The organism is Xanthomonas sp. NCPPB 1132 (assembly GCF_056629235.1).
The window spans coordinates 926,859-984,529 of sequence record NZ_CM152819.1 but is presented as its reverse complement, the minus strand read 5'-3'; the positions used below and the strand labels follow the sequence as shown (position 1 = coordinate 984,529).

43 protein-coding genes, 1 pseudogene and 1 riboswitch (1 of these 45 only partly in view) are annotated in these 57,671 nt (G+C 69.4%); of the genes and pseudogenes, 14 read left to right on the top strand and 30 right to left on the bottom strand.

The genetic code is table 11. The annotated features are described in order from the left end of the window. Positions 1-275: 275 nt before the first annotated feature. Complete coding sequence (locus tag AC1G9L_RS04250) at positions 276-1,349, bottom strand: metal-dependent hydrolase (protein WP_019800195.1); 1,074 nt, start codon at positions 1,347-1,349, stop codon at positions 276-278. A 313-nt stretch (positions 1,350-1,662) separates the two neighbouring features. Continuing rightward, a complete protein-coding gene (locus AC1G9L_RS04245) occupies positions 1,663-2,316 on the bottom strand; it encodes a hypothetical protein (protein ID WP_019800194.1) in 654 nt (217 codons plus the stop codon). Between the two features lie 420 nt (positions 2,317-2,736). Here AC1G9L_RS04245 and AC1G9L_RS04240 point away from each other — a divergent pair, with 420 nt between their 5' ends. Beyond that, complete coding sequence (locus AC1G9L_RS04240; RefSeq protein WP_481070341.1) at positions 2,737-3,069, top strand: hypothetical protein; 333 nt, start codon at positions 2,737-2,739, stop codon at positions 3,067-3,069. Positions 3,070-3,135: 66 nt separating this feature from the next. On the opposite strand, the gene AC1G9L_RS04235 is transcribed toward AC1G9L_RS04240, so the two are convergent. The 3 genes from AC1G9L_RS04235 to olsF all read right to left on the bottom strand — a co-directional run bounded on the left by AC1G9L_RS04235 (position 3,136) and on the right by olsF (position 8,252). Then, positions 3,136-5,193, bottom strand: a complete 2,058-nt coding sequence (locus tag AC1G9L_RS04235; RefSeq protein ID WP_481070340.1) for a tetratricopeptide repeat protein — start codon at positions 5,191-5,193, stop codon at positions 3,136-3,138. A 528-nt stretch (positions 5,194-5,721) separates the two neighbouring features. Beyond that, entirely contained in the window at positions 5,722-6,540 is an 819-nt protein-coding gene (locus AC1G9L_RS04230; protein ID WP_010342186.1) for a UDP-2,3-diacylglucosamine diphosphatase, read from the bottom strand. Beyond that, the gene (olsF, locus tag AC1G9L_RS04225) at positions 6,537-8,252 is read right to left on the bottom strand and encodes a bifunctional ornithine lipid synthase OlsF (RefSeq protein ID WP_481070339.1); all 1,716 of its coding nucleotides are present in this window, start codon (positions 8,250-8,252) and stop codon (positions 6,537-6,539) included. The genes AC1G9L_RS04230 and olsF overlap by 4 nt, the downstream gene beginning before the upstream one ends. 206 nt (positions 8,253-8,458) lie before the next feature. Between olsF and metK the strand changes: the two genes are divergently transcribed. Then, positions 8,459-9,670 (top strand): methionine adenosyltransferase, encoded by a 1,212-nt coding sequence (metK, locus tag AC1G9L_RS04220; protein WP_010342184.1) that lies wholly within the window; start codon positions 8,459-8,461, stop codon positions 9,668-9,670. Between the two features lie 420 nt (positions 9,671-10,090). Continuing rightward, positions 10,091-11,062, top strand: coding sequence for an IS110 family RNA-guided transposase (locus AC1G9L_RS04215; RefSeq protein ID WP_481070338.1), 972 nt, complete (start codon positions 10,091-10,093; stop codon positions 11,060-11,062). A gap of 215 nt (positions 11,063-11,277) precedes the next feature. Here AC1G9L_RS04215 and AC1G9L_RS04210 read toward each other — a convergent pair whose 3' ends face one another. From AC1G9L_RS04210 to AC1G9L_RS04175, 8 genes are all read right to left on the bottom strand, one after another. Then, the gene (locus AC1G9L_RS04210) at positions 11,278-12,495 is read right to left on the bottom strand and encodes a histidine-type phosphatase (protein ID WP_481070337.1); all 1,218 of its coding nucleotides are present in this window, start codon (positions 12,493-12,495) and stop codon (positions 11,278-11,280) included. A 44-nt stretch (positions 12,496-12,539) separates the two neighbouring features. After that, on the bottom strand, positions 12,540-13,616 hold the full coding sequence (locus AC1G9L_RS04205; RefSeq protein ID WP_481070336.1) for a Ca2+-dependent phosphoinositide-specific phospholipase C: 1,077 nt from the start codon (positions 13,614-13,616) through the stop codon (positions 12,540-12,542). Positions 13,617-13,702: 86 nt separating this feature from the next. After that, positions 13,703-16,417 (bottom strand): TonB-dependent receptor, encoded by a 2,715-nt coding sequence (locus AC1G9L_RS04200; RefSeq protein ID WP_481071011.1) that lies wholly within the window; start codon positions 16,415-16,417, stop codon positions 13,703-13,705. Positions 16,418-16,866: 449 nt separating this feature from the next. Beyond that, positions 16,867-18,816 (bottom strand): alpha/beta fold hydrolase, encoded by a 1,950-nt coding sequence (locus AC1G9L_RS04195; protein WP_019799380.1) that lies wholly within the window; start codon positions 18,814-18,816, stop codon positions 16,867-16,869. Beyond that, positions 18,813-19,793, bottom strand: a complete 981-nt coding sequence (locus AC1G9L_RS04190) for an Lnb N-terminal periplasmic domain-containing protein (protein ID WP_481071009.1) — start codon at positions 19,791-19,793, stop codon at positions 18,813-18,815. Before AC1G9L_RS04190 ends, AC1G9L_RS04195 begins: the two co-directional genes overlap by 4 nt. A gap of 59 nt (positions 19,794-19,852) precedes the next feature. Then, a complete protein-coding gene (locus AC1G9L_RS04185) occupies positions 19,853-20,428 on the bottom strand; it encodes a TetR/AcrR family transcriptional regulator (protein WP_481070335.1) in 576 nt (191 codons plus the stop codon). A gap of 82 nt (positions 20,429-20,510) precedes the next feature. Beyond that, positions 20,511-23,225 (bottom strand): phosphoenolpyruvate carboxylase, encoded by a 2,715-nt coding sequence (ppc, locus tag AC1G9L_RS04180; protein WP_481070334.1) that lies wholly within the window; start codon positions 23,223-23,225, stop codon positions 20,511-20,513. Between the two features lie 161 nt (positions 23,226-23,386). Continuing rightward, on the bottom strand, positions 23,387-25,861 hold the full coding sequence (locus tag AC1G9L_RS04175) for a S9 family peptidase (protein ID WP_481071007.1): 2,475 nt from the start codon (positions 25,859-25,861) through the stop codon (positions 23,387-23,389). 189 nt (positions 25,862-26,050) lie between these two features. Further along, positions 26,051-26,150: riboswitch (S-adenosyl-L-homocysteine riboswitch) on the top strand. A 33-nt stretch (positions 26,151-26,183) separates the two neighbouring features. Between AC1G9L_RS04175 and ahcY the strand changes: the two genes are divergently transcribed. From ahcY to AC1G9L_RS04160, 3 genes are all read left to right on the top strand, one after another. After that, on the top strand, positions 26,184-27,629 hold the full coding sequence (ahcY, locus tag AC1G9L_RS04170) for an adenosylhomocysteinase (RefSeq protein WP_019801268.1): 1,446 nt from the start codon (positions 26,184-26,186) through the stop codon (positions 27,627-27,629). Positions 27,630-27,885: 256 nt separating this feature from the next. Continuing rightward, complete coding sequence (locus AC1G9L_RS04165) at positions 27,886-28,170, top strand: ribbon-helix-helix protein, CopG family (protein WP_019801269.1); 285 nt, start codon at positions 27,886-27,888, stop codon at positions 28,168-28,170. Position 28,171: 1 nt separating this feature from the next. After that, on the top strand, positions 28,172-28,471 hold the full coding sequence (locus tag AC1G9L_RS04160; RefSeq protein ID WP_153751548.1) for a type II toxin-antitoxin system RelE/ParE family toxin: 300 nt from the start codon (positions 28,172-28,174) through the stop codon (positions 28,469-28,471). Between the two features lie 38 nt (positions 28,472-28,509). Here AC1G9L_RS04160 and AC1G9L_RS04155 read toward each other — a convergent pair whose 3' ends face one another. After that, a complete protein-coding gene (locus AC1G9L_RS04155; protein ID WP_481070333.1) occupies positions 28,510-29,271 on the bottom strand; it encodes a class I SAM-dependent DNA methyltransferase in 762 nt (253 codons plus the stop codon). Between the two features lie 529 nt (positions 29,272-29,800). Between AC1G9L_RS04155 and AC1G9L_RS04150 the strand changes: the two genes are divergently transcribed. The 3 genes from AC1G9L_RS04150 to AC1G9L_RS04140 are packed head-to-tail and all read left to right on the top strand — an operon-like array spanning position 29,801 to position 32,797. Further along, on the top strand, positions 29,801-31,192 hold the full coding sequence (locus AC1G9L_RS04150; protein WP_019801272.1) for a cytochrome P450: 1,392 nt from the start codon (positions 29,801-29,803) through the stop codon (positions 31,190-31,192). Next, positions 31,185-32,099, top strand: coding sequence for a sulfotransferase domain-containing protein (locus AC1G9L_RS04145; RefSeq protein ID WP_019801273.1), 915 nt, complete (start codon positions 31,185-31,187; stop codon positions 32,097-32,099). Before AC1G9L_RS04150 ends, AC1G9L_RS04145 begins: the two co-directional genes overlap by 8 nt. Next, on the top strand, positions 32,096-32,797 hold the full coding sequence (locus tag AC1G9L_RS04140; RefSeq protein ID WP_019801274.1) for a sulfotransferase: 702 nt from the start codon (positions 32,096-32,098) through the stop codon (positions 32,795-32,797). The genes AC1G9L_RS04145 and AC1G9L_RS04140 overlap by 4 nt, the downstream gene beginning before the upstream one ends. Before the next feature lie 12 nt (positions 32,798-32,809). Here the strand turns inward: AC1G9L_RS04140 and AC1G9L_RS04135 are convergent, their stop codons facing one another. The 4 genes from AC1G9L_RS04135 to AC1G9L_RS04120 all read right to left on the bottom strand — a co-directional run bounded on the left by AC1G9L_RS04135 (position 32,810) and on the right by AC1G9L_RS04120 (position 38,294). Further along, entirely contained in the window at positions 32,810-33,592 is a 783-nt protein-coding gene (locus tag AC1G9L_RS04135) for a TorF family putative porin (RefSeq protein WP_481070332.1), read from the bottom strand. After that, a complete protein-coding gene (locus tag AC1G9L_RS04130; RefSeq protein WP_481070331.1) occupies positions 33,589-36,132 on the bottom strand; it encodes a methyl-accepting chemotaxis protein in 2,544 nt (847 codons plus the stop codon). The genes AC1G9L_RS04135 and AC1G9L_RS04130 overlap by 4 nt, the downstream gene beginning before the upstream one ends. A 504-nt stretch (positions 36,133-36,636) precedes the next feature. Then, a complete protein-coding gene (locus tag AC1G9L_RS04125; RefSeq protein WP_481070330.1) occupies positions 36,637-37,194 on the bottom strand; it encodes a DUF3228 family protein in 558 nt (185 codons plus the stop codon). A 179-nt stretch (positions 37,195-37,373) separates the two neighbouring features. Next, a complete protein-coding gene (locus AC1G9L_RS04120) occupies positions 37,374-38,294 on the bottom strand; it encodes a succinylglutamate desuccinylase/aspartoacylase domain-containing protein (protein WP_019800606.1) in 921 nt (306 codons plus the stop codon). A gap of 333 nt (positions 38,295-38,627) precedes the next feature. Between AC1G9L_RS04120 and AC1G9L_RS04115 the strand changes: the two are divergent. The 3 genes and pseudogenes from AC1G9L_RS04115 (at position 38,628) to AC1G9L_RS04105 (ending at position 41,795) form a co-directional block, all read left to right on the top strand. Next, positions 38,628-39,998 (top strand): annotated as a pseudogene (locus AC1G9L_RS04115) (alpha-amylase family protein). A 177-nt stretch (positions 39,999-40,175) separates the two neighbouring features. Beyond that, a complete protein-coding gene (metF, locus tag AC1G9L_RS04110; protein WP_019800610.1) occupies positions 40,176-41,012 on the top strand; it encodes a methylenetetrahydrofolate reductase [NAD(P)H] in 837 nt (278 codons plus the stop codon). Between the two features lie 165 nt (positions 41,013-41,177). Further along, entirely contained in the window at positions 41,178-41,795 is a 618-nt protein-coding gene (locus tag AC1G9L_RS04105; protein ID WP_481070329.1) for a DUF4124 domain-containing protein, read from the top strand. A 156-nt stretch (positions 41,796-41,951) separates the two neighbouring features. On the opposite strand, the gene AC1G9L_RS04100 is transcribed toward AC1G9L_RS04105, so the two are convergent. The 3 genes from AC1G9L_RS04100 to AC1G9L_RS04090 all read right to left on the bottom strand — a co-directional run bounded on the left by AC1G9L_RS04100 (position 41,952) and on the right by AC1G9L_RS04090 (position 44,250). Beyond that, entirely contained in the window at positions 41,952-42,914 is a 963-nt protein-coding gene (locus AC1G9L_RS04100) for a Nudix family hydrolase (protein ID WP_481070328.1), read from the bottom strand. Positions 42,915-43,149: 235 nt separating this feature from the next. Further along, positions 43,150-43,524 (bottom strand): VOC family protein, encoded by a 375-nt coding sequence (locus AC1G9L_RS04095; protein ID WP_019800910.1) that lies wholly within the window; start codon positions 43,522-43,524, stop codon positions 43,150-43,152. A gap of 171 nt (positions 43,525-43,695) precedes the next feature. Then, the gene (locus tag AC1G9L_RS04090; protein ID WP_019800909.1) at positions 43,696-44,250 is read right to left on the bottom strand and encodes a TetR/AcrR family transcriptional regulator; all 555 of its coding nucleotides are present in this window, start codon (positions 44,248-44,250) and stop codon (positions 43,696-43,698) included. A gap of 103 nt (positions 44,251-44,353) precedes the next feature. On the opposite strand from AC1G9L_RS04090, the gene AC1G9L_RS04085 reads away from it, so the two are divergent. Beyond that, a complete protein-coding gene (locus AC1G9L_RS04085) occupies positions 44,354-45,541 on the top strand; it encodes an FAD-dependent monooxygenase (protein ID WP_481070327.1) in 1,188 nt (395 codons plus the stop codon). A 118-nt stretch (positions 45,542-45,659) separates the two neighbouring features. Here AC1G9L_RS04085 and secA read toward each other — a convergent pair whose 3' ends face one another. After that, positions 45,660-48,401, bottom strand: a complete 2,742-nt coding sequence (secA, locus tag AC1G9L_RS04080) for a preprotein translocase subunit SecA (protein WP_019801209.1) — start codon at positions 48,399-48,401, stop codon at positions 45,660-45,662. Positions 48,402-48,565: 164 nt separating this feature from the next. Further along, entirely contained in the window at positions 48,566-49,513 is a 948-nt protein-coding gene (locus AC1G9L_RS04075) for a M23 family metallopeptidase (protein ID WP_010340117.1), read from the bottom strand. A 10-nt stretch (positions 49,514-49,523) separates the two neighbouring features. On the opposite strand from AC1G9L_RS04075, the gene AC1G9L_RS04070 reads away from it, so the two are divergent. Beyond that, positions 49,524-50,000 (top strand): DciA family protein, encoded by a 477-nt coding sequence (locus AC1G9L_RS04070; RefSeq protein ID WP_010340118.1) that lies wholly within the window; start codon positions 49,524-49,526, stop codon positions 49,998-50,000. 145 nt (positions 50,001-50,145) lie between these two features. On the opposite strand, the gene lpxC is transcribed toward AC1G9L_RS04070, so the two are convergent. The 7 genes from lpxC to murG form a co-directional block, all read right to left on the bottom strand. Beyond that, the gene (gene lpxC / locus AC1G9L_RS04065; RefSeq protein ID WP_010340119.1) at positions 50,146-51,060 is read right to left on the bottom strand and encodes a UDP-3-O-acyl-N-acetylglucosamine deacetylase; all 915 of its coding nucleotides are present in this window, start codon (positions 51,058-51,060) and stop codon (positions 50,146-50,148) included. Positions 51,061-51,440: 380 nt separating this feature from the next. Beyond that, on the bottom strand, positions 51,441-52,667 hold the full coding sequence (ftsZ, locus tag AC1G9L_RS04060) for a cell division protein FtsZ (protein WP_017909650.1): 1,227 nt from the start codon (positions 52,665-52,667) through the stop codon (positions 51,441-51,443). A gap of 294 nt (positions 52,668-52,961) precedes the next feature. Then, on the bottom strand, positions 52,962-54,197 hold the full coding sequence (ftsA, locus tag AC1G9L_RS04055) for a cell division protein FtsA (RefSeq protein WP_010340121.1): 1,236 nt from the start codon (positions 54,195-54,197) through the stop codon (positions 52,962-52,964). Beyond that, a complete protein-coding gene (locus AC1G9L_RS04050) occupies positions 54,194-55,048 on the bottom strand; it encodes a cell division protein FtsQ/DivIB (protein ID WP_481070326.1) in 855 nt (284 codons plus the stop codon). Before AC1G9L_RS04050 ends, ftsA begins: the two co-directional genes overlap by 4 nt. A gap of 130 nt (positions 55,049-55,178) precedes the next feature. Beyond that, a complete protein-coding gene (locus tag AC1G9L_RS04045; protein ID WP_019800267.1) occupies positions 55,179-56,120 on the bottom strand; it encodes a D-alanine--D-alanine ligase in 942 nt (313 codons plus the stop codon). Next, entirely contained in the window at positions 56,117-57,553 is a 1,437-nt protein-coding gene (gene murC, locus AC1G9L_RS04040) for a UDP-N-acetylmuramate--L-alanine ligase (RefSeq protein WP_010340124.1), read from the bottom strand. The genes AC1G9L_RS04045 and murC overlap by 4 nt, the downstream gene beginning before the upstream one ends. After that, a protein-coding gene (gene murG, locus AC1G9L_RS04035) for an undecaprenyldiphospho-muramoylpentapeptide beta-N-acetylglucosaminyltransferase (RefSeq protein ID WP_481070325.1) crosses the window boundary here: on the bottom strand, positions 57,550-57,671 show its final stretch. Its footprint extends 1,117 nt past the window's final position; only the last 122 of its 1,239 coding nucleotides appear in the window; its start codon lies off the right edge, out of view; the stop codon is at positions 57,550-57,552. The genes murC and murG overlap by 4 nt, the downstream gene beginning before the upstream one ends.

Sequence of the window (57,671 nt, the reverse complement as noted above, 5' to 3'; positions counted from 1 at the left end):
TCTTGAGCGGGGACACCTGCGAGGCGACCACCGCCGCATCGGCACACGGCGCGATGCGACGGTTTCAGGCTAGGCGGGTCTGCGGCGACGCACGAGGGCAAAATCGGGTCGCGGCGGGAACGAACCGGGTCGAATTGGCGAACTGGGCATCACCGCTGCAGTGCGGAGACGCGGCCCTGGCCTGCAGCAGGCGCTCCATGATCGAAGAATTAATGCTTGCGCCGATTCGTTCCCCAATGAGGGCGCGCCATGCCTCGGTCGATTGTGTGCCGCGCTCAACGCGCCGCTGTCGGCACCTGCGCACCGACCGGCACGGGCGACGCCGGTTCGACCCAGATCCGTTGCCACATCCGCACCAGCGCTGCGCGAATCTGCCCACGTGCCACCGGCGCCCGGTACGCCGCCTGCAGCTGCCGCGGCGGAATCGCCTCCCAGCCATTGCCCTGCTGGCGCGCCACAGCGAAATTGAAGTTGTAGTCCGGCTCCAGGCCCATGCGCAGATCGCTGAGCACCAGTTCGCCATCCTTGACCTGCGCGCGCATGAAGCCGCGGTTGAACCAGCTCAACCGCTGCACCGCGGGCAGCTCGCGCACCTGCGCCAGCGCCTGGGTGTTGGAGGGATAGCCCTGGAAGCGCATCGGCCCGCGATCGGCGACCAGCGAACGCTCGCCGATCACGTAGCCGCTCGGGGTCATCGCCACCACCCGCCACAGCAATGTGTTGAACGGCATCGGCACCGAGAAGCGCGGCGCCTGCGCCAGGCCCATCGCCGCTAGCGCACGGTCGGCCTCGCGGTCGACCAGATGCTTCGCCAGCAGCGACCAGCCCAGGTAGGCGCTGCTCAGCAACAACCCGGCCAGCAAGGCCTGCTGCGCCACGCGGCGCGCGCGGGCGAACCAGGCAATGACGCAGGCCAGCAGCAGCCACAGCGTGTAGGCGGGATCGATGATGAACACGCTCGACCACATCGTCGGCGATGGCGGCAGCGGCCACCACAGCTGGGTGCCATAGACGGTGAACGCATCCAGCAGCGGATGGGTGATCAGCGCCAGTTGGATCGCCCAGAACCAGCGGCGTGGTGCTTCGGCGACCCGCCCATGGCCGAAGCGGCGGAACAGCCACCAGATCAGCCAGCCGAGCGGCGGCAGCACGAACAGCGAATGGCTGACGCTGCGATGCACCGTCATCAACGTGACGGGATCGCGGGTCAGCGGCAGAAGGATCAGCGAATCGAGGTCGGGCAAGGTGCCAAGCGCGGCACCCGCAAGCAGCGCCGCGCGCCGATGCGCAGCCGGCGCGATGACGGCGGCAATGGCACCGCCGAGGACGATCTGAGTAAGGGAATCCATCGGCCGATGCTAGCAGTGATGCGGCGCGAGGCGCGCCGCCGCGGTAGCGTTCGTCGTGACAGTCCGCTGGCTTCCCTGGAGATCGTTGGCACGCCAATTCGCGGAAGCATCGACCGCGGCACGCTGTCGCGTGGCGTGCGTCAGCAGCCAGTGCCGCGGCTGAAACCACTCTGCAAAGCTCGCATAGCGTGTCGGGCCGGACGGTTGCCGGGGAAGGCAGGCACCATCCACATACGCCCGACAACGCCGCACAGGCAAGGCGCCCCTTCCGGGACGCCTTGCCATTTTCCTGTACGCCGCTGGGATCAACCGCTCACTTGAACCAGCCGTGGACGACGTTGGAGACGGTCGCCGCCGTGCCGATGTTGTGCGAGGCGAGATAGCCGACCACGTCCGAACCGATGGTGGCCAGCCATTTCCAGAACCCCTTCTTCGCGGTGGCGCCAGCCGGGGACTCCCCCTGCTCTGCCGCATACTTGGACCAATACTGAGTGGAGTGCCTGGCCACGCTCAGTCCACCCAGGATCAGCGCACCATTCTGCGATTTCGGATCGAGCCGCGCGATGGCCTCCCGCTCCAGTTCCTCGAACTGCACCGCCGCCGCGTCCAGGTCCTCGGCGTTCTGCACGATCTGGTCCATCCGCTCGATGAACGAGTATTCGTAGGCACTGAGCTGCTGGCGCAGCCCGGCCAGGTTTTCGGTCATCGGCCGGGTCGGGTCGACCGCGTCGACGATGGGCTGCTGCGTGGCGACGAAGCGTTCCAGCGGCACGCCGGGGGCGTAGCCGCACTTCTTGACCAGCAGGGTCAGCGCGTCTTCGGCCGTGGCATTCAGGTCCATCAGGCAGCCCAGGTACATGTTGTGCTGGATGCCGGCCTGGTCGACCGGGTTTTCGGCCGCCAGCGCAGGGGCGCCGACGACACTGCCCGCCAGCAGAGCGGTTGCGACAAGGAGCTTCTTCTTCATGATGAGCGTTCTCTCGCTATATGGAAGGGATTGGAGATGGCTAGGGCGTATGTATAGCCCGGGGGACGTAGCCATCGCCGCATCGGCACACCGTGCGATCCGGCGATTTCAGGCTAGGCAGCGCGGCGGCGCGGCACGAGGGCGAAGCCGGGCTGCCCATGGAATGAACCGGGTCGGATTGACGAAGCTCGGATGCGAGCACCACCTGCCGTGGGTGCGCGATCCAGCGTCGCGGCGCGATGCCGCCATCGAAGAATCAATGCGTTAGCCTGATTTATTCCCGGTCTATACCCGCGGATGCGCTGGTATCGGCCGCAGCGACGCTCGTAGGCTGCGGGCTCTCCTTCTGCGCCTTGCGAGGTTCCCATGCCCACCCACGGTTCCCTCTTCCATGCCGTCCTCGTCGCGGTGCTGCTTGCCGTGCCCCTGATCGCTCACGGCCACGACACCCTGCCGCCGGACTGGTGCCTGGAGCAGGACCAGGAACCGGAGGTGGTGGTGAAGTTCGATTTCGACGGCGAGCAGTTGCGGCAGACCATGGACAAGTGCGGCGTGGTCGACAGCCACGAGCCGTACACGAATACGCTGAACACCATCGCCGCCTACTGCGAGGTGGTAGCACCGTCGCGATCGGCCAAGCCCATCGTGCTCGGCCCGACGACCTTCCTGGCCCGCGACCACCACAGCAGCTACCGCATGGAACACGGCTTGAAGGGCGCCTGCGTGGTCTGCCCGGCCAAGCGCGGGCGCTGACGCGCCATGCAGGCGCGCTCGCCGCTCAGCGCGGCCGACAATCGCCAGCAGGGGTGCCAGGCGCGCTCAGCCGAGCGCGTCCCGGCGGGTATAGGCCAGCACGGTGTCGATCCTGGACTGCAGCGCGGCGCGCGCTTCTGCCGAGATTCCTTCGCAGTGCGCGAGCACGAAATAGGCCGAGCGCAACACGTCCCGCCAGCGCGGGTTGCTGGGCAATTTGGAGACCGCCAGGTAGCGCTCCATCGCCCGCGCACGCAGGCGGCCGTCGTCGATGTTCACGCGCCAGATCCGGCTGCGCTCGGCCAACTCCAGCCGTCCAGTCGCCGTGGCGCGCTCCCAGGTGTCGATGACCGCCAGCATCAAGTCGACCAGCGCGCGTCGGAAGGCATCGCGCAACGCAGGTGCGGCGGCCGCCTCTTGCGTATGCTCGGCCTGCGCGGTGTCCGAGGCCGCGCCACTGTCGCGCTCCTGCAGGGCGAGCACGACCAGGCCGTCGCCGCCCTGCCAGGGCGCGAGGGTGGCGGCGAGCGGCGTACCGTGTCGCGCCACGACCTCAAGGCGCTGCGCGGCGCTGTCCTCCATCCGCTCCAGCGCCGCCTGCAAGGCCGGGCGGTCGCCCTCGGCAACGCAGGCGAACACCGCCTGCCCGACCGGTTCGGCATCGTCCGCGCCGCCCAGCAGCAGGCGGCCGGCACGATTGGTGGCCAGCACCTGGCCTTCGGCATCGAGCAGGCACAACGCATCCGCGCGGCTGTCGAGCAAGGTCTGCAGCAGGCTGCGATCCTCGGCCAGTGCATCGGCCTCGCGCCGATAGCGCGCGAGCTGCTCCTCGTGGCGGACCTGCTGCGCGGCCTGCAACACGCGCTCGCGCTGCCGGCGACGCTGCAACCACAGCCACACGCCGAGCACGGCGGCGACGCCGGACACCAGCGCCAGCCACAGCAACAGCGTGCGTTGCCGCAGTTGGACCTGGCGCAGGCGGTTTTCGCTCTGCAGGGCGTCGATGGTGCGTTGCTTTTCGGCGGTGTCGAAGCGGACCCGCAGCCAGTCCAGTTGGCGATCGTGCTGCGCGCGTACCAGTACGGCGGCTTCCGTGTTGGCACGCCGCAGCGTGGCGATGGCCGCGCCCGTGTCGCCACTGCCTTCCTGCAGCCGTGCCAGTTCTTCCAGCAACGGTACCCGCACCGGATCGCCACCGGCGGCCGCCGCCAGCGCCACGCGCAAGCGTGCCGCGGCGGCGGCGGCATTGCCTTCGAGCCGGGCCGTCCGCGCCAGTTGCAGTTGCAACGCCGACGGCAGCGGCAGCGCCCACGCTTCGGCCAGCGCCAGCGCGCTGGAACTCCAGCGCTGTGCCTGCGCCACGTCGCCAAGCGCCAGTGCCGCGCGAATCAGGCCATCGTGCACGCGCAGTTCGTACACCCGGCGGCCCTGCGCGCGATACACGGCCAGGGCCTCCTGCAACCAGGCCAGCGCCTGCGCCGTGTCGCCGCTGTCGAGCGCGAGCTCGGCCATGGTTTCCTGCACGTGCGCGGCCTCGATGGCATCGCCCTGCGCACGGTTGGCGGCCAGCGCATCGCGGTAGTAGCGCATCGCGGTGTCGGATTCGCGCAGTTCGCGATACACGTCGGCGATATTGGTGAGCACGGACGCCGCTGCCGCACCGTGTGCGCGCTGCAGATCCAGGCTCAGCGTCAGGTTGCGCAAGGCGCCGCGGAAATCGCCGAGCCGGCGCAGCGCCGCACCGACATTGTTCAGATCGCGCGCCTCGCCCGCGCGGTCGTGCAGCGAGCGGGACAGCATGACCGCGCACTCGAAGCGCGCCAGCGCCTGCGGCAGGCGTTCGCGGCGGAAATCGAGGATGCCGCGGCGGCGGGTGAGCTCGTAGCGCAAGCGGGTAGCACCGGCATCGCCGATGTTGGCCGCGGCGCAGTCCAGCGTCTGTTCGGCAGCGTCGAGGCGACCGCCGTCTAGCTGCTCCTTGGCACGCGCGAACAATGCTTCGACCCGCGCATCGCCCGCCGTATGCGGCGTCGACACGCCCGCCTGCTGCACGCACAGCAGCGGATCGGGAAGCGGACGCGGCGCCGCCGGCTCCGCGCAGCCATAGACCGTGTTCTGCGCCATCGAGGCCGCACTCGCCGCGAGCAGGACGCCCAGGCACGCCAAGCGTAGGCATGTCCGCGGTCGCGCGCCAGGCGCCGTGACATGCGCCTGCACGCGATCGCCGGAAACGGCGGACCAGGCCAAGCCGCGCCACATCCCCATGGATCTGCGCGACCGGCCGCACGACGCCTTCCCTGGTTTCACGGTCTCCACAACTCCAGAACTGATCGGGATGCGGCGCACGCGCGCCGCCGCAGCATGGATCAGCGCAAGGCCTGGGCGCGAACGTGGATTGATGCCCGGGCATGCCGCGCCGACGCATCGCAGTAGACCCGATGCCACGGCGGTGATGCACACCACACACGGTCATCGTGGAATGACGGTCACACCTGGTTCTACGCATCCGTCCAGTGCAGGGGCGTGGGCGCCACGACCGGGGCGATCGCGACAGGGACCACGGCACGGCGCGCAGGCGCGGCAGCAGTCGAACGCACCAATCTCCCAGTCAGGTGCCAGGCGGTGCAGCGCCGCCTGGCACGATCGTCCGGCTCAGGCCGCACGCGGCCAGGCGTTCTCCTGCACCAGCCGCAGGCGCGGCGGCAGTTCGCGCAGCACCTCGCCGCGGTGCGAGAGCAGGCGCAGCGTGCCGTCGGCCTCCTCGGCGAGCGCGGTGAGGTTTTCCACCCAGTCGCCGTCGTTGGCGTAGACCAGGCCGTCGCGTTCGAACAGCCCGGCGCGGTGCACGTGGCCGCAGATCACCCCATCCAGGCCGCGACGGCGCGCGTCGTCCAGGCCGGCGGCGACGAAGCGCTCGATGTAGCGCTCGGCCGCGCTGCTCTGCCGCTTCAGGTAGTCGGCCAGCGACCAGTAGCGCATGCCCAGGCGGCGGCGCACGCGGTTGGTCAGTTGGTTGCCGGTGAGGATGCGGTAGTACAGCCAGTCGCCGAACTTCTCCTGCAGGCCGCCGAACTGGGTCACGCTGTCGTAGTCGTCGCCGTGCACCACCAGCAGGCGGCGTCCGTCGGCGGTGGCGTGCACCGCGCGCCGGCGCACCTGCATGGCCGGCAGTGCGAGTCCGCAGAAGCGGCGGATCGGCCGGTCGTGGTTGCCCGGCACGTAGATCAGTTCGGTGCCGCCGCGGGCCAGCGCGTGCAGCGCATCGACCACGCGCTGGTGCGCGGCGCCCCACACCGCGCGGCGCTGCGCCATCCACCAGAAGTCGACGATGTCGCCGACCAGGTACAACTGGTCGCAGTGCAGGCCGCCGAGGAAGTCGGCCAGTTCGCGCGCATGGCAATGCGGCGCGCCCAGGTGCACATCGGAGACGAACACCGCGCGGCGCGGCGCCAGGCTGTTGAGCGGACTCATGCCACCACCTCTGCTTCGTTGCGGGGACGTTCGAGGTAGCGCGCGCGCTTCTTGCTGCGGATGCGCTGCAGATCCAGCTCGATCAGGCCGTCGACGGCGTCGTTGAACGCGGGGTCCACGCCGAAGGCGAGGAAGCGCGCACCACCGGGTTCGCACAGATCGGTGTACTGCTTGTAGAGCATCGGCACCGCCGCGCCCAGCGCGTCGAGGTTGCCCTTGAGCACCTTGAAGGCGGTGTCGGCGTCGAGTTCGTCGAACGCCGGCGGCGCTTCCGGATACGGGAACGGCCGCGCCGAGGCGGCTTCGCCGCTGGCATCGCCGTAGTAGCGCGCGTAATAGGCCACGATCTGCTCGCGCGCTTCGTACGGCAGCGCGGCGCTGATCGACACCGCGCCGAACAGATAGCGCACCTGCGGATGGTCCTGCAGATAGGCGCCGATGCCCTGCCACAGGTAATCGATGCTGCGGCTGCCCCAGTAGTCGGGCACCACGAAGCTGCGGCCCAGCTCCATGCCCGCGGCGATGCGCGGCAACATGGCCTCGCCGTAGCGGAAAAGTTCGGCGGTGTAGAAACCGGCCAGGCCGCGTTCGGCCAGCACCGGTGCGCCGCGGGCGACCCGATACGCGCCGACCACGCGGGTGGCGGCGCCATCCCACAGCACGATGTGTTCGTACCAGGTGTCGTAGTCGTCCAGGTCCAGGCGCCGGCCGGTACCCTCGCCCACCGCGCGGAAGGTCAGTTCGCGCAGGCGGCCGATCTCGCGCAGCAGCGCCGAGCCGGCGCGCAGCCGGCCGACGCGGATCTGCTTGCCGTCAAGCGTGTGGCCGAGGCTGCGCAGGCCGGCCACTTCGGTGGCCAGTTGCGCCGGGTCCTCGGCGGCGACCAGCGCTTCCTCGCTCGGCGCGGCCTGCCCGCCGCTGCGGCCGAGCGCATACAGCTCGCTGCGCAGGCGCCGCATCAGTTCGGCTTCGGGCAGATCCTGCGGCAGCGCGCGGGCACGGCCCAGGCTCAGCGCGATGCGGCGCTCGCGGCGGGCGAACATCTCCCGCGCCAGCAGCGCGGTGCCGGCCGGCTTGAACAGCGCCGAGGCGCCATAGAACAGTGCCGAGTTGCGCGCATGGATGCGCACCGGCAACACGGGCGCGGCGGTGCGCAGGGCGAAGCGCAGGAAGCCGCGGCGCCAGCGCCCGTCGGCCACACCGCCCCAGCCCAGCCGCGAGACCTCGCCGGCCGGGAACACGATCACACATTGCTCCTGGGCCAGCGCCTGCTCGATCGCCCGCACGCTGGCCGGCGACGGCGCGCCGCCGAGGATGCGCACCGGCAGCAGCAGGTCACGCAGGCCTTCCAGCGCCCACAGGAAATCGTTGGCGACGATCTTCACGTCGCGCCGCACCTGGCCCACGCAGTCCAGCAGGGCCAGCGCATCCAGCGCGCCGGAGGGATGGTTGGCGACGATCAGCAGGCGCCCGCGCGCCGGAATGCATTCGGCCGCGGTCGGTGCGACCACGTAGCGGGCCTGCAGGAAATCCAGTCCGGCCTGGACCAGGGCGAACCCGCGCAGGTCGCGGTTGGCTTCCAGGAACGCGTCCAGCGCGTCCAGTCCCGACCATTTCTGCAGACCGCGCAGCAATGGCCGGACCAGCCGCGAGCGGCGTCCGGCAAACCAGTGTGGGTAGCGGTCCTGAAGACGGCGTTCGAGTGCGAGCACGGCAAGCCCCCTTGCTGACTGCGCACAGCTTCGGCCGCGGCGGCGACACCGATCTTGCAATCTGGCTACGGCAAGGTGACGGACGCACCGTGGCGCGCCAACCGGTTAACCTTGGGCAACGTCCGCCCCGGGCATCATGCACGCCGCCCGGCGCCCGTGTATCATTCGCCTCCATCTTTTCATCCGAATACAAGGATATAGCCGCGATGTCCAGCTATCTCTTCACCTCCGAGTCGGTCTCCGAAGGCCACCCGGACAAGATCGCCGATCAGATCTCCGATGCGGTGCTCGACGCGATCCTGACCCAGGACAAGCGCGCGCGCGTGGCCTGCGAAACGCTGGTCAAGACCGGCGTGGCGATCGTCGCCGGCGAAATCACCACCAGCGCCTGGATCGATCTGGAAGCGCTGACCCGCAAGGTGATCCTGGACATCGGCTACAACAGCTCCGACGTCGGCTTCGACGGCGAGACCTGCGGCGTGCTCAACCTGATCGGCAAGCAGTCGCCGGACATCAACCAGGGCGTGGACCGCAAGAAGCCGGAAGAACAGGGCGCTGGCGACCAGGGCCTGATGTTCGGCTACGCCACTCGCGAGACCGACAGCTTCATGCCGGCCGCCATCCACCTGTCGCACCGCCTGGTCGAACAGCAGGCCAAGGTGCGCAAGAAGAAGAACTCGCCGCTGGCGTGGCTGCGCCCGGACGCCAAGAGCCAGGTCACCCTGCGCTACGAAGACGGCGTGGCGACCGCGATCGATGCGGTGGTGCTGTCCACCCAGCACGATCCGGACATCAAGCAGAAGCACCTGGTCGAAGCCGTGCGCGAGGAAATCCTCAAGCCGGTGCTGCCGGCCAAGTGGCTGCACAAGGGCACCAAGTTCCACATCAACCCGACCGGCAAGTTCGTGATCGGCGGGCCGGTGGGCGACTGCGGCCTGACCGGGCGCAAGATCATCGTCGACACCTACGGCGGCTGGGCGCGCCACGGCGGCGGCGCGTTCTCCGGCAAGGATCCGTCCAAGGTCGACCGCTCGGCCGCCTACGCCGCGCGCTACGTCGCCAAGAACGTCGTCGCCGCCGGCCTGGCCGACCGCTGCGAAGTGCAGGTGTCCTACGCCATCGGCGTGGCCGAGCCGACCTCGATCTCGGTCACCACCTTCGGCACCGGCAAGATCGCCGACGACAAGATCGAGAAGCTGATCCGCAAGCATTTCGACCTGCGTCCGTTCGGCATCATCCAGATGCTCGACCTGATCCACCCGATGTACCAGCAGACCGCCTCGTACGGCCATTTCGGCCGCACCCCGAAGGCCTTCACCTACACCGACGGCACCGGCGCCCAGCACCAGGCCACCGCGTTCTCGTGGGAGAAGACCGACCGCGCCGAGGCGCTGCGCGCGGACGCCAAGCTGAAGTAAGCCGGCCTGCCACGCTTGCAAGAAAGAACGGGCCGCATTGCGGCCCGTTCTGCGTTTGGGGATGGGTGGTGCTGAACCGTCGACGCAGACGCTGTCGCGGGATGCGCCGTCGTAGGCGCCACCGCCACCGTGGCTGGGCGTTACGACGCAGCCCCGTCGCGGCTGAAGCCGCTCCTTGTATCTGGACATGTCGCCCCTAAACAGGCGTCATGTCTTCCGACTGATCATCGGAGGAGGTGTGGGAGGTCCAGTCGCTCCTAAAGCTTCGAGCTTGCATCGTAGATCGGCTCCGCCCTCCACATGCTGGCCCTTGTGTGTCCGAACGGTATCCAGAGTCCGCCCCCGGGCGTGAACTCGCATCGACAAGGCAGGACCGGGCCCAGCGCCGATCATGACCCTGACACGATGGAGGAATCGCGTATGTCTCCCGTCATCGGCATCGACGTCGCCAAACGCAGTTTCGATGTGGCCATCGATCTGACCAATGGCAAGCACCGTACCAAGGCCAAGTTGTCCAACGATGCCAAGGGCTTCCAGGCCCTGCAGGCATGGCTGCAGACGCATGCGCAGCCCGATAGCTGGATCGCCATGGAGGCCACCGGCACCTACCACCAGGCGCTGGCCGAGTTCCTCCACGCACGCGGCTATCGGGTGTGCGTGCTCAACCCGGCGCAGACGGCCGCGTACGCGCGCAGCCAGCTCAGCCGGGTCAAGACCGATCGCAGCGATGCCAAGCTGATCGCCAGTTATGCCCTGCGTCACCGCGAGCAGTTGCGCCGTTGGCACCCTGATCCGCCGGCGCTCAAGCAGCTCAAAGCGCTGGTGCGCCGGCGCCAGGATCTGCAACAGATGCTGCAGATGGAGCGCAACCGGCTGGACGTCGCTCCGGCCCAGGTGAAGGACTCGATCCAGGTCCATCTGGCCGATCTGCAACACCACATCGCCCAGATCGAGCAGGCCATCGATGACCATATCGACCAGGATCCGACCTTGCGTGGGCAGCGCGAACTGCTGGTGAGCATCCAGGGGATTGCCGACACCAGCGCGGCCTTGATGCTGGCCGAGCTTGGCGATGTGAGGCGCTTCGCCGATGCCTCGGCGGTAACCGCCTTCGCGGGCCTGAATCCGTGCCTGCAGGAATCGGGCGAGCGCAAAGGCCACGTCTGCATCTCGCGCACCGGCTCGCCCCGCCTGCGCGCGGGCCTGTTCATGCCGGCCCTGGTGGCCATGACACACAACCCGATCATCCGCACGCTGAAACAGCGGCTGAGCGAACGCGGCAAAGCCGGCAAGCAGATCGTGTGCGCCGCCATGCGCAAGCTCCTGCACCTGGCCTACGGGGTTCTCAAATCCGGTACGGCGTTCGACCCGAAAAGGGGCCTTGCCTGCTAGGGGGTAAGACGGTATCTACAGGATCAGCGGCAGATCGTTGTCGCCTGCACGCAAAGCACACGGCATCGCGATGCCGGCAACGCGTCATCCATCCACGCGTCAGCACACCGTCGTCGTAGGAGCGGCTTCAGCCGCGACGGGCATTCCTGGGAACGCCTGTCGCGGCTGAAGCCGCTCCTACGACGAGCAGGAGATCAAACGAGCTTCGCGCCAGCTCAGCCGCGCCGCTGCAGCGCCGCCTGCAGCAGCGACTCGAACTTCGGCAGCGGGCACAGCCCGGTCGCGACGTCGCTGCACCCAGGGATCTGCAGGGTCTGCAGCAGCGGCGGGTGGCGCAGGCTCAATGGGGTCAGTTCGCGCAGTTGATCCAGCGACTGCGCCTGGTAGCGCACGCGCACGTAGCGCTCACCGTTGCGTGCATCGCGCACCCGCTCCACGACCAGCGCGCCGCCCGGGGGCGCGTCGTCGCGGCCGAAGCCAGACAGATGGAAGTGCAGGTCGAGCAGACCGCTGAGCGCGGCGATGTGGGTGTCGCTGGCGACCAGCACGCTCAGCCGCGGCGCGTCGGCCGCACCCAGCGTGTCCAGCAGGCGGTGCGCCAGCGGCGCGCCCGCGCGCGCGGCCATGTACTGTGGCCGTGCGTAGATCTCGAACAGCAAGGCATGCAGTCGCGACACCGCGGCGATGCGCGCCGGCGTCGCGCGGCCCCAGCCGACCTGATCCAGCGGCATGCCTTCGGCGTACTGCAGGATGAACACCTCGGCCGTGCCCGAGGTCAGGTCCAGCGGCCCGTGCAAGGCCAGGCTGCGCCCGTTCGCGCCCGCGGTCAGCGACGAGGGCATGTGCACGAAGTCGCAGCGCTCGGTGCAGCCGAGGATCTCCTGCATGGTGCGCAGTTCGCGCGCATACGGCGCCAGCACCGCGCCCGGGCCGCCGGTCTGGCGCTGGATCGAGGCCACCGCGGCGGCGGCATCGAACTCCACCGCGCCGGCTTCCACCGGACGGAACAGCGGGTCGTCGCTGCCTTCGGCCTGGTGGCCGGCCTGCAGATGGCAGCCGGGCGCCAGCGTGTCGGCGAGCAACTGCGCACTGACGATGGTGCGTTGGTCGGTGTTGGCGTAAATGCTGACCGTGCCGTCCGCAGGGCAGCCCTGCGCCGGCAGCACGCCATCGCGCAGCAGCCATTGCCGGGTGTAGTCGCCGCTGCGCTCCACCGCGGTGCGGCCATGCGCGGTGAGCAGGCTCGGCGGTGTGTCCCACACCGGCCAGGGCTGCGGCGCCAGCGCGGCGGCCGCGGCCTCGCCCGGCAGCGGCGCGCGCACGCCGTGGCGGAACAGCATCCACACCTTTTCCACCTGTAGCGCGGGCGCGGCCTTGGGCGCCGGCCGCGCCTGCGCGCCCAATGCCGCCACCAGCAGCACGACCCACAGCATCCAACGCGTACTTGTTTTCATCATCGTCCCCAACATGGAAAGTCTCACGGTGCGCTCGTGCCGCATGCGGCCGTGACCCGGTCGCAGTGCAGGCCCGTGGCGATGCCGAGCCAATAGCCCAGCCGCTGCGGATCCGGCGCGCCGGCGTAGTAATCGGTGCTGATCCATTGCGCGCCGGCCTCCACTGCCGCCTGTGCGCGGCGGCGGTCGTGCGCGCGCGCCTCGCGGCCGTCGACATCGGCGCGGGTGCGCATCACGAAACCCTGCGTCACCAGCGCGCGGATCCGAGGCGCCTCGGCCAGTGGATCCTCGATCGACAGCACCGCGGCTTCCGGCTGGTCCGGCGCGTACCAGCCGAACATCATGCGACCGCGCAGCGACGGATGCGCCTGGCGATACAGCGCCTCGTGCCGCGGATTGCCGTCGAGCACGAACAGCAGGCGGCCGCGTGCCTGCGCCACGCGTGGCCAGGCATGCGCCAGCACCGCCTCGCGCAGGCTCGGCGCGTCACCGCGCACGTCGTCGGGCACGATCAACCGCGCACGCCCGACTACCTCGACGATGTCGCGGTCCAGCGCGTCCAGGTCATGAGCGTCGAAGGCGGAACGGTGCGGCCACACACCCGGCACCGGATCGAAATCCACCGCATTGACCAGCACCACCAACGGCGTGTGCCGCGGGTGCGCACGCGACCAGGCAGCAAGGATCGCCAGGCAGTCGCGGAGGCGCAGGCAATGGCTGGCGTAGTCCAGGCCCGGCTGGTGCAGCACCTTGGCGCCGGGCGCGCGCATGCGGGCACGGGTCGCCGCATCGGCACGCGCATAGGGCGCGGCATACAAGCCGCCGTGCGGATCGGCGGCCACGTCGAGTTCGAGTTGCCGCAGCCCCAGCGCGAGCTGGGCCTGCAGCGAAGGATGGCCATAGGCCAGTGCCGGCCATTCGGCGACGTCGTGCGCCTGCAGGCGCCGCTGCACCTGCGCGGTCGGCACCGGCCGATAGCTGTTGTGCGAGCCGAGCAGTTGCACCTGGTCCAGACGCAGGCCGTCGATCGGCACCGTCACCGGCGCCTCTGCCGCCATGGCCATTCCCGGCAGGATCGTCAGCGCCAGCCAGACGAACATCGCGGCGATGACGGCAACGCGCGACCCGCCGCGCGGCACAGGGCCGTGCGACGGGTGGCGACGTCCAGCGTGCGCAAGCGCCCGCTTCAGAACGTGTACTTCACGTTCAACAGCGCGGTGCGGCCGGCATCGACGATGTCGGAGATCGCGGTGCTGTTGTGGCCCACGTGCGCCCAGTAGCTCAGGCGGTTGGTGAGGTTGGCCACCGACAGGTCGGCGCGCAGGTGCTCGTTGAAGGTGTAGCCCACGTGCAGGTCCACGCGCGTGATCGGCTTGACCCACAGGTCGTCCCAGGTCGCGCCACGGTTGTAGTAGTCGTACACCGAGACGTATTCGCCGGAGTAGTGGTAGGCCAGGTTCACCGACAGCGGGCCCTTCTCGTAGAACAGCTCGGCGTTGGTCATCAGGTCCGGCGCGTTCTGGATACGCTCGTCGTGGAAGCCGTCCATGCCCAGGTCGACCCGGGTGGTCTGGCGGGTGACGTTGGCGCCGATGCCGAAGCCGTCCAGCGGTGCCGGCATGCCCTGCAGGGTCTGCCGCACCGCGGCCTCGACGCCGAGCACCTTGCCGTCGCCGCCGTTCTGCGGACGCACGTAGCGCACGTTGCCGGCGCCGGTGCTGGTGCCGGCGTTGGCCGGATCCGAGCCGCTCTCGTAGATGTAGTCGGTCAGGCGCTTGTAGTAGCCGGCCAGCATCGCGTGGCCGCCGTGGCCGTTGTCCCACTCGCCGGACAGGTCGACGTTGAGCGACTTGATCGGCTTCAGGTCCGGATTGCCCTCGGTGATGACCGTGGTGCCGTCGCTGGAGACGTCGTAGTTGGCGCCACCGCCGAGCTGCACCAGCGCCGGCCGGGTGTAGCTGGTCCACACCGAGGCGCGGTACACCGCGCTGCCGTCGCCCGGGCGGTAGTTCAGGAACACGCTCGGCAGCGGCACGTCGTAGCTGGTGTGGTTGCTGCTGAAGAAACCGGGCAGTTCGTTGCCCTTGGCGTCTTCGGGCATGGTCCAGAAGGTGTTGCGGATGCTGGTGTGCTCGAAGCGCACGCCCGGGATCACCTCCAGGTCGCCGGTGCGGAAGGTGGCCATCGCATACGCCGCGGTCACCGCCTCGTCGCCACGCATGGTCGCGCAGTTCTGGTTGTTGATCGCCAGGCTGCCGCAGGTGTCGAAGCTGGCCGCGGTCAGGTGCTGGGCGATCATCGCCTTCAGCCCGCTGTTGCTGAGCTTGACCGTCGGCCACGCGTACTTGCCCGGATACACCGAGTCGTACTGGCCGACCACCAGGCCGGTGTCGCGCAGCAGGGTGCCGTCGGTGAACTTGCTGTTGGTCCAGTCGCGCGAGGTGAAGTCGCGCGAGCTGTCGACGTACTTCACGCCGAACTGGATTTTGCTCAGCGCGCCCTGGTCGAAGTCGTAGCGCACGTCGAACTTGGCGCCGCCCTTGGTCTGGCCGCTGTAGGACTTGGTCAACTGGCCGTAGCGGCGCGCATACAGGCTGCCGATGTCGCTGGCCTGGGCCTGGATCGCCGGGGTCAGCAGCGGCTTGGGGAAGCCTTCGCTGTCGTAGCCGGAGAAGGTGCTGGCGCCGCCGTACGGGAACTGGGTGGAGGCGTACTGGTCCACGCGCGCGGAAATTTCCACGTGGTCCGGACGATCGTTGTCGCCGTAGCTGTAGAACAGGTTCGGCGACAGCGTCCAGTTGCCCAGTTGCTTGTCGGCGCCGAACTGGAAGGTGGCCAGGTCCGCCACTTCCGGATTGGTCTCGTACCAGTAACGCACCGCCACGCGGTTGATCTGCGGCTGGTACACGCCGGTGGTGCCGATCTGCGCCAGGCTCACGTTGGCCGGCACCAGCTGGGTGTAGCCGGTGTTCTGCTCGGTCTTGGCGTAGGCATAGGTGGCGCGCGCGTACAGCTGCAGGCTCGGATCGACGTGCCAGTCGAAGGACACGTTGCCGCCGTAGCGCGTGGTGTCGCCGGCGGAGTAGCCGATGTTGGCGCCGGTGGCCATCAGCAGGTCCTGCGGATCGTAGCCGGGCGCCGGCTGGCCGCTGGCGTCGGTGCGCGAGAAGTAGCGCTTGTTCCAGTCGCCGCGCGAGGCGGCGGCGTTGGCCACTTCGCTGTTCACGTAGTGGCGTTCGTCGTAGTACGCGCTGGTGTAGATGCCGAACTGGTTGTCGGCGCCGAACTTGGCGTGGAATTCGCCGGCTGCGCCCTTGCCCAGGCCATTGTCGCCGTAATCGCGCGCACGGCTTTCCATGCGGCCGCTGGCGGTGACGCTGCCGCCCATCGCCTCGCTGTAGTCGAAGCCGCTGGGGGTACGGTAGTCGATGGTGCCGCCGATCGCGTCGCCGTCCATCGCCGCGGTGGAGGTCTTGTTCAACACGATGGTCTGCAGGCCCGACGGCGGCAGCAGGCTCAGCTGCACGCTGCGGCTGTAGGGCAGGCCCTGGGCGACGTTGACGCCGTTGATCAGGTTGACGTTGTACTCGGCGTTGAGGCCGCGCACCGAGGCGAACATGCCCTCGCCGCGCGCGGCGCCGTCGACGCCGCCGAAGTACGACTGCCCGGTGTTGACCACGTTGACGCCCGGCAGCAGACCCAGCGCCTCGGCGATGTTGTGCACGGCGGTGTACTTCAGGTCCTCGGCCGACAGCACGTTCGCCGTGTTGGTCGCGGCCATCTGCATGTCCGCGGCGTTGTAGCGGGTGACGGCGACGGTGATCTTGTCCAGGGTCTTGGCGCTGGCGTCTGACGCGGTGGTCTGCGTCTCCTGCGCATCCTGCGCCTGGGCCAAGGCCATCGGCGCGACACCGAGCAACGCCGCGGCGATCGCCAGTGTCAGGCGTTTTTGAAGATGGATCGAGTGCGACATGAAAAATCCGAACGTAGGCGCGGCCAACGGAACGCGCCGCAGGCCGGGCATGGAGGGGAGAGAGGCCGTGATCGTGTTCACGGCGGCGCGCATTGTTCGGGTTGGCGGCTGCAATTTCGTGACAACGATGTCATCCGAAACCATCGGCGGGCGATTCGACACGTTTTCTGCGCAATTCGGCATAACCGCAGCGACGCGCTCCGTTACGACGCAGGCATGGCGCCGCGGAGCACGCGGTGCGTTGGCCGCTTCCGGCGCATGTAGCGGGAGGCGATCGCAAGCGGTGCGTCACGCGTCTCCCGGTGGGCGTGGCACGGCAACGCAGTGCCAGCGGTGGGTTCCACGACGGCACGCGCAGCCGCCTGCCGCGCTCCCCGTCAGGGTGTGGCGGCGGCGTCCACCTGCAATTGCGCATGCAGGATGCGGCGGATCTCCAGGATCGCCTGCGGCTTCTCCTGCACGCTGTGGCCCGAGGTGATCACCAGTTCGGACACTGCGCCCGGCAGGTGCGCACTGCGGTACGGCACCAGCCCATCGTCGGAGGCGGCCAGCGGCACCGCCGGATCGCGGCGGGCGATGATGGTGTGGTAGCGCACCGCCGGCGCGATCGGCAGATCCGCCGCCGCGCGCACGAACGGATCGGTGTCGCGCAGGTTGTCGATGCTGTTGGGCACGCGCACCGGCGCGCCGTCGGGGCCGTCGATCCCCTGCAGCAAGGTGTTCAGGCGATCGAGCAGCGTCACCGGCAGGCGCACCAGCCGCCCGGCCAGGCGCCCGAGCCGCCCCTCTGCGAAGGTGGTACCGCGTTGCGGCGCGGCGATGAAGATGGCGCGGTCCACCTGCGGTAGCGGCGCGAAGCGCAGCAACGGCTGCAACTGCGCCAGCGCCTGCGGGTCCAGCGGGCGGCGGTCGCCGCGGGCGCCGATCAGGTCGTTCCACAGCGTGTTGCCGGAGTCGCTGATCAACAGGCGCCCGATCACCCCACCCATGCTGTGGCCGATCAGGACCATGTGCTGCGAGGCCGGCGCCTGCCCCTGCGGATCGAAATGGCGCAGGGTCTGCTGCAGCAGCGCATCGATCTGCGCGCGGTTCCAGGCGATCGGCATGTTGGTCGGGTAGTAGACCTGCCAGATCTGGTAATGGCGGCGCAGTTGCTCGTCGCCCATCAGTTCGTTGGCGACGTTGACCCATGCCTCCGGACTGCTGGCCAGGCCGTGCAGCATCAGGATGATGCGTCGGTCCGGATCGTACGGCTGCATCAGGTACAGATGCGGCTGGTCGATGCCATCCCCGCGCCCGAGCATCGAGCGCAGCGACTGCCGCGCGAAGCCGGCGCGGGCCAGCCACAGGCCGTAGGCGGCGGTGAAGTTGGCCGCCAGCGGCAGGCGCTGGCCGTGTACCTCGACCTCGCCGTCGCGGTACGGATCGTAGGGCGCGACCACCACGCTGCGGGTGTCGAGTACCTGCGCCAGGCTGTCGCCGTCGAAGCACAGCAGCACCGTGGTCGGCGCATGCGGCATTTCGCTGAACGCTGGCGCGTGCGGGTCCGCCGCGGTCTTGGCGGCAGCCGCCGCGGTCGGGTCGCCGACCTTGGCTGGAGCGATCTCCGCAACCAGTTCGGCGCCGAAGCCGTCACGACGGTAGGTACTGCGCAGGCCATCGAAGCGCAGCGTCGACGCCGGCAGCATCGCGTCCGGCCGCGCCACTCCGCCGGGCAGGCGGAAGCTGCCCATGTCCGCGCGCACCTGCCAGCCGGCGGTGCGTAGCGCGTCGTCGTCGTGCAGCTCACCGCTGGCGCTGCCGGCGCGCCAGCGCAGGAACAGTTCGCCGACCGCCTGCTGCACGGCGTAGTTGTAGTAGTCGCGCACCTGGGTCTGCCGATCCTCGAAGGCGCGCGCGCTGGCCGGGCGCGGGGTGTAGAACAGATAGGCGTAGGCATAGCGCGCCGCCTCCAGCCACGCCTGCAGCGTCGCATCGTCCAGCGCCCTCGCCTGCCGCGGCGTGCGCGCATTGGCCACATGCACCCACAGCTCCGACAGGGCCGCCAGCCGCCGCTCCTGGTCCAGCCCCTGCAATGCGCGCAGCTGCGTGGCGCAGGCCGGAACGTCCGCCTCGCAGGTCTTGGGGTCGAGCGCGAGGACGCGCAGCGTCTCCAGGCTGGCATCGCTGAGCCTGCCGGTGCTGAGCACATCGCCACGCTGGGTGGCGATGTAGTCGGCGGCGCTGCGCGACTGCACGCTGACCATCGCGCAACCGCTGCCGAGCAGCGACGCGGCAGCCAGCAGCGTGGCGCCCGTGCACCGCGCAAGACGTGCGCGCAGGGTCATGGCCTGGACGCGGGGTCGTCGCCGGGAATGCCGGCGCGGATGCGCGCGGAAAAATCAGCGCCGGCGCCGGCCGCGCGGGCGCGTTCGCCGATGCGGCCGCGCGCGCGCAGCGTGGCCAGGCTGTAGCCGGGCACGAAGCCGTGCTGCGCGTAGACGTAGGACGGCAGGTAGCCGGACAGCAGCAGGCGGATGTCGAGCGGCAGTGCGGGATCGAGTTTGCGCACCAGCTCGAACACGATGGTGGTGCAGTTGCTGGTGGCGGTGTTGTAGAACCGCGGCGTGCGCTGCAGTTGCTGCGCCCGCGCCACGTAGCCGAGGAACAGTTGGCGCAGTTGTGCGCGCGAGAGGTTGAGCCGGTACAGGTACACGTCCTCGCCGCGCACGTTGCTGCGCACCGCCAGGATGTCGCGCTCGTCGGCGGCCACCATCACCTGCTCGAAATTGCGGAAGAACCCGGCCAGCGCCGAGAACGCCTCGTCGCGCTCCTTGCGAATCTCCAGCGAGAACACCACGCGGCGGCCGTCGTCGAAGCCGAACGAAACCAGGGTGTGGGCGATCGCCGGCCCCATCCAGTACGACAGCGCCAGGTCCGCCGAGGCCAGCCGCTCCAGGTCGTAGCGGCGCGTCTCCCAGCGCGGGGTGTAGTCGTGGTCGCTGCGCCAGGCGAAGTTGCGCACGTTGTGCAGGGTCACCACCTGCCCATCCACCTGCGGCTCCAGCAACTGCGCGACATCGTCGGCCCAGTCGCGGCTCTGCTGCGGCTGCAGCGCCGACCAGCCCACCGCCATGCCCGCACAGCCGAGCGCGAACAGCAGCGGCAGCACGCGGTACTCGCGCGGATGGCGAAGGCCCCACAGCGCAGCGGCGCCCAGCGCGGCCCACAGCAGCGCCGAGCCATAGCGCACCACGGCGCCGGTGTGCGGCAGATAGGCCAGGAACAGCGCGCCCCACAGGCTGGCGGCCAGCACCGCCAGCATCGCCACGGCGCGCGCCAGCCGCCACGGCCAGGCGCGTCGGCGTGCGGCGCTGTCGGCGCTCACAAGTCCGCCGCCGCCGCGGGCGTGGCCAGGGCGTGGCACAGCAGCCGGCAACCGCGTTGCGCCAGCGCCTTGCGTTCGGCCTCGTCGCTGCCTCGCTGGCAGGCGCCGAGCATGTCCATCGCCAGGGCCAGATCCTCCTCGCCCAGGTCCGCACGGCACAGGCCGGCGGCGATCGCACGCTGCAGGAACGGCAGCAGGATCGCCATCGCCCGCGTGTGCGCCGCGTCCATCATCGGATGCTCGCGCGGCAGCGACCGCCAATAGTCGGCCAGCGGCGCCGACATCGCGATGTGTTCGGCGACGTCGTACATCAGCAGGAACAGCCCGTCCGGCCGCGTGCCGATCTCGCGCGCGCAGCCCTCCAGGCCGTCCAGGCCGCGTTCCAGCAGCGCCGCTATCAGTTCAGTGCGGTCGGCGAAATGACGGTACAGGGTGGCGCGGCCGAGGCCGGCGCGCTCCACCACCAGTTCCAGCGGCGCCAGCACGCCGTGTGCGCAGAACACCTCGTCGGCGGCGTCCAGCAACAGGCGGCGGCGGTGGGCGGTATCGGCTCGCATCTCCATGCGCGGCATTATCGGACAATTTTGTCCGCCCGCAAGCGGGTGGCGACGGGCGGCCGCCGGCAGCGACCGGCGGCGCCTTGTGGCATCGGCCTCAACCGGTGTTCTGCACGCCCTGGGCGACGCCGTTGACGCAGGCCACCAGCGCCCGCAGCAGCTCCTCGTCCTCACCGTCCGTGGCGCGCCAGCGCTGCAGCAGGTCCACCTGCAGCACGCTGATCGGGTCGATGTAGGGATTGCGCAGGCGGATCGACAATGCCAGGCGCGGATCGTGCTGCAGCAGCGAGGCCTGCCCGGTCAGCGCCTTCACCCAGCCCTTGGTCAGCGCCAGTTCGTCGCGGATGCGCGGGAAGAAGCGCTCGTGCAGCGGCCCGGACAGGCGCGAGAACATCTCGGCGATGTTGAGGTCGCCCTTGGACAGGACCATGGCGATGTCGTCGAGGAAGGTGCGGAAGAACGGCCAGTCCGCGGCCATCGCGCGCAGCGCGTCCTCGTGGCCGGCATCCACCGCCGCCTGCAGGCCGCTGCCCACGCCGTACCAGCCCGGGATCACCGCGCGCGCCTGGCTCCAGGCGAACACCCAGGGAATCGCCCGCAGGTTGGACAGCGCCGCATCCTGGCCGAGCCGGCGCGACGGCCGCGAGCCCAGGGTCATGCGTTCGATCACGTCGATCGGCGTGGCCAGGCGGAAATAGCGCATGAACTCGGCATCGCCGACGAAGCCGCGGTACGCCTGGCTGCTGTGTTCGGCGACCAGGTCCATCACCGGCCGCCAGCCGGCCTCGCGCGCATCGGCCGCACGCGGGCGCAGGCTCGACAGCAGCACCGCGCCGGTCATCTGTTCCAGCGAACGCAGCGCCAGCGCGCGGATGCCGTACTTGCGGTGGATCACCTCGCCCTGCTCGGTCACGCGCAGGCGCCCGTCGACGCTGCCGCGCGGCGCCGCCTCCAGCGCGCGCGTGGTCTTGCCGCCGCCGCGCACGATCGAGCCGCCGCGGCCGTGGAAGAAGGTCAGGCGGATGCCCAGTTCGGCCGCCGCCTCCAGCAGTTCCACCTGCGCGCGCTGCAGGCCCCAGCGCGAGGCGGCGATGCCGCCGTCCTTGCCGCTGTCCGAATAGCCGAGCATCACCATCTGCACGTCGTCGCGCACGGCCAGGTGGCGGCGGTAGACCGGGTCGGCCAGCAGGTCGCGCAGGGTCGCGGTGCCGCCGCGCAGGTCGTCCACGGTCTCGAACAGCGGCACGATGTCCAGCGGCACCGCGCCGTCGGCATCGACCAGGCCGCCGCGGCGCGCCAGCGCCAGCACGGTCAGCACGTCGGCGCGGTCGTGTGCCATCGAGATGATGTAGCTGCCCAGCGCGTCGGCGCCATGCCGCGCGCGCGCATCGGCGAGCGCGGCGAACACCGCGTCCAGCCGCGCGTTGCCTTCGTCGTCGGCCGCCGGCAGCGCCTGTTCGCCGCTGGCGTAGGGACCGAGCAGGCCTGCGCGCTCTTCCACCGCGCGCGCGTCCCAGTCCTGCGTGTCCAGCGCGGCGGCGACCGCGCGCGCGTGCACGCTGGACTCCTGGCGCACGTCCAGCCGCGCCAGGTGGAAGCCGAAGCTGCGCACCCGCCACAGCAGGCGCCGCACCGCGAACCAGCCGGCGTGCAGGCCCTTGTTGGCCTGCAGGCTGTCCAGGATCAACTGCAGGTCGCTTTCCAGTTCGGTCGGCGCGGCATAGGCGCCGGGCGCGTCGTCCAGGGTCGCCTGCAGGCGCGCGCGCATCAGGTCGTTGAGCAGACGGTAGGGCATGTCGCCATGGCGCGGGCGCGAGCGCGCCGCGGCCTCCGGCAACAGTTGCCGGTAGCGCTCCAGTTGCTCCAGCAACGGCGCGCTCACCGCGACCAGGGTGGTCGACTGGCTGAGCAGGCTGGCGAGCTGCCACAGCTCCTTCAGATAGCGCTCCAGCACCGCGCGCCGCTGCGCGTCGAGGGTGGCGGTGATGGTGGCGGCATCGACGTTGGGGTTGCCGTCCATGTCGCCGCCGACCCAGGTGCCGAAGCGCAGCAGCCGCGGCAGGGGCAGCGCCTGCCCGTAGGTCTGCTCGATGGCGTGCTCCAGGGTCTCGTACATCACCGGGATCACCCGGTACAGCACCTGGGTCAGGTAGAAGCCGACGTGCTCGCGCTCATCCTCCACGGTGGGGCGCACCGGCGAGGAATCGGCGGTCTGCCACGAGGCGGTCAGCGCCATGCGGAAGCGCGCCGCGTCGGTGGCGCGCTCGCCCGGGGTGCGCAGGCCGTCGAGGTTGTCGACCAGGCTGGCCACCATCAACTGTTCCTTCTCGAGCAGCGCGCGCCGCACCGCCTCGGTCGGGTGCGCGGTGAATACCGGCTCGACGTCGATGCGCGGCAGCCAGTCGCGCAGTTCCTCGATGCCGACGCCCTGCGCCTTGAGCCGGCGCAAGGCGTCGAGCAGGCCGTCCGGCTGCGGCGTGTCGGCGCTGCTGCGCTGGTAGTCGCGGCGGCGGCGGATGCGGTGCACGCGCTCGGCGATGTTGACCACCTGGAAATAGGTACTGAAGGCGCGCACCAGCGCTTCGGCATCGCGCGGCGCGCGGCCGGCGAGTTGCTCGCTCAGCGAGGACAGCGGCGCGGCGCGCTCGCGGCGGGCGATCGCGGTGGTGCGGATGCGTTCGATCTCGTCGAGGAACTGCGCCGAGACCTGTTCGGCGAGCAGGTCGCCCACCAGGGCGCCGAGCCGGCGCACGTCGTCGCGTAAGGGAAGGTCGGGCGTGGCGAAGGCGATGCTGCTGCGGGACTCGTTCATCGGGAAACGCATGGCTCGGCAGTGGGGGCGCCGCAAGCCTAACCGAAAAGGGCGCGCGCTCCCGTCGCCCGTGGCGACGGTTTCAAAGCGAACCATTTGCGCGGTCCCACGGTGTGCTGTGCCACGGCCGCGCACGCGTGCGGCCGTGGCACAGGTGCGGCTCAGTGCGACGCGGCTCCGGCCGCGGCAGGCGTGGGCGCCGGCCCCAGATAGGTGCGCAGCCAGCGCTCGCTCTCGGCCAGCATCTGCAGCACCGATTCGCGTGCGCGGTAGGCATGCGCCTCGTTGGGCAGCATCACCAGCCGCGTGGTGCCGCCGTTGCCCTTGATCGCCGCGTACATGCGCTCGCTCTGGATCGGGAAGGTGCCGGAGTTGTTGTCCTCGGCACCGTGGATCAGCAGCAGCGGATCCTTGATCCGGTCGGCGTAGTTGAACGGCGACATCGCCTGGTACACCGGCTGCGCCTGCCAGTAGGTGCGCTCCTCGGACTGGAAGCCGAATGGGGTCAGCGAGCGGTTGTAGGCGCCGCTGCGGGCGATGCCGGCCTTGAACAGGCGCGTGTGCGCGAGCAGGTTGGCGGTCATGAAGGCGCCGTAGGAATGCCCGCCGATGGCGATGCGGTCGCGATCGGCGACGCCGCGCCGCACCACCTCGTCCACCGCCGCCTGCGCATCGGCGACCAGTTGCTCGACGTAGGTGTCGTTGGGTTCGCGCGCGCCCTCGCCGACGATCGGCATCGACGGATCGTTGAGCACCGCATAGCCCAGCGCCAGGAACGCCTGCGGCCCCCAGTAGCCGATCGCGTTGAACCGGTACGGCGAGTCGGTGACCTGGCTGGCGGCGTCGGCGGATTTGAACTCGCCCGGATAGGCCCACATCAGCATCGGCAGCGGGCCGTCGCGCTTGGCGTCGTAGCCTGGCGGCAGCAGCAGGGTCGCGGTCAGTTCCACGCCGTCCTTGCGCCGGTAGCGGATCTGCTCCTTGTGCACGTCGCGCAGCTGCGGCGTGGGATGCGGGAAGCGGGTCAGCGCCACCGGCTCCGCGTCCGCACGGTCGAGCCGATAGAAGTTGCGCGGCTCCTGCGGCGTCTCGCGGGTGATCAGCAGGCGCTGGCCGCTGTCGTCGAGCAAGGCCTGCGGTACCGCGTAGTACGGCGCCTGCGACTGGAACAGGCGGGTGCTGCGCCGCGTGTCCAGATCGTAGCGATCCAGGAACGGCCGGTCGCCCTGCGGCGAGGCGCCTTCGCCGCGCAGGAAGAGGCTGTGGCCGTCGGCGGCGATCAGCAGCCGCGGGTTGCCGGCGGCATCGCGCTCCGTCACCGGCGTCCCCGGATCGGCGTAGCGGTCCTCCTGCGAACGCTGCACCAGCAGATGCGGCGCCTGCGCGGGATTGTCCGGTGCCACGCGCCATTGCTTGGTCTGCCGCGTCTTCCACCAGAACTCGTCGATCAGCGCCAGGTCGCCGCGGCCCCAGAACATGCCGGCGAAGCGCGACTGCAGGCGCGCCAGCGTCACCGGCGGCGCGGTGAACGGCGCCGCCTGCATCAGCACCGCATCGCGCACCGCCGCCTCGCGCGCCGGATCGCCACCGTCCTGGGCCTCGGCCCAGACCAGCGTCGCCGGGGCGTCGCTGCGCCAGTCGATGTCGCGCACACCGGTGCGCACCGCATCGTTGCCGGTCGGCAGGCCTTCCACCAGCGGCAGCTGCGCCACCGTGTGCACCGGCTTGCCGGCGCGGTCCAGCACCTCGATGGTGCGCGGGAAGCCGCTGGCCGGCACCAGGTAGGAGAACGGCCGCTGCAGGCGCTGCGCCAGCAGATAGCGGCCGTCCGGCGACGGCGCCAGCGACAGGTACAGGTCGGGAGACGCGATGCGATGCATCCGCCCGTCGACGTCGACCAGCGCCGGTTGCGCGCGCAACTGGTAGTCGAACTGGCGCGCGTCGGCCTCGTTCTTCAGCAGGTCCTGGTAGGTGCGCAAGGCGGTGGCGCCGCCGCCGGCGGTCTGCTGCACCGCCGGCCCGGTCGGCACCGCATCGGACGGCGGCGCGACGCCCTGCTCCTGCGGCTGCAGCAACACCAGCAACTGGCGGCTGTCGGGCATCCACGCATAGCCGTCGCCGGACACCGTGTTGAGCCGCTCGGCGACCCGCCGCGCCCGCAGCGCAGCGATGTCCACCACCCACAGTTCGTTGGCGCCGCTGCGCGCATCGACCCGGTTGAAGGCCAGATGCCGCTGGTCCGGCGCCCAGGCCATGCCGGCGATCGACAGCGGCGACGGCAGACCTTCGATGCGCAGTTCGCTGCCGTCGGCGATGCGCAGCAGCCACAGCTTGTCGCCGAAGGCGAAGCGGCTCTGCGAACGGGTGCGCGGATGGATGCGCAACCCGGCCAGCTTGAGCTCCGGCTGCGCGACCTGGGCGATGCCGGGCAATGCGGGCAACTGCAGCATCGCCGCCAGATCGCGCCGCGGGCTCAGCGACAGTTGCGGCGGCCGCGGCGCATCGACGATGGCCTGCAGCGGCGCCGACGGCAACTGATAGCCGCTGTCGGCGGCATCGGCGGGCGCGGCGGCGGCCGCAGGTGCCGGGGCGGCATCCGCAGCGGCGCTGCCGGCCGCCGCCAGGGCCGCGCACAGCAGGCCGCAGACCGGGCCGGCCACGCGGCGGCGCCCGCGCACTGTGATCTGGTTCATCTCTCCCCTCTCCTTCCCATCGATCGAACCGACGACGGTAGCAGGGCGGGCGCCGCACGCCCCCTGTCGATGGTTGGGCACGGGCGCGTGTTCAAGCGCCGCACGTGGCAGCCGCTATAATCGGTTACCCCTTGCGCCGAGGGGCGCTGCGACCGGATCGAGACCGGACTCCCCGTCTCCAGACCCGGCCAGGCTCGGCGCGAGGCTTGAGCGACAACGGCGCCCGGACTTCGCGAGTTTCTCGCCATTGACCGGAGCTTTATCGATGAACGCTGCACTCAAGAGCTTTTCCACCGAGGGCGACTACAAGGTCGCCGACATCAGCCTGGCTGACTGGGGCCGCAAGGAACTGGACATCGCCGAGCACGAGATGCCGGGCCTGATGTCGATCCGCCGCCAGTACGCCGCCGCCAAGCCGCTGGCCGGCGTGCGCGTCACCGGCTCGCTGCACATGACCATCCAGACCGCGGTGCTGATCGAGACCCTGAAGGACATCGGCGCCGACGTGCGCTGGGCCTCGTGCAACATCTTCTCCACCCAGGACCACGCCGCCGCGGCGATCGCCGCCACCGGCACCCCGGTGTTCGCCTGGAAGGGCGAGACCCTGGAGGAATACTGGGACTGCACCCTCGACGCGCTGACCTTCACCCTGCCCGACGGCACCCAGACCGGCCCTGAACTGGTGGTGGACGACGGCGGCGACGTGACCCTGCTGATCCACAAGGGCTACGAGCTGGAGAACGGCTCCAAGTGGGTGGACGAACCGGCCTCCTCGCACGAGGAGCAGGTGATCAAGAACCTGCTCAAGCGCGTGGCAGTGGAGCGCCCGGGCTACTGGACCCGCGTGGTCAAGGACTGGAAGGGCGTCTCCGAAGAGACCACCACCGGCGTGCACCGCCTGTACCAGCTGGCCGAAGCCGGCACCCTGCTGATCCCGGCGATCAACGTCAACGACTCGGTGACCAAGAGCAAGTTCGACAACCTGTACGGCTGCCGCGAGTCGCTGGCCGACGGCCTCAAGCGCGCGATGGACGTGATGCTGGCCGGCAAGGTCGCGGTGGTGTGCGGCTACGGCGACGTCGGCAAGGGCTCGGCGCACAGCCTGCGCGCCTATGGCGCCCGCGTCATCGTCACCGAGATCGACCCGATCTGCGCGCTGCAGGCGGCGATGGAAGGCTTCGAGGTCAACACCGTCGAGGACACCCTCGGCCAGGCCGACATCTACGTCACCACCACCGGCAACAAGGACATCATCCGCATCGAGCACCTGACGCAGATGAAGGACCAGGCCATCGTCTGCAACATCGGCCACTTCGATAACGAGATCCAGGTCGAGGCGCTGTACAAGCTGCCGGGCGTGCAGAAGATCAACATCAAGCCGCAGGTGGACAAGTTCGTGCTGCCCAACGGCAACGCGATCTTCCTGCTGGCCGAAGGCCGCCTGGTCAACCTGGGCTGCGCCACCGGCCACCCCAGCTTCGTGATGTCCAACAGCTTCGCCAACCAGACCCTGGCGCAGATCGACCTGTGGCAGAACAAGGACAGCTACGAGAAGCAGGTGTACCGCCTGCCGAAGAAGCTGGACGAGGAAGTGGCGCGCCTGCACCTGGAAAAGATCGGCGTGAAGCTGACCAAGCTCACCGACGCACAGGCCGCCTACCTCGGCGTGCCGGTCGACGGCCCGTTCAAGCCGGAGCACTACCGCTACTGAGCCATCGGCAGGACATCGCCAGGCAGACCAGAACGGGCGCCGCGAGGCGCCCGTTTTTTGTGGGATCGGCGCTGCCAGCGTGCGGAGACAGGGGGCTGGAGTTTCGTACGGAGCGAAAACCGCAGACATCGCCACCTCGCGCAGTCCCTGCTGCAAGCGGCCCTTTCCGACCAGTCGGCCGACTGCGCCTGTCCAGCCAGGCCGCCTGTACCACACCTGTGCTACATTGATTCCAACCAATCGCCTGGAGCTCCCCATGAGCACCACCACCATCCGCCTGCCGGACGCGCTCAAGGCCCGCATCGCCAAGGCCGCGGAAGCGGCCGGCACCACGTCGCACAACTTCATCCTGGAAGCCATCGCCGAGAAGGCCGAGCTGGCCGAGCGGCGCGTCGACTTCCATGCAGAGGCCGAGCGCCGTTGGGGCGAATTCCTCGAGACCGGCGAGAGTATTCCCTGGAACGAGATGCGTCGCTATCTGATGGAACGCATCGAGGGCAAGGACACTCCCCCTCCCGCCCCCCGCAAGTTCGCGAAATAGCATGGCGCACGTCGAGTTCCTGCCCTCTGTCAACGAGGATCTACGGCGCATCATCGGCCATTTGGAACAACACGAAGCCGAGCATATCCAAGAGCGTCTGAGCGAGATCGTCAGCGCATCGAACGTGCTGACGAACAATCCGCTGATCGGCCGGCTGACGCGCCATGATCTGCGTGAACTGGTGATTGGCCAAGGCGCCCAGGGATATATTGCTCTCTACCGATACGTGGTGGCGCTGGATACCGTCTTTGTCCTGGCGATCCGCGCACAACGCGAGGCAGGCTATGCACGCGATGCATAACATCATCGCCATCTAGCGCCCAAGACGGCGCTAGTCTTTCAGACCCTGCAATCGCCAGCCGGCGCGTATACCGAAATCTGGATGCGGCTGCGCGCGTGGTACGGCGTGCGTGCCCAGTCGCTCCAGCGCACTTCCAGGCGCAGGCCGGCGATCTGCGCCATCAGGTCCAGTTCCGATGGCCACACGTAGCGGCGGCGCTCGCTGAAGATGCGCGTGCCGGATTCGCCCAGCACCACCACGCGCTGGTCGATGCGCTGCTGCAGCGGATCGGGCTGCGAGCACACCAGCATCACTGCCGCGCCATCGCCGTCGGTGTCCGGCACGTCCAGCACCTGGCTGACCTTGCCGCCGCTTTCGAACACCTCTGCGCCCGGCACCGCACTCTGGATCAGCAAGCGCCCGTCGGGCGCCAGGCAGCGCGCCGCATTGACCACGCACCGCAGCTGCTCGGTCTGCGTCAGCAGATAGCCGAACGCCCCCACCGCATAGATCAGGCCGAACGGCCCGGACACCGGCATGTCGGCGAAATCGGCGCAGACCAACTGCAGGCGGTCACTGCCGGGTTTGCCACGCAAGACCTCGAGCATCGCAGGGGAATTGTCGATACCGGTGACCGGCACATCGCGGTGCGCGAGCGGCAAGCCGATGCGGCCGGTTCCGATGCCCAGTTCCAGCGCCGCGCGGCCCGCAGCCAGTTCGGCCAGCACGCCGACGCACTGCTGCGTAGCGGCGGCAGGCCAGCGATCGTAGACGCGATCGTAGATGGCGGCCAGGCGATCGTACTCGTGGGTCACGGGCATCCGCAGCCACTCGTTGCCGAAGTGGCGCGACGATAGCACGCAGCGATCGCGACGCAATGGCGCACGCACGGCAGCGACGCCGGCGGCAAACGCGGCGACGCGATTCGATCGCTTGCGACGCAAGGTGCTCGACGAAAGATGACAAAGATGTTGCAGTTGGCGGCGCTTCAGTCTTTTGCTTGCGTCGCCGTAGTCGAGCGAGGAAGCTTTCTGCGCGCCTGCCGCAGGCGACAGGCGCGACGATCGCAACAGAGTCCCCCGTTCAATCAGGAGTATCGCCATGAAGCGCCTTTTTGATTCGCTGTCGCGTTGGGTACAAAGCCTCGGTGGCAACAGGCTCGGCTACATCTACACCTACTGACCTTCCCGCCACCGTTGCGTGGCATCCGCGTGCGAGAGGGGGCGATCCGCCCCCCTCTCTTCGGAACTCGGCGCATTGCACGGCCACGCATGCGTTCGCCATCGGTCCCACGTCGCCTTCCGCATCGCGGTGCACCGTGCTGCCATGCTTCTTCGTGCAGGTGAGTGCGTGACACAGACGCAACAACGTCCGCCCGGTCCGCGTGGGCATTGGGCGTTCGGCAACCGGCAGGCCTTCGCGCACGATCCCCTCGACTTCCTTCAACGCTGCGCACGCGACCATGGCGACGTGGTGCGGATCGCCGAGCGCACCTACCTGCTCGCGTCGCCGGCAGCCATCGCGACCGTGCTGGGCGACGATGGCAGCCTCTACGCCAAATCCGATCCGGACCCGCGCGCGCGGCGTGCTGCGTTCCCGGCCTCGGTGATGAACAGCGAGGGCGAGGCCTGGCGACACAAGCGCCAGGCATTGCAGCCCGCATTCCGCGCCGGACTGGTCCGCGACTACGCCGGACAGGCACTCGCCGCCACGCAGGCGCTGCTGCAATCGGGCGACGACAACGCGCATGCGCAGGACCTGCGCCTGAGGATGACAGTGCTCTGTGCGGATCTGGGCGCCGGCTTCCTGCTTGGCGATGCGACGCACGCGCCAGCGCTGCTGCGGATGCTGCCGATGGTCGATGCGATCCTGCAGCAGACCCGCACGCCTTCCGCGGCGCCGGCCTGGTGGCCGAGTGCCGGCAAGCGCCGTCTACGTGCCGCACGTAGCGCACTGGACAGCGCACTGACGCAGATCCTGGCATCGCCACGTCCACCAGGCGCGAACGCCTCGGTGCTGGACCTGCTGCGGCGCGACGATCCACAGGGCCAGGGCGACTGGTGCCGCGATGAGACGGCGGCGATGCTGATGTCGGCGCTGGAGCCGATGGCGGCTGGCCTGACCTGGACGTTGCTGCTGCTGGCGCAGCATCCGTCGATCGCGCAAGCGGTGACGGAGGAAGCCGACGCGTTGCCCGACATCGGCAACGCCTCCGCCACGGCAGGCGACGACACTCTTGTCGAACACCTGCCACTGACCCGCGCCTGTGTGAAGGAAGCCATGCGCCTGTATCCGCCGGCCTGGATGACCGCGCGCATCGCGCAACGCGACACCGCGCTGGAGGGATTCGCGGTGCCGCGCGGCACGCAGCTGATCGTCAGCCAGTGGGTGGTGCAGCGCGATCCGCGCCATTACGCCGCGCCGGGGTGCTTCCTGCCGACGCGCTGGCTGGATGCGGCGCATACGCCAGCGCGCTACACCTACTTTCCGTTCGGCGGCGGCCCGCGCAGCTGCATCGGCAGCCAGCTGGCGCTGGTGCAGATGACCTTGGTGGTGGCCGGCGTGCTGCGCGAGCGCACGCTGCACCTGGCGGCAGATGCGCAGCCGCGGCCGTTCCCGGCGCTGGTACTGCGCCCACTCGACGTCCGCATCGCGCTGCGACCACGCACCGCCACCCCTGGCCGTCGGTCGCATGACACGACGCCGCCCCACCCTCCTGCCCCGGACGCCCCGCATGGCTGACCTCGCCGCCTTCGCCAAGACCCGGGAATATTCCAACCGCTTCTTCGATTCGGCTGCCTGGAACGAACTGGAGTTTCGCGACGGCGACATCGTCATCGCCAGCTACGCCAAGGCGGGCACTACCTGGCTGCAGCAGATCGTGGCGCAACTGCTGTTCGAAGGCGCAGTGGACGTCGACGTGTCGGCGATCTCGCCATGGCTGGACGGCGTGTACCCGGACCGCGCCAGCAAGCTCGCGCTGCTGCAGGCGCAGACCCACCGGCGTTTCATCAAGACCCATCTGCCGGCCGATGCGCTGGTGATCAGCGACCGCGCCAAATACCTGTACATCGGCCGCGATGGCCGCGACATCGCGCTGAGCCTGTACGACCACCAGTGTGCGGTCAGCCAGGATGCGCAGGCGCGGCTGGATGCCGGCGCGACCGAACCGGGCAAGCTGCGCGTGATGCCGCCGCCGAGCCTGCCGGTGGACGCCTACGTAGCGCACTGGCTGTCCCACGACGGCGCACCGTTCTGGCCGTTCTGGGAGGGCGTGCGCAGTTGGTGGCAGCAGCGCGCGCAGCCGAACGTGCTGCTGGTGCACTACGCCGATCTGCTGGTGGATCTGCCTGCGCAGGTGCGGCGCATCGCCGCATTTCTCGAGATCCCGGTACGCGACGCCACCTGGGACACGATCCTGGCGCACTGCCAGTTCGACTACATGCGCCAGCACGCCGCGCGCTACGTGCCGCAGGGCGCCGGGCTGTGGCGCGAAGGCGGCAAGGCTTTCTTCAACCAGGGGCGCAGTGGCCGCTGGCGCACGCTGTTGCCGGCGAGCGTTGCCGCGGACTATGACGCGCGCGCGCAGGCCGAGCTGGGCGGCGCGGCCGCGCAGTGGCTGGCCCACGGTACAAGGCAGACGCCATGAGCCTGCGCATCATCGGCGCCGGCCTCGGCCGCACCGGCACCCTGTCGCTGAAGATGGCGCTGGAGCATCTGGGCCTGGGCCGTTGCTACCACGCCATGGAACTGGCCGCGAACCTGCGCCAGGCCTTGCCGCTGTGGCATACGGCGCTCGACGGACAGGCGGACTGGGAGACGCTGTTCGCCGGCTATACCGCCACCGTCGATTATCCCGGCTGCTGTTTCTGGCGCGAACTGGTCGCACGCTATCCGCAGGCCAAGGTGATCCTGACCGTGCGCGATGCCGATGCCTGGTTCGATTCGGTACGCAACACCATCTTCGCCAGCGACGGCCGCGTGCCGGCGCTGTTCGGTCCCGACGGCCAGCGCCTGAGCCAGTTCCTGCGCCGCGAGTTCGCCACGCGCATCGACGATCGCGGCTTCATGACCGACTATTTCCAGCGCTGGAACCAGGCGGTCATCGCCGGCGTGCCGGCGCACCGCCTGCTGGTGCTCGACACCGACGCGCAGACGGGCTGGGAACCGCTGTGCGCCTTCCTGGGCGTGCCGGTGCCCACGCAGCCGTATCCCCGCGTGCATGCGCGCAGCGGCGGCACGCCAGCGCGTCCGCTGCCCAGCGACCCGGCACAACGCGAACAGCGCCTGCGCGACTACCTGGACCGGCTCGCCGTGGAGGCGTTCGCGCCGCCCGCCGACGGCTGAGCGCGCGTCCGGCTACAGCGAAAAACTGCGCTTGATGGTGAACGACCAGGCGCCATCGATCGGATTGGAGACATGCACCCGGCCATCCGCATCGGCCACGCCGGTGGTATAGCGGCGATAGACGCCGGCGCTGTTCCAGGCCCGTGCGTAGCCCAGGCCGAATTCGGTGCCGCGCCAGGTGCGGCTCACACCGAGACGCGCATCGGTCCAGCCGTAGTCGGCGAAGTTGCGCACGTGCTGGTGGCCCGCATGCACGCTGGCCTGCCAGTCCGATGCCAGCGGCAGCGTGGCGTCCACTGCCAGATAGCCGGAGCCGCGCGAGTGCCGGCCCTGGCCGACACCCAGCGTGGCGCTGTTGTAGCCGAAGTAGTCGCGCGTCCAGGTGCTGGCGTAGGACAGCTCCAACGTGCGCCAATGCCCGGCGACGATGGCCTCACCGTAGTCGTAGCGCGTGCCGCTGGCGCTCATGCGTGCGCCGGGATAGGCATAGTGGTAGACGCCGGCACGCCAGCCCCAGTCGCCGCGGCTGGCCGCGTAGCCGGCGTACACGTCCCACTCCACGTGCCCGCCTTCGATGAAGTACGGACTCACCCCGGACGCCCAGGTGCCGGCATACCAGCCGCTGTCCGCGGCCACGTCCAGCCCGCCCTGCAGCACCGGCCGGCCCCAGCTCTGCTCGAATCCGCGCGAGACGTAGTTCGAGGTCGCGGCCAGGTTGGCGCTGGCGTTACCAGCCCAGGTCGGTGCGGCGACGCCCAGCGCCAGCAGCAGCACCATCGTGCGCACGGCCCTCACGAGACCCGCTCCAGCCGCGTGCGGACCGGTGCGGCCAGGCGGCTCGATGCAGGCGCGGCGAGCTTGAACAGGGCCACCGCGCGCTGCAGTTCCCCGGCCTGATCCTCCATCGCCCGCGCCGCCGCGGTGGCTTCCTCGACCAGCGCGGCGTTCTGCTGGGTCACCTCGTCCATCTGCACGATGGTCTTGCCCACCTGTTCGATGCCGGCGCTCTGTTCCTGCGAGGCGGCGGCGATCTCGCTCATGATGTCGGTGACCTGGCGCACGCTGGCCACCACCTCGCGCATGGTGTCGCCGGCGCCGTTGACCAGCGCGGTGCCATCGTCGATCTTGCCGACCGAGGCGTCGATCAGGCCCTTGATCTCGTGTGCCGCGGTTGCCGAGCGCTGTGCCAGCGCGCGCACTTCGCTCGCTACCACCGCGAAACCGCGGCCCTGCTCGCCGGCACGCGCCGCCTCCACCGCGGCATTGAGCGCCAGGATATTGGTCTGAAAGGCGATGCCGTCGATGACGCCGATGATCTCGGCCATCTTCTTCGACGCTTCGGCGATGCCGGTCATGGTCTCCACCACCTGCTCAACCACGGCACCGCCGCGCGAGGCCACGCCGGCCGTGTCCTGCGCCAGCCGGTTGGCCTGGTGCGCATGTGCGGCGTTCTGCTTCACCGTGGAGGTCAGTTCCTCCATCGAGGCCGCGGTTTCTTCCAGATTGGCCGCCTGCTGCTCGGTGCGGCGCGACAGGTCGTCGTTGCCGGCGGCGATCTCGCTGGCGGCGGTGTTGATCGCGGTGGTGGCGTGCTGGATGCGGCCGACGATGCTGGTCAATTGCTCCACGGTGGCATTGGCGTCGTCGCGCATCTGCGCGAACACACCATGGAACTGGCCATGCATGCGCGCGGTGAGGTCGCCCTGGGCAACGGCACGCAGCAGCGCCGACAAGGCCGAGAGGTTGCCTTCGGTCAGTTCCATCAGGCGGTTCAGCCCGACCACCATGCCGCGGAAGTCGTACTGGAAGCGCTCGGCATCGCCGCGCCGGGAGAAATCGCCGGAGGCCGCGGCCTGCGCCAGTTCGGTGATGGCCTGATTGATCGCCTGCAGGCTGCGCTTGGTGGTGCGCATCGCCTCGGTGATCGCCGCCTTCTCGCCGGGCAGCGCTTCCATGTCCACCTGCATGTTGCCGATCGCGTACTGCGACATCACCTCGACCAGGCGCCGCTGCACGTCCACGTGCGCGGCGACCAGCGCGTTGGTGCCATGGACCATGCGCCCGTACTCGCCGGGGAAGCGCGCGGCGTCCATCCGGTAGCTCATCTCGCCCGCGTCATGGCGCTGTGCCATCTCCGCCTGCGCCTGCATCACCGCCTGCAGCTGCGTCTGCATGCTGCCCATCGCGTCCAGCAACTGGCCCAGTTCGTCGTCGCGGCGATGCCGGACCTGGCTGTCCAGGCGTCCGGCGGCGACCGCCGAGGACACCCGCACCGCCTCGGCCAGCGGATCCAGCACCTGCCGGCGCAGCAGCAGGTACAGCGCGCCGCTCAGCAACAGCGCCGAGAGCAGGCCGACCGCGGCGATGGTCCACAGCAGCGCACGCGCCTTGGCCATCACCAGCGCGTACGGCACCGAGATGCCCAGCGCGAACGCCTGCGGCGCATCGCCGATCTTCAGCGGCACGAACACGTTCAACGCATCCTCGCCGTCGGCGCGGCGATGGTCGAACACCACCTGCCCCTTGGCCACGCGCGCCAGCATGTCCCTGGACCAGGCGTCGTTGCGGGTCTTGCCGACCTGCTGCGGATCGCGGCTGGCCATCACCATGCCGAACGGCGACAGCAGGCTGGCATGGCCCTCGCCCATCGGCCGCAGCGCGGCGATGCGCTGCTGCTGGGTATCGAGAGTGAAGTCGACGGTGACCACGCCCAGGAAGCGGCCGTTCTCCAGGATCGGCGTGGCCAGCGTGGTCATCAGCGTGTCCTTGCCGGCCACCGGGTAGTAGTAGGGCTCGATCCCCACCGGCTTGTGCGTGTTGCGCGCCAGCAGGTACCAGTCGCCGTCGCCCGGCTTTTCGTAGTCGCGCAGCGCCTCGCGCACCAGCTGGCCGTTCTGCCGCGACCACCAGGTCATGTAGCGGCCGGTGGCGTCGTGGCCCTCGGCACCGACGAAGCCCTTGTCGTTGCCGTCGAACGCGTCCGGCTCCCACATGGTGCTGATGCCCAGCCACTGCGGATGCGCATCGAGCTGGCTGCGCAGCACCGCGGTGGCGGTGGCACGCGACAGGCCGCCGGCGCCATGCTGCACGCGGAAGCTGTTGGCCAGCGCCTCGCTGGCGTCGAAGGCCACGCCGATCTCGCGCGACACGCGTTGCGCCTCCAGTTGCGCCAGGTTCTCGATGCTGGTGCGCGAGGTCGACAGCAACGCATCGCTGCTGCGCCAGTAGATGATGATCGCGGTCAGGCCGAAGCAGGCCAGCGCGAGCAGGCCGGTGCCCAGCATCAGACGTTTGGCGACGCTGCCGCGACGGCGATGCGGCGACGGGGTGGACATGACGACTTCCTTGGTAGGGGAGGGAATACGGTCGCGGGGAACGCGTCATGCGGCAGGCCGCTGCGGCACGGCGCGAGCGCGCCGCGTCCGTTGCCGATGACCTGCCCGAGACGCATTCCCCATCGGGCCGCGATGCGCCGCCGGACCTTGCGTCCTGGCGCTGCTGCGTGGCGACCCACCCCTGGCTATCGTCCCGCCATCGGCAAACTTGATGGGCATCCCGCGTGATGCCGATGAACGGACATGGGTTCGCGGTGAAAACGCGCGGCAGCGTGCAGTTTCCTGCCGCATTTGTGCGCCAGTGAACAACTGCGTGCACGGATGCAGCAAAGCGTGCCGGCAGCGGCGGCTTGCAGAAACGCGGGAAAACCGATGTGCAGATGCGCGACCAACTCCGGTGCGATCACGCCCATGCTCGGTGACATGGGCGCATGCATCGCCATCGCACGCAACGCGCTACGTGCTCGGCCAGGTCACCGCACGCAGACCGCGTACGGGCAGCGCTTACGGCCGCCAGTTGGCGTTGTGCTCCCAGAACGCCACGCTGCGCCGGTAGGCGTCGCGATCCAGCGGCACGCCGGAGCCGCCCTCCTCCACGCCCAGCGCATTGCGCAGCATGGTGATCGGCGCCATCGGGATCTCCTGCGGCTCGGCGGTGTACAGGCAACCGACCACGCCCCAGTCGGCCTCGATCGGCGCCCCCTCTTGGGCGAGCTGTTCGCGGCTGTAGAGGATCGGCAGCAGGTAGGCGGCCACCGGCGGCTCGACGCCTTCGAACCAGCGCACCAGCACCGGGAGTTCCTCGCGGCTGCGCGCCTCATAGCCGGAACGCAGCAGGCGCCGGTTGGCATCGGTGATCGGCACCGTCAGGCAGCGCGTCGAGGTCCAGTTGCGGTGCACGTGCAATTTGCAGAACGGCGCATAGCCGTCGAGCACCTGCAGCGGCGCGTTGGCGTTTAGATGCTGCTCGAACTGCTCCGGCGTGCAGTCCTGGATCGCATTGCGACGTCCGTCGCGCGGGAACAGGCGGGTGCGGGCGAACGGCGTGAGGACGATGGACATGGCATGCATGGCGAATGAGGGCGGACAAGCGTAGCGCGCCCCAGGCGCTGCGCACACCGCGGCCGGCGCACCCGCGTGGTCGCACGCCCATGTAGGAGCGGCTTCAGCCGCGATGGGCGTTATCGATAGCGCCTGTCGCGGCTGAAGCCGCTCCTACGGATACTGCAGCATGCCTGCGACTACGGATGCGCCAACGCGTAGTCGATCGCCGCGCGCACCGCCGCCACCTGCGCGGCGTTGCACTGCTCCGGCGTGGCGCTGGCGCTGTCCGGGTAGACCTCGGTGGTGGTGGTGTAGCGCGCATCGGTGATGCCCGCACACAGGCCCAGCCGTTTCACCGGATAGTTGATGACGCCCGGCGCCGCCAGCGGTGTGCCGATCAGTTCGCCGGCGGCGTCGGCCGGCGCGATATGGGTCACCTGCGCCACCGCGGCCAGCACCGCCTGCTGGAACGCCGGCTGTGGGTTCTCGCTGTCGCCGACCAGGTAGAAGCCATCGGGGATGCCGCCCGGCGCATAGTCGACACCATCGCGCGCAGCTAGCGCCGGACGGAACTCGGACTCGTCGCTATCGGTGGTCTCATGCAGATCGATATGCATGCGAACGTGCTCGCGCAACGGCGCGACCAGACGCAGCAGCGCCGCCGATTCCTGCGCTGGGCTGTCGGCCCGGAACGAACGGTTGGGATCGATCGCATCGGCGTTCCAGCGGTGGATGCGCTCGTACGCCCAGGGGCTCACGCACGGCGCCAGCAGCACATTGGCGCGGCCGGTGTAGTCCTCAGCATGGTGCTGCGCGAACTGCAGCGCACCGTGCACGCCGCTGGTCTCGTAGCCGTGCACGCCACCGGTGACCAGCATGCACGGCAGCGCCTCGTTCCAATCGCGGCTGCGCAGCGCCAGCAACGGATAGCGCTCCTGCGCGTACGCCAGTTCGCCGTACTCGACCAGTTCCCACGGCCCACGCAAGCGCTCGATGGCCGTCACCACCTCGTCCTGATAGCTGCGACGGCGCGGTTGCCCGGCCAGCCACGCCGCTTTCTCGGCGGCGCCCCAGGGCACGCCGGGGGTTCCGATCGGATAGAAGGCTGCGCTGGTCATGATGCGGCTCCGCGTCGACAGGTGAGGGCGGCGACTGTAGCAAAGCGCAGGGGCCGCGATGCGCTATGTGCCACGAACACCGCGCTAGCGGTACCTCGTCGCGGAAGCGGATGCCGATCCCGCTTTCGCGCGCTGTCGCCATGAATACGTATGTAGCGTGCGCATGTTGCGCCGCGATGCGCGCTTAGCATCCTCGCGCCGCACGCCAGCCCCGCGGCGAGGTCATGCCCCTGTCCTGCAGGCGCCCCGCCTGCGCCCACGCAACGAGGAGATCGAACGATGCGCGTCCCATCCGCTGCAAATCGTCTGCTGCGCCTGCACCGCTGGCGCAGCCTGCTGGTCGGCCTGCTGCTGCTCCTGGCCACCGCCAGCGCCCAGGCCGACGTCATCCTGCACGCGTTCAACTGGCCCTACGCCACTGTGGAAGCGCGTGCCGCGCAGATCGCCGCCGCCGGCTACCGCAAGGTGCTGGTGGCGCCGGCCTACCGCTCGCAGGGCGACGCCTGTTGGGCGCGCTACCAGCCGCAGGACATGCGCCTGATCGACAACCCGCTCGGCGACACCGACGCCTTCGCCAGCATGGTGCAGGCGCTGAAGGCCGTGGGCGTGGAGACCTATGCCGACGTGGTGCTCAACCACATGGCCAACGAAGCGGCCACGCGCTCGGACCTGAACTAGCCGGGCAGCGCGGTGCTGGGCCAGTACGCCGCCAATCCGCAGCGCTATGCCGCGCTGCGGTTGTTCGGCGACCTCTCGCAGAATTTCCTCAGCGCCAGCGATTTCGGCCCGGCGCAGTGCATCACCAACTACAACGACCCTTACCAGGTACGCACCTACCGCATCTGCGGCGGCGGCAACGATCCCGGCCTGCCGGATCTGGTCGGCAACGACTGGGTGGTGCAGCAGCAGCGCAACTACCTGCTGGCGCTGAAGGCGCTGGGCGTGACCGGCTTCCGCATCGACGCGGCCAAACACATGACCTTCGACCATCTGAACAAGGTGCTCGATGCGCAGGTGCGCTCCGGGGTGATGGTGTTCGGCGAGGTGATCACCGGCGGCGGCAGCGGCAATTCCGACTACGACCAGTTCCTGGCGCCGTACCTGCAGGCCACCCCGCACGCGGCCTACGACTTCCCGCTGTTCAACTCGGTGCGCAACGCCTTCGCCTAAGGCGGCAGCATGGATCTGCTGGTCGATCCGGGCGCCTACGGCCAGGCCCTGCCCGGCGCGCGCGCAGTGACCTTCGCCATCACCCACGACATCCCCAACAATGCCGGCTTCCGCTACGCGATCATGGACCCGGTCGACGAAACCCTGGCCTACGCCTACCTGCTCGGCCGCGACGGCGGCGTGCCGATGGTGTACTCGGACAACAACGAGAGCGGCGACAACCGCTGGGTCAACGCCTACCAGCGCGAGGACCTCAAGCGCATGGTCGGTTTCCACAACGCCGCGCAGGGCCGCGACATGCAGGTGCTGGCGCACGGCGACTGCTACCTGCTGTTCCGTCGCGGCGACCTGGGCATCGTCGGCATCAACAAGTGCGGCACCACCGTCACCGCCGCCGTGCCGATGAATGGCAGCGTGCTGCGCTGGAACGTCGACTACACCGATGCGCTGGGCTCGGGCAGCGTGGTGCGCATTTCCAGCGGCAGCTACACCTTCAGCCTGCCGCCGCGGCAGGCGCGGATGTGGAAGCGCTGAGCGTCCGCATCCAGCCGGCGCGCCCAGATGGGCGCGTCGGCGTCGTGCCGACCTGGCCCGCGTGGTCCCGCGGCTTCGGCACGGCGCCGGCCGTCACGTTCCGGCGGCCCGGTCTTTTCTTGCACATCCATCCGGATGAAGAGATATACTGACCGCACCGCCCGCTGCGTTGCGCCCATGACCGCCATCAGCTTCGAGTTCTATCCGCCCAAGACCGACGAACAGCGCGCGCAGCTCGACCGCACCGCCGCACGGCTGAAGGCCTACGCGCCGGAGTACGTATCCTGCACCTTCGGCGCTGGCGGCTCGACCCTCAGCTACACCTCCGAGACCGTGCGCCACCTCAAGCAGCATCACCGCTTCGAGGCCGCGCCGCACCTGTCCTGCGTGGGCGGCAGCCGCGAGGAGATCCGCGAACTGCTCAAGCTGTACCGTGCCATCGGCTGCCGGCGCCTGGTCGCGCTGCGCGGCGACCTGCCCTCCGGCATGGGCCACCCCGGCGACCTGCGCTATGCCGCCGACCTGATCGCCTTCATCCGCGCCGAGCACGGCGACGCCTTCCATCTGGAAGTGGGCGCCTATCCGGAGACGCACCCGCAGGCCCACGACGCGCTCAGCGACCTGCGCCACTTCAAGGCCAAGGTCGACGCCGGCGCCGATGCCGCCATCACCCAGTATTTCTACAACGCCGACGCCTACTTCCACTTCGTCGACGCGGTGCGCAAGCTCGGCGTACAGATCCCGATCGTGCCGGGCATCATGCCGATCTCCAACTTCAGCCAGCTGCGACGCTTCTCCGAGCAGTGCGGCGCGGAAATCCCGCGCTGGATCGGCAAGCGCATGCAGGCCTACGGCGACGATGCCGAATCCATCCGCGAGTTCGGCGCCGACGTGGTCGCCACGCTGTGCCAGCGCCTGATCGACGGCGGCGCGCCGGCGCTGCATTTCTATACGCTCAACCTGGCCAAGCCGACCACCAGCGTCCTGGCACGTCTGCCCTCAGTCGTCGGCTGAAGGTCGCGGCCGCTGTGCGGCCGCTCGGGATTGGGGATTGGGGATTAGGGATTCGCCAAAGCGGGGCGGCGCGCCGCTGTTGCCAATCCCCAATCCCGAATCACCAATCCCGGCGTGACCACGCATTCGCTCCGCGGTCACGCCGGCTGCAGCTACCCTGCGGCGATGCGCGCCCTTCCGCCGATCCTGCTGCTGTTGTGCCTGTGCGTCTTCGCCACGCCGGCGATGGCGCAGCGGGTGAACCGTTGCACCGGCCCCGACGGCACCACCGTGTTCAGCGATCGGCGCTGCGAGGACGTCGGCGCGATCGACCGCTTGCCGCCACCAGCCGCGCCCGGCAACGTCGGCAGCAACGCCCGTGGCCTGGCGCCGCCGCAGTGCGTGCGCCGGCTCAGTGTGCTGGTCCAGCAGATCCGCAGCGCCGTGGACGCCCGCGACGTCAATCGGCTATCGGCGCTGTACTGGTGGAACGGCGTGTCGGACGACGGCGCGCAACGCATCTTCGACCGGCTGGAGGCGATCGTGCGCCGCCCCCTGGTCGCGATCGTGCCGGTGCTGCCGGACAGCAGCGCGACTACCGACGCTGCAGCTGTCACGTCGTCGACAACCGCATCCGCGGCAACGGCCACGTCGGCAGCGGCGGATGCCAATGGTGCCGAGGCGCCATCGCGCCCGCATCCGACCGGCCTGCGCCTGCAGCAGACCCTCGCCGGCAGCATCACCCCGGCCTCCACCGTACTGGACCTGCGCCGGCAGTACGACTGCTTCTGGATCAGTTTTTGAGAAGCCGGGAATGGGGAATGGGGAATCGCGACAGCGGCTCCCTGTGTGCGCACCGCATCATCTGTAGGAGCGGCTTCAGCCGCGATCGGGCCGTCTCGGTGGCTGCACGGTCGCGGCTGAAGCCGCTCCTACGGGAAGCGGTTGCTGTCGCCGCACTCACGCCACATCGGCCGCCAGCGGCCACAGCCCGCGGATCGCGGCGATGCCCTGGCCGCCGTGGCGGCGCGCTTCGGCCACCTGGCTCGGCAGCAGGCCGCCGATCGGGTAGATCGGCAGGGCGACCTGCTCGCGCAGGTGTTCGAACGCCTCCCAGCCCAGCGGGGCGGCGCCAGGATGGCTGGCGGTGGCCTCCAGCGGCCCGACCACCGCGAAATCGCAACCGAGGTGCTGCGCCATCTGCAACTCTTCGAGCGTGTGGCAGGACGCCGCCACGGGCTGTGCGGCCGGCAGCGGACGCGCCTGCCACTGCGGCAGCTGCTCCGCGCCCAGGTGCACGCCTACGCCCAGATCCTGCGCCAGCGCCACATCGCGGTTGACCAGCACCTGCGCGCCACGCGTCGTGCACAGCGCTGCCGCGGCCCGCGCCAGCGGCAGCCACTGCTCGGCCGGCACGCCACGCGCGCGCAACTGCACGCGGCGCACGCCAGCGTCCAGCGCGCGCTGCAGCGCCGCCAACCAGGGACCCGGCTCAGCAGGCTCCGGCGTCACCAGGTAGCAGGCGGGCTGGCGCAGCATCGCCACCACCGGCTGGTCGGCCGGCGGCATCGCGTAGCGGCCCAGCTTGTCGGCGCTCACCCAGGTCAGGGCCTGGCCTTCGCGGCCGCGCGGCGTGCCCTTCCACGCCGACACTTGGCGCACTTCCAGGCGCAGGCGCTTGTCCGGATAGCGCTGCGGCACTTCCATCAGCCACTCGCCGACCACCGCATCGATGCCCAGTTCCTCCTGCAGTTCGCGCACCAGCGCCTGCTCCGAGGTCTCGCCGGGCTCGCGCTTGCCGCCGGGGAATTCCCACAGGCCGGCCAGGTCGCGACCCTCGGTACGGCGGGTCAGCAGGATACGGCCGCGCGCATCGGTGATGACGCCGGCGACGACATGAATGGATCTGAGCGGTTCGGACATGGCGCAAGCTTGCCGTTTCCGGCAGCGCCAACGCAATCAACCGGGTTCACATCGGCGGCGATCGGCCATGTAAGCGGCACCAATGCAATCCGGAAACTCAGCGCTGCGCGTCGGCGTGCCCTGCTGGCCGGGCTGCTACGCCAAGGCAAGATCATGCGCAGACTGGCCCGCCACCACCGCTGCCCCTGTGCGACCGCCTGCATCGTGTCGGCGCCGCACATCCAGCGCGCACCGCTCAGGCCACCAAGCCATGGCCGATCCGCCACAGCACGCCGCCGGGATCGTGCAAGGTGAAATCGCGCATGCCCCAGGGCCGGTCCTCGGGCTCGCCCAGGCGCGCGCCGTAGCGGCCGGCCAGGTCGGCCGCCTGCAGCCGCCGCCACCACGCATCGGCATCCTCCACCCACAGGTGCAGCACGAGGTTGTGCGCCAGGCCCGCGTGGTAGAAATCCTGCAGCAGGAATGCGCAACGGTCGCCATGGCGGAAGCAGATCAGGCCGTCGCCAAGCGGCTCGGCCGCGAAGCCTATGTCCGCATAGAACTGCGCCGACAGCGCGAAATCCTGCGCCGGCACGAAGACCTTCAGTTCCCGGCTGGGAGAGGCATCCAAGGCGATTTCTCCAAGGTGTTCGAGCGATCCATGACCGAGCATGCCACGTCGCGACGGCGCATGCGCCAGCAAGAACGCGCGCGCACGCGACGCTCTGTCCATGCCCACGCCATCCGGCCACCCGCGCGCGACCGCCATCGTGCGGCCGGGCTTGGCAAACGCGCCCAGCCCTCACAGAGGCTGCGTCAGATAGCGCTGCAGCGTCTCTCCCAATACCCGCACTGCGCGCGGCCGGGTCAGGCCCCTGGCAGGAAATTTCAGCACATAGCGCACCAGGGCGAAGCCCAGCATCTGCGAGGCGATCAGCGCAGCGCGCGTCTCCGCTGCCGCGCCCGGCCCGAGGTAACGCCGTACCGCGGTACGCAGCTGCCTCTCGAAGATCTCCGTGATCCGCGCCTTCGCATCGGCGTGGCTCACCGCCGCGCGCAGCAAGGCCACCAGCTGATGGCCCGACGGTGCGTCCTCCCAGACCGCGAAGAAATGCACCGCCAGGCGCTCGCCCACGTCCCCGGCCGGGAGGTCGCGCAGATCCGGCAGGCGCAGGTCGAACTCCACCGCGGCCAGGAACAACTGCTCCTTGCTGCCGTAGTAGCGGATCACCAGTGCGACGTTGGCCTGCGCCCGCGCGGCGATCTGGCGCACCGTGGTGCCGTCGTAGCCGTGCAACGCGAACAGCGCGCGTGCCGATTCGAGAATGCGGTCCTTGGTTGCCTGCGAACGGGTCACGGATGCGTCTGTGCAGGGCACAGGTGCGGCCCTTGTAAACAGAAGTTTACTCCACCCCGGAAACGGCGCAGGATGTAAACACACGCTTACCCAGGAAGATGCGATGAACGCGAACTGCGACACGCGATCGACGGAGGTCCTGATCGTGGGTGCCGGCCCCAGCGGACTGGCGCTGCGCCTGGCGCTGGACCGGCTCGGGATCGCCTCGCTGCTGGTCGACCGGCATCCGGCCGGGCTGAACACTTCGCGCGCGGCGGTGATCCATGCGCGCACCCTGGAGATGCTGGAACCGCTGGGCGTGGTGCCGCGCCTGCTCGCGGCAGGCGTACGCACCACCATCTTCCGCGTGCGCGACGGCGACCGGGTGCTGCTGCAGATCGGCTTCGACGACCTGCCCTCGGCGCACCGCTATGCGCTGATGTGCCCGCAGAACGCGACCGAAGCGATCCTCGCCGACGCGCTGGTGCCGGACTCGGCCACGGTGTGGCGGCCCGCGCGACTGCTCTCGTTCGCAGAGTCAGCAGACGGCATCGGCGCCGACCTGGAACTGCCGCAGCAGCGCCGGCGGCAGGTGCATGCGCGCTGGATCGTCGGTTGCGACGGGGCGCACAGCGCGGTGCGGCAGGGCGCCGGGATCGCGTTCGAGGGCGGTGACTACGCGGAAACGTTCGTGTTGGCCGATGTGCGCATGGCCTGGCCGCTGCCGCGCGACGAAGTCAGCCTGTTCTTCTCGCCGCAGGGCCTGATGGTGGTGGCGCCGTTGCCGGAACCCGACGGTACCGCGGGCGATCGCCACCGGATCGTGGCCACGGTGACGGACGCAATCGGGCCGCCGACGCTGGCGCAGGTGCAGGCCTTGCTCGATGCGCGCGGACCGCGCAGTGGGCGCGCGCGCGTCGACACACTGCTGTGGCGTTCGGACTTCCATCTGCAGCACCGGGTGGCCGCGCAGATGCGCCGGGGGCGGGTCCTGCTGTGCGGCGATGCGGCGCACGTGCACAGCCCCGCCGGTGGCCAGGGCATGAACACCGGCATCCAGGACGCGGTCGCCCTGGCGACGGCGCTGCAGCAGGCGCTACGCCAGCACGACGACCAAGGCCTGGACGCCTGGGCGACCCGCCGCCGCCGCATCGCCCGCGGCGTGGTGCGCATGACCGACGCGATGACCCGCGCGGCCACCGCCACCGCGCCGGTGACGCGCACGGTCCGCAACGGCCTGCTTGGGCTGATCGATCATGCGCCGCTGATCCAACGCAGGCTGGCGGCGCGCCTGGCCGAACTGGGCAACTGAGCGGCGGATCGCCGCCGTCCCGCGCATCTGCGGGAGCAACGGAGCCGCGTCTTCACCCCTGAAGGAGGGCCGGCCCGCAGCGGCGGCGCGCATGCGCCACCGTGCGGCCAGGCCAGGCTCAGCTCAGCTGGCCGTGGCAGTGCTTGTACTTCTTACCGCTGCCGCAGGGGCACGGATCGTTGCGGCCGACCTTCGGCGCTTCGCGGGTCACCTGCGCCACGGTCGGCGCTCCCGCTTCGCCGCGTTGCACCTGCTCGGCTTCCTCGTCGGCGCCGTAGCCGCCGGCGTCCTGGTGCTGGAACTGCGCCTGGCGCAGCTGCGCCTCCATCTGCTGGCGCTCCTGCGCCTCCAGCGCCGCCACTTCCTCCTCGCTGCGGATGCGCACCCGCGCCAGCAGGGTCACCACTTCGCGCTTGGCGTGCTCCAGCATCTCCGAGAACAGCTCGAAGGCTTCCTTCTTGTATTCCTGCTTGGGCTGCTTCTGCGCGTAGCCGCGCAGGTGGATGCCCTGGCGCAGGTAGTCCATGCGCGCCAGGTGTTCCTTCCAGCTCTGGTCGAGCACGGTCAGCATCACGTGCTTCTCCAGCGCGCGCATGGTCTCGCTGCCGATCGCCGATTCCTTCTCGCGGAAATGGCGGTCCACTTCCTCGCGCACCTTCTCGACGATGCCGTCCGCGTCCAGTTCCTCGTGGCGCTTGACCAGGTCGCCGATCGACAGCGACAGGCCCAGCTCGCTGGCCAGCGTGGCTTCCAGGCCCGGCAGGTCCCACTGGTCATCCACCGAGTTCGGCGGCACGAAGCGCGACACGATGTCGTAGATCACGTCGTCGCGGATGCCGTCGACGTTCTCCTTCACCGACTCGGCGTCCAGCAACTCGTCGCGCTGGGCGTAGATCACCTTGCGCTGGTCGTTGTTGACGTCGTCGAAGTCGAGCAGGTTCTTGCGGATGTCGAAGTTGTGCGCCTCGACCTTGCGCTGCGCCTTCTCGATCTGCCGGCTGACCAGCTTGTCCTCGATGACGTCGTCTTCCTTCATGCCCATCATGCGCATCGCCTTCTGCACCCAGTCCGAGGCGAAGATGCGCATCAGGTTGTCTTCCAGCGACAGGTAGAAGCGCGAGGAACCCGGATCACCCTGGCGGCCGGAACGGCCGCGCAGCTGGTTGTCGATACGCCGCGATTCGTGGCGCTCGGTGCCGATGATGTGCAGGCCGCCGGCGGCCTTGACCGCGTCGTGGCGCTCCTGCCACGCCGCCTTCAGGCGCACGCGCGTGGCCTCGTCCGGCTCCTCGCCCAGCGCATGCAGTTCGGCTTCCAGCGAACCGCCGAGCACGATGTCGGTACCGCGGCCGGCCATGTTGGTGGCGATGGTCACCGCACCCGGCTGGCCGGCGTTGGCGACGATCTGCGCTTCGCGCTCGTGCTGCTTGGCGTTGAGCACTTCGTGCTTCACGCCGGCCTTGCGCAGGTGCTCGGACAGCATCTCCGAGGTTTCGATCGAGGTGGTGCCGACCAGCACCGGCTGGCCGCGCTTGGCGCAATCCTCGATGTCGGCCAGCACCGCGTTGAACTTGCCCTGGCGGTTGAGGAACACCTGGTCCGGCCAGTCCTTGCGGATGGTCGGGCGGTTGGTCGGGATCACCACCACTTCCAGGCCGTAGATGCTCTGGAATTCGTAGGCTTCGGTATCGGCCGTACCGGTCATGCCGGACAGCTTCTTGTACATGCGGAACAGGTTCTGGAAGGTGATGCTGGCCAGCGTCTGGTTCTCGCGCTGCACCGGCACGCCTTCCTTCGCCTCCACCGCCTGGTGCAGGCCGTCGGACCAGCGCCGGCCCGGCAGGGTGCGGCCGGTGAACTCGTCGACGATCACCACCTCGCCGTCGCGCACGATGTAGTCCACGTCGCGCTGGTAGATCGCGTGCGCGCGCAGCGCCGCGTTGAGGTGGTGGACCACGCTCAGGTTCTGCGCGCCGTACAGGCGGTCTTCCTCGTCGGTGAGGATGCCGGCGGCGCGCAGCAGTTCTTCGGCGTGCTCCATGCCCGCCTCGGACAGGTGCACCTGCTTGCCCTTCTCGTCGACCCAGAAGTCGCCCTCGCCCTCTTCCGACTCCTGCTTGATCAGCTGCGGCACGATGCGGTTGACGCGGATGTACAGCTCCGGCGACTCGTCGGCCGGGCCGGAGATGATCAGCGGCGTACGCGCTTCGTCGATCAGGATCGAGTCGACCTCGTCGACGATGGCGTAGTTGAGCCCGCGCTGGAAGCGGTCGGCCTTGGACAGCGCCATGTTGTCGCGCAGGTAGTCGAAGCCGAATTCGTTGTTGGTGCCGTAGGTGATGTCGGCGGCATAGGCGGCATGCTTGTCGCTGTGCGGCATGCCCGGGTACACCACGCCCACGCTCAGGCCCAGCCAGTTGTACAGCTTGCCCATCTGCGCGGCGTCGCGGCGCGCCAGGTAGTCGTTGACGGTGACCACGTGCACGCCCTTGTCTTCCAGCGCGTTGAGGTACACCGGCAGCGTCGCGACCAGGGTCTTGCCCTCGCCGGTGCGCATTTCCGCGATCTTGCCCAGGTGCAGGACCATGCCGCCGATCAACTGCACATCGTAGTGGCGCATGCCCAGCACGCGGCGGCTGGCCTCGCGACACACCGCGAACGCTTCCGGCAGCACCTTGTCCAGGGTCTCGCCGCCGGCGATGCGCCCGCGCAGTTCCGGGGTCTTGGCCTGCAGCTGCTCGTCGGAGAGCTGCTCCATCTCCGGCTCCAGCGCATTGATCTTGGCGACGATACGGTGGAGCTGGCGCAGTTGGCGCTCGTTGCGGCTACCGAAAACGCGAGTAAGCAGACTGTTGATCATTGAAGGAACCGGTTGGAAAGGAACGCCTCGACGGCCCGATCCCCCATGGAATCGACGGGCCGCAAACGAAACAGGGCGCGAGGCGCCCTGTCGATGGCAAAGCACATTGTAGCTTGGGGCGGCGCCCGGCGATTCAAGCGCCGGCACGCCAGGCCCCGCAAGGCTCAGCCGCGGCCGCGGCGGCCCACCGGAATGGCGCCATCGCCGAGGAACTTGGCCGGGTTCACCACCACCCCGTCCTTCCACACCTCGAAGTGCACGTGGGCGCCGGTGGAACGGCCGGTGGAGCCGGCCTTGGCCACTTCCTGGCCGACCCGCACCAGGTCGCCGACCTTCACCGACAACCGCGAATTGTGCGCATAGCGGGTGACATAGCCATTGCCGTGGTCGACCTCGACCACGTTGCCGTAGCCGCCGCGCACGCCGGAATAGCTGACCACGCCGTCGGCCACCGCCAGCACCGGGTCGCCGACATTGGCGTGGAAGTCGATGCCCTTGTGGTTGCCGGTACCACGGCCGAACGGATCGGCGCGGCCGCCGAAGGCCGAGGTGATGTAGCTGTTGCGGATCGGCATCCGCGAGGGCACCGCGTTCTGGTCCAGTTGGTGGTCGAACAGCAGCGATTCGAGCACCGACAGCTGCTGGCCGGAGGTGGCGAACTGCTGCTGCAGCCCGTCCAGTTCCTTGCCGAGCTGCTGCGCGGGCATGTCGTGGCTGGGCTCGTCGTCGCCGCCACCGACGCCGACCGGCTGGTCGAAATCGAACTCGCCGTCCTGCAGCTTGCCCATGCGGGTCAGGCGATCGCCGAGTGCGTTGAGCCGGGTCGCCTGCGCCTGCAGTTCGCCCAGCCGCGCCGCCAGGGCGTTGACCTGGGTCTGCGCGTCGCGGCGCACCTGCGCCAGTTCCTGGTCCTGCCGCTCGAGCTTGGCGCGCAGTTGCGCCGAACCACCCCACCCGGCTGCAGCGCTGACGCCGATGCCGAGTACCATGCCGAGGCCGAGCACGGAACCGAGCGCGGCGAAGGGGCGGCGATCGGCGAAATCGCGCAATCGCCACGGCAACGTCTTGACCCCCTTTTCACTGGAACGGATTACGATCTTCTTGAACGTCATATGAGTTTTCATGTCTAAGCGAAAGTCCGGCGAAGGCCATACCGCCACGCCGCAGCCGGCGCTGGACGCCGCACTGGCGGACAAGGCGGGCGACCCGTTGCGCCGCGCCCTGTGGCTCGACGCGCTGGACCGGCAGTTACGCCCCCATCTGCCGCCGAACCTGGCCTCGCGGTGTCGGTTGGCCAACGTGAACGGCGAACAGCTCGTTTTTCTCGTTGAGTCTCCGGTCTGGCACGCCCGGGTCAGGCTGGCCGAGGCCGACATCCTTGCTGCGGCCCGTTCCCTCGGGCTGAAAGCCACCAAAGTGACCGTCAAGACTGCGACTGCACCCGCGCATTCCCCAATGCAGCAGGCAAGAAGCACGCCAGCTCCGGTTTCTGCGGCCACGCATAAGGGGTTGCGCGAGGCCCTGGCTTCCCTGCAGGACGTCGTCTCCGCGACGCCCGATGCGACCACGGGCTCCGACCGTGGCCGTCGACGTACGTAGACACGCACGCCGCGACCGACGCATCCTAGCGGGCGTCGGGCGTCAGGTCGTTACCGATTCGTTAAATCGGCGTTAAGAGGAGAAGAAGAACCGGTCGATTGCCGATTCCGTGATCCCTACCCGGCCGTCACCGGGTTAAACGGGTTCAGGCGTAAGCCGCCGCCCCGTAGGCCACCGGCGCCTGCTGCGCGGCGGATTCGAAGCTGACCCATTCCCATGCCGCCTGCTCGGCGAGCAGGGCGCGGACCAGCTTGTTGTTCAGTGCGTGGCCGGACTTGTAGCCCTCGTAGGCGCCGAGGATGGCACCGCCGGCCAGGTACAGGTCGCCGATCGCATCGAGGATCTTGTGGCGCACGAACTCGTCGGCGTAGCGCAGGCCGTCGTCGTTGAGCACGCGGAACTCGTCGAGCACGATGGCGTTGTCCATCGAACCGCCCAGGCCGAGATTGCGCTCGCGCATGTACTCCAGGTCGCGCATGAAGCCGAAGGTGCGCGCGCGGGAGATTTCCTTGATGTAGGCCATCGTCGAGAACTCGATTTCCTGGCGCGACTGCTTGGCCGGGATCATCGGGTGGTCGAACTGGATGGTGAAGCCGAGCTTGTAGCCGCCGTCGTACGGCACGAAACGGGCGATCTTGTCGCCGTCGCGCACTTCGACCTCGCGCTTGATGCGGATGAAGCGCTTGGCCTTGTCCTGCTCGACGATGCCCGCCGACTGCAGCAGGAACACGAACGGGCCGGCCGAGCCGTCCATGATCGGCAGTTCGGCCGAGGACAGTTCGACGATGGCGTTGTCCACGCCGAGGCCGGCCATCGCCGACATCAGGTGCTCCACCGTCTGGATCTTGGCCTGGCCGCGGCTCAGGCCGGTGCACAGCGTGGTCTCGGTGACCAGCTCGGCATCGGCAGGCACGTCCACCGCCGGATCCAGGTCCACGCGTCGGAACACGATGCCGTGGTCGGCCGGTGCGGGGCGCAGGGTCATGTAGACCTTGTCGCCGCTGTGCAGGCCCACGCCGGTGGCGCGGATCGTGTTCTTGAGGGTGCGTTGCTGGGTCATGGCAGACAGTCTGGGAACGTCTGTTCGCACGGGAACTGAACAGACAACGAGAATATCACGCGTTTAGCTAAATTTTAACAAAGCGGTCACAGCATCCCATGCTTGCAACACTGGCCCGTGCCGGCGTCGCGGTCGCAAAAACCTGCCGGGTCGCGGGGACCCGGCAGCAAGGGACATGGCGCGCCGGCCAGGGAGGCGCTCCCGGACGGCGGTGTTGCGGGCCGGCGCACGCGCCGGCCGATGACGCAGACCTCAGTCGGCCTGGAGGCGCAGGGCGGGCCGCTTGCTTGCGAAGCACTGCTTCGCGAGCGGCCCCGCGCCCGGCCATGGATGGCCGGGCAGGCCCATCCGCAAGCCGGACGGCTGCGCCAGGGACGGCATCAGTCGGCCTGGCGGCGCAGGAACGCCGGGATGTCCAGGTAGTCGCTCGGCAGGTCGGCCGCGGCCGGCGCCGGTGCGGACGGCGCCGCGCCCATGCCGTCGCCGCTGGGACGGCGCAGGCCCAGGCCCATCGCACCGCCGACCGCCTTGGACACGGCATCGCCGCCGTGCTCGAAGTCGCCGAACTCCGGCTGGCCGGTGGTGGCGTTGCGCACCAGCTTGATCGGCGCACGCTGCTCCGGACGCTGCGACTGGCGCGACACCGCACGGTTCAGGCCGGTGGCGACCACGGTCACGCGCACTTCGTCCTGCATGTCCGGATCCAGCACGGTGCCGACCACCACGGTGGCGTCCTCGGAAGAGAAGCCCTCGATGGTGCGGCCGATCTCGTCGAACTCGGCCATGGTGAAGTCCGGGCCGGCGGTGATGTTGACCAGGATGCCGTTGGCGCCGGCCAGGTTGACGTCGTCCAGCAGCGGGTTCTGGATCGCCGCTTCGGCAGCGGCCTGCGCGCGGTCGTCGCCGCGGGCCGAACCGGTGCCCATCATCGCCAGGCCCATTTCCGACATCACGGTGCGCACGTCGGCGAAGTCGACGTTGATCAGGCCCGGACGCACGATCAGGTCGGCGATGCCCTGCACCGCGCCCTGCAGCACGTCGTTGGCGGCGCGGAACGCCTGGATCATGGTGGCGTTGCGGCCGAGCACGGTGATCAGCTTTTCATTCGGAATGGTGATCAGCGAGTCGCAGTGCTGGCTCAGTTCCTCGATGCCCTTCAGCGCCACCTGCATGCGGCGGCGGCCTTCGAACGGGAACGGCTTGGTGACCACGGCCACGGTCAGGATGCCCATTTCCTTGGCCAGCTGCGCCACCACCGGCGCGGCGCCGGTGCCGGTGCCGCCGCCCATGCCGGCGGTGATGAACACCATGTCCGCGCCCTGCAGCGCGTCCATGATGCGCTCGCGGTCTTCCAGCGCGGCCTGGCGGCCGACTTCCGGGTTCGCACCTGCGCCCAGGCCCTTGGTGACGTTGGTGCCGAGCTGCAGCTGCAGCTTGGCGCCGCAGTTCTTGATCGCCTGCGAGTCGGTGTTGGCGGTGATGAACTCCACGCCGTCCACGCTGCTGCTGACCATGTGCGCGACCGCGTTGCCGCCGCCGCCGCCCACGCCGACCACCTTGATCACTGCATTGGGTGCCATCTTTTCAATCAGTTCGAAATGCGCCATGTCCGTTTCCTCTTTGAGCCGTGAATGGGGAATCGGGAATGGGGAATCGGATCGCTCCGTTCGCTGTCCCGACACCCGCACTTCGGCGAGTGTTGTTGTTTGGAAGCTGGGAATGGGGAATCGGGAGTGGGGAATCGCAACAGTGCGTTTCCAGCCCGGGACCTTTTCCTCAGCGGAATTGCAAAAAAACCACGCTACCTACCTTCTCTCACCGCTCTCCACCGATCTCACCGCAGCACCGCCTTTGCTTTTGCTCTTACCCATTCCCAATTCCCGATTCACCATTCCCGGCCCTCAAAACTCGCCGCGATACCAGTTCTTCAATTTCTTGAACAAGCTACCGGCGCGGCCGGTCGGCAGCGACGGGCGGCGCGGGTGTTCGATCTGGCTGCCCATCAGCAGCAGGCCCACGCCGGTGGCGTGGACCGGGTTGCCGACGACTTCGCCCAGGCCGGTGACGTGCTGGGGAATGCCCACGCGTACCGGCATCTGCACCATTTCCTCGGCCAGTTCGACCACGCCTTCCATCTTCGAGGCGCCGCCGGTGAGCACCATGCCGGCGCGCACCAGTTCCTCGAAGCCGGAGCGGCGCAGTTCGGCCTGCACCATCTCGAAGATTTCCTCGTAGCGCCCCTGCACCGCCTGCGCCAGCGAATGGCGCGGCATGCGCCGCGGCGGACGGTCGCCGACGCTGGGCACCTGGATGCTTTCTTCCGCGGTGGCCAGCTGCGCCAGGGCGCAGGCGTAGCGCACCTTGATCTGCTCGGCTTCCGGGGTCGGCGTGCGCAGCATGTGCGCGATGTCGTTGGTGACATGGTCGCCGGCGATCGGCAGCGAGGCGGTGTGGCAGATCGCGCCCTGCACGAACACCGCCAGGTCGGTGGTGCCGGCGCCCATGTCCACCAGCACCACGCCCAGCTCGCGCTCGTCGGCGGTCAGCACCGCCACCGAGGACGCCAGCGAGGACAGGATCAGATCGTCCACCTGCAGGCCGCAGCGCTGCACGCACTTGCTGATGTTGGCCGCGGCCGACTGCGCGCACACCACCAGGTGCGCGTGCACCTCCAGGCGCACGCCGGTCATGCCGACCGGGTTGCGAATGCCTTCCTGCGAATCGTCCAGCACGTACTCGCGCGGGATCGCGTGGAGGATGCGCTGGTCGGCCGGGATCGCCACCGCCTTGGCCGCTTCCAGCACGCGGTCCAGGTCGTTCCAGGTCACCTCGCCGTCGCGGATCGGGACGATGCCCGGCGAGTTCTTGCACTGCACGTGGTTGCCGGAGATCGACGCGTACACCGAGCGGATCTCGCAGCCGGCCATCAGCTCGGCTTCCTCGATCGCGCGCTGGATCGACTGCACGGTGGATTCGATGTCCACGACCACGCCGCGCTTGAGCCCACGCGACTCATGCGAACCGATGCCGATCACCTCGATCGGGTTGCCGGGCGAGTATTCGCCGACCAGCGCGACGACCTTGGAGGTGCCGATGTCCAGTCCAACGATGAGGGATTTGTCGCCTTTGCGGTTCATGTCTTGGAGCCGGGAATAGAGAATCGGGAATGGGAAAGGGAGAAGAGCGGGCTCTCGCGATGGGATGGAGGGTCGGCCAGTGCCGCGTGCCGCGCAGGCTGGGCCGGCGCCGCGGGCTTCTTCTCCTTGCCCGGCTCCTTACTCGGCTCTTTGCTCTCGGGTACCCATGCCACGGTGAATCCGTTGGTGTAGCGCAGATCGGCGCGCGCCAGCGGCGGCTGGCCCGGCTGCAGCAATTGCGGCAGCACCCGGGCGAAGCGCTCCAGGCGGGCGCGCGCGTCGTCGCGGCCGACCACCACCTGCACGCCGTTGCCCAGCGCCAGCGACCAGCTGCCGCGCGCGTCCAGGGCGACGCCCTGCACCGGCAGGCCGACCGGGGCGAACAGCGCGCGCGAGGCGTTGTACAGCGCGACCACGTCGGCGGCCTTGGCGTCGGGGCCGGCCAGGTGCGGCAGGGCCACATCGCGCAGTTCGTTGGGCAGGGCGAAGATGCGGCCCTGCTCGGACAGCATGCGGTCTTCGCCCCAGCGCGCGAACGGGCGATGCTCGACGACACGCACTTCCAGCACGTCCGGCCAGCGCTTGCGCACGCGCGCGCTCTCGACCCACGGCAGGCGCTCGATCGCGTCCTGCGCATCCTGCAGGCGCACCGCGAAGAAGCCGCGGCGTGCATACGGCAGCACCACCTGGCGCAACTGCTCGGCGGACACGCGCTTGAAGTCGCCGCTCACCTGCAACCGGCTCAGCGGCCAGCGCTCGGCCCCGACCCAACCGTTGAGCACGGCTACGATCGGCAGCGCGACCAGGGCCAGCGCCAGCAGCCAGGCGAGGATGCGCAGGGAGGCGTTCATTGGCGCACCTTCCGGTGCGCGGGATTGGGGATTGGGGATTGGGGATTGGCGCAACGCGCGCAGCGGCACTCGCCGGCGGCGCGAAGCGCCGACGGTGCGAATCCCCAATCCCGAATCCCCAATCCCGGCTTCACAGCGTCTGCTCCAGGATGCGCCAGCACAGGCCGGCGAAATCCACGCCCAGCTGCGCGGCGGCCTTGGGCACCAGCGAGTGGCTGGTCATGCCCGGGGCGGTGTTGACTTCGATCAACTGCAGGCCGCGCACGCGGTCGCGCATCACGTCCACGCGGCCCCAGCCGCTGCAGCCGGCGGCGGCGAAGGCCTGCAGCGCGAGCTGGCGGATCTCGGTCTCGTCCTCGCCCTGCATGCCCGGGCACAGGTACTGGGTGTCCTCGGCAATGTACTTGGCGTGGTAGTCGTACCAGTCGCCGGCGGGGACGATGCGGATCGACGGCAGCGCGACGTCGCCGAGGATGCCGACGGTGTACTCCTCGCCCTGCACCATCTGCTCCATCAGCAGTTCGCCGCGGTAGTCGGCGGCGAAGGCGCGCACCGGCGCCAGGTCGGCCTCGGACAGCACGCGGAACACGCCGACGCTGGAGCCTTCGCAGGCCGGCTTGACGAACAGCGGGTAGCCCAGCGCGGCGGCGGCCGCGGCCAGGTCGGCCTGGGCGTCGATGCGGGCGAAGCCCGGGGTCGGCAGGCCGGCGGCGATCCACACCTGCTTGGTGCGGATCTTGTCCAGGGTCAGCGCGCTGCCGAGCACGTCGGGGCCGGTGAACGGCACCTGCAGCGCGCGCAGCAGGCCCTGCAGCACGCCGTTCTCGCCGTCGCCGCCGTGGAGGATGTTGAACACGCGATCGACTTCGCCGGCGCGGATGCGCTCGAGCAAGGCGGGAATGCCATCCACCGGCTGAGCGTCGACGCCGCGGCTGCGCAGCGCCTCGAGCACGTTGGCGCCGGAGTTCAGCGACACCTCGCGTTCGCTCGACGTGCCGCCGAGCAATACGGCGACGCGGCCGAACCCGGCCGGGTCGGTGACGCGCGGCGGCGGCAGGGTCTGCGCGCTCATGCGTCCGCTCCGCCGGCGAAGCCGTGCTGGGCGATGTGCTGGGCGACGTAGCCGATGTCGCCCGCGCCCATCATCAGCAGCAGGTCGCCGTCCTGCAGCACGTCCGGCAGCACGCTGTCGAGTTCGCCGACCTGGCCGACCACGACCGGCTCGCTGCGGCCGCGCGCGCGGATCGCACGGGCCAGCGAACGCGCGTCTGCGCCCGGGATCGGCGCCTCGCCGGCCGGGTAGACCTCGCTGAGCACCAGCGCGTCCACTTCCGACAGTACCGCGGCGAACGCATCGAACTGGTCGCGGGTGCGGCTGTAGCGATGCGGCTGGAACGCGACCACCAGGCGCTTGTCCGGCCAGCCGCCGCGGGCGGCGGCGAACACCGCGGCCAGCTCGCGCGGATGGTGGCCGTAGTCGTCGACCACGCGTACGCGCGCGCCGCCGGCGGTGGTCACTTCGCCCAGGTCGTTGAAGCGGCGGCCGATGCCGGCGAAGCTCTGCAGCGCGCTGGCGATCGCTTCCGGGGCCACGCCCAGTTGCCAGCCAATGGCGGCGGCGGCCAGTGCGTTGAGCACGTTGTGCCGGCCCGGCAGCGCCAGGGTCACCGGGATGCTGCTGCCTTCGGGCAGGCGCAGGGTGAAGCGCATGCGCGGGCCGTCCTGCACCACGTCCTCGGCGCGCACGTCGGCGTTCTCGCTGAGGCCGTAGCTCATCACATGGCGCGGGGTCTTCGCCGCCAGCGCGGCCACTTCTGGATCGTCGATGCACAAGACCGCCAGGCCGTAGAACGGCAGGCGCTGCAGGAACTCGGCGAACGCCGCCTGGACCCGGGCGAAGTCGTTGCCGTAGTTCTCCAGGTGATCGGCATCGATGTTGGTGATGACCGAGATCAGCGGGTTCAGGCGCAGGAAGCTGCCGTCGCTTTCGTCGGCCTCGGCCACCAGCCACTGGCCGCCGCCGAGCTTGGCGTTGGCGCCGGCGGCGAGCAGCTGGCCGCCGATCACGAAGGTCGGGTCCAGCCCGCCTTCGCTGAGCACCGCCGCGGCCAGGCTGGTGGTGGTGGTCTTGCCGTGGGTGCCGGCCACCGCGATACCGCGGCGGAAGCGCATCAGTTCGGCCAGCATCGCCGCGCGCGGCATGATCGGAATGCGCTGGCTGCGCGCCTCCATCAGTTCCGGGTTGTCCTCGCGGATCGCGCTGGACACCACCACGCAGTCGGTGCCGAGCACGTTGGCCGCCGAGTGCCCGCGCATCACCCGCGCACCGAGCTTGACCAGGCGCCGGGTGGCCGCATTGTCGGCGTTGTCCGAGCCAGAGACCTCGTAGCCCAGGGTCAGCATGACCTCGGCGATGCCGCTCATGCCGGTGCCGCCGATGCCGACGAAGTGCACGCGCGGGAACGCGCGGACCAGATCGCCGGTGTCGTGGAGACGGCGAATCACAGGGCACCTCCTGCGGAGGTGCCGGGATTGGGGATTCGGGATTGGGGATTCGTGTCGCTGGCGGCTGGTTGCCGCAGCGCTGCACGTTGTACGGGTGTCTGCATGGTGTCCTGCTTGT

Bases quoted from the DNA above. Each gene is read 5' to 3' on its own strand.
- AC1G9L_RS04250 (WP_019800195.1), bottom strand. From the start codon at position 1,349: ATGGATTCCCTTACTCAGATCGTCCTCGGCGGTGCCATTGCCGCCGTC.
- AC1G9L_RS04245 (WP_019800194.1), bottom strand. From the start codon at position 2,316: ATGAAGAAGAAGCTCCTTGTCGCAACCGCTCTGCTGGCGGGCAGTGTC.
- AC1G9L_RS04235 (WP_481070340.1), bottom strand. From the start codon at position 5,193: ATGGCGCAGAACACGGTCTATGGCTGCGCGGAGCCGGCGGCGCCGCGT.
- AC1G9L_RS04230 (WP_010342186.1), bottom strand. From the start codon at position 6,540: ATGAGTCCGCTCAACAGCCTGGCGCCGCGCCGCGCGGTGTTCGTCTCC.
- metK (WP_010342184.1), top strand. From the start codon at position 8,459: ATGTCCAGCTATCTCTTCACCTCCGAGTCGGTCTCCGAAGGCCACCCG.
- AC1G9L_RS04215 (WP_481070338.1), top strand. From the start codon at position 10,091: ATGTCTCCCGTCATCGGCATCGACGTCGCCAAACGCAGTTTCGATGTG.
- AC1G9L_RS04210 (WP_481070337.1), bottom strand. From the start codon at position 12,495: ATGCTGTGGGTCGTGCTGCTGGTGGCGGCATTGGGCGCGCAGGCGCGG.
- AC1G9L_RS04205 (WP_481070336.1), bottom strand. From the start codon at position 13,616: ATGTTCGTCTGGCTGGCGCTGACGATCCTGCCGGGAATGGCCATGGCG.
- AC1G9L_RS04200 (WP_481071011.1), bottom strand. From the start codon at position 16,417: ATGGCCTTGGCCCAGGCGCAGGATGCGCAGGAGACGCAGACCACCGCG.
- AC1G9L_RS04195 (WP_019799380.1), bottom strand. From the start codon at position 18,816: ATGACCCTGCGCGCACGTCTTGCGCGGTGCACGGGCGCCACGCTGCTG.
- AC1G9L_RS04190 (WP_481071009.1), bottom strand. From the start codon at position 19,793: ATGCTGGCGGTGCTGGCCGCCAGCCTGTGGGGCGCGCTGTTCCTGGCC.
- AC1G9L_RS04185 (WP_481070335.1), bottom strand. From the start codon at position 20,428: ATGCCGCGCATGGAGATGCGAGCCGATACCGCCCACCGCCGCCGCCTG.
- ppc (WP_481070334.1), bottom strand. From the start codon at position 23,225: ATGAACGAGTCCCGCAGCAGCATCGCCTTCGCCACGCCCGACCTTCCC.
- ahcY (WP_019801268.1), top strand. From the start codon at position 26,184: ATGAACGCTGCACTCAAGAGCTTTTCCACCGAGGGCGACTACAAGGTC.
- AC1G9L_RS04165 (WP_019801269.1), top strand. From the start codon at position 27,886: ATGAGCACCACCACCATCCGCCTGCCGGACGCGCTCAAGGCCCGCATC.
- AC1G9L_RS04160 (WP_153751548.1), top strand. From the start codon at position 28,172: ATGGCGCACGTCGAGTTCCTGCCCTCTGTCAACGAGGATCTACGGCGC.
- AC1G9L_RS04155 (WP_481070333.1), bottom strand. From the start codon at position 29,271: ATGCCCGTGACCCACGAGTACGATCGCCTGGCCGCCATCTACGATCGC.
- AC1G9L_RS04145 (WP_019801273.1), top strand. From the start codon at position 31,185: ATGGCTGACCTCGCCGCCTTCGCCAAGACCCGGGAATATTCCAACCGC.
- AC1G9L_RS04140 (WP_019801274.1), top strand. From the start codon at position 32,096: ATGAGCCTGCGCATCATCGGCGCCGGCCTCGGCCGCACCGGCACCCTG.
- AC1G9L_RS04130 (WP_481070331.1), bottom strand. From the start codon at position 36,132: ATGTCCACCCCGTCGCCGCATCGCCGTCGCGGCAGCGTCGCCAAACGT.
- AC1G9L_RS04125 (WP_481070330.1), bottom strand. From the start codon at position 37,194: ATGTCCATCGTCCTCACGCCGTTCGCCCGCACCCGCCTGTTCCCGCGC.
- AC1G9L_RS04120 (WP_019800606.1), bottom strand. From the start codon at position 38,294: ATGACCAGCGCAGCCTTCTATCCGATCGGAACCCCCGGCGTGCCCTGG.
- metF (WP_019800610.1), top strand. From the start codon at position 40,176: ATGACCGCCATCAGCTTCGAGTTCTATCCGCCCAAGACCGACGAACAG.
- AC1G9L_RS04105 (WP_481070329.1), top strand. From the start codon at position 41,178: ATGCGCGCCCTTCCGCCGATCCTGCTGCTGTTGTGCCTGTGCGTCTTC.
- AC1G9L_RS04100 (WP_481070328.1), bottom strand. From the start codon at position 42,914: ATGTCCGAACCGCTCAGATCCATTCATGTCGTCGCCGGCGTCATCACC.
- AC1G9L_RS04085 (WP_481070327.1), top strand. From the start codon at position 44,354: ATGAACGCGAACTGCGACACGCGATCGACGGAGGTCCTGATCGTGGGT.
- secA (WP_019801209.1), bottom strand. From the start codon at position 48,401: ATGATCAACAGTCTGCTTACTCGCGTTTTCGGTAGCCGCAACGAGCGC.
- AC1G9L_RS04075 (WP_010340117.1), bottom strand. From the start codon at position 49,513: ATGACGTTCAAGAAGATCGTAATCCGTTCCAGTGAAAAGGGGGTCAAG.
- AC1G9L_RS04070 (WP_010340118.1), top strand. From the start codon at position 49,524: ATGTCTAAGCGAAAGTCCGGCGAAGGCCATACCGCCACGCCGCAGCCG.
- lpxC (WP_010340119.1), bottom strand. From the start codon at position 51,060: ATGACCCAGCAACGCACCCTCAAGAACACGATCCGCGCCACCGGCGTG.
- ftsZ (WP_017909650.1), bottom strand. From the start codon at position 52,667: ATGGCGCATTTCGAACTGATTGAAAAGATGGCACCCAATGCAGTGATC.
- ftsA (WP_010340121.1), bottom strand. From the start codon at position 54,197: ATGAACCGCAAAGGCGACAAATCCCTCATCGTTGGACTGGACATCGGC.
- AC1G9L_RS04050 (WP_481070326.1), bottom strand. From the start codon at position 55,048: ATGAACGCCTCCCTGCGCATCCTCGCCTGGCTGCTGGCGCTGGCCCTG.
- AC1G9L_RS04045 (WP_019800267.1), bottom strand. From the start codon at position 56,120: ATGAGCGCGCAGACCCTGCCGCCGCCGCGCGTCACCGACCCGGCCGGG.